The 55,577-nt window shown below is 63.3% G+C and carries 58 protein-coding genes and 1 tRNA gene (1 of these 59 running past the window's edge); 28 read left to right on the top strand and 31 right to left on the bottom strand.

The window, feature by feature from the left end; genetic code table 11:
* The 3 genes in view from VIM61_07465 to VIM61_07455 are tightly spaced (at most 12 nt apart) and all read right to left on the bottom strand, a layout consistent with a single transcriptional unit that may run on beyond the window.
* On the bottom strand, positions 1-959 hold the 5' portion of the coding sequence (locus VIM61_07465; GenBank protein HEY8900233.1) for a glycosyltransferase family 4 protein. Its footprint begins 172 nt before the window's first position; 959 of the gene's 1,131 nt are visible here — the first part of the coding sequence; its start codon is at positions 957-959; the stop codon falls past the left edge of the window.
* Complete coding sequence (gene asnB / locus VIM61_07460; GenBank protein HEY8900232.1) at positions 956-2,794, bottom strand: asparagine synthase (glutamine-hydrolyzing); 1,839 nt, start codon at positions 2,792-2,794, stop codon at positions 956-958. Before asnB ends, VIM61_07465 begins: the two co-directional genes overlap by 4 nt.
* Positions 2,795-2,806: 12 nt before the next feature.
* Complete coding sequence (locus VIM61_07455) at positions 2,807-3,754, bottom strand: glycosyltransferase family 2 protein (protein ID HEY8900231.1); 948 nt, start codon at positions 3,752-3,754, stop codon at positions 2,807-2,809.
* Between the two features lie 262 nt (positions 3,755-4,016).
* Between VIM61_07455 and atpB the strand changes: the two genes are divergently transcribed.
* The 10 genes from atpB (at position 4,017) to VIM61_07405 (ending at position 12,511) form a co-directional block, all read left to right on the top strand.
* The gene (atpB, locus tag VIM61_07450) at positions 4,017-4,862 is read left to right on the top strand and encodes a F0F1 ATP synthase subunit A (protein ID HEY8900230.1); all 846 of its coding nucleotides are present in this window, start codon (positions 4,017-4,019) and stop codon (positions 4,860-4,862) included.
* Between the two features lie 73 nt (positions 4,863-4,935).
* Entirely contained in the window at positions 4,936-5,196 is a 261-nt protein-coding gene (locus VIM61_07445) for an ATP synthase F0 subunit C (protein ID HEY8900229.1), read from the top strand.
* A gap of 70 nt (positions 5,197-5,266) precedes the next feature.
* Positions 5,267-5,779 (top strand): F0F1 ATP synthase subunit B, encoded by a 513-nt coding sequence (gene atpF, locus VIM61_07440; protein ID HEY8900228.1) that lies wholly within the window; start codon positions 5,267-5,269, stop codon positions 5,777-5,779.
* 21 nt (positions 5,780-5,800) lie between these two features.
* Positions 5,801-6,193 carry a F0F1 ATP synthase subunit delta gene (locus VIM61_07435; GenBank protein ID HEY8900227.1) on the top strand — a complete coding sequence of 131 codons (393 nt, stop codon included), beginning with the start codon at positions 5,801-5,803 and terminating at the stop codon, positions 6,191-6,193.
* 13 nt (positions 6,194-6,206) lie between these two features.
* A complete protein-coding gene (gene atpA, locus VIM61_07430) occupies positions 6,207-7,742 on the top strand; it encodes a F0F1 ATP synthase subunit alpha (GenBank protein HEY8900226.1) in 1,536 nt (511 codons plus the stop codon).
* 6 nt (positions 7,743-7,748) lie between these two features.
* On the top strand, positions 7,749-8,606 hold the full coding sequence (gene atpG / locus VIM61_07425; GenBank protein HEY8900225.1) for an ATP synthase F1 subunit gamma: 858 nt from the start codon (positions 7,749-7,751) through the stop codon (positions 8,604-8,606).
* A 109-nt stretch (positions 8,607-8,715) separates the two neighbouring features.
* Positions 8,716-10,128, top strand: a complete 1,413-nt coding sequence (atpD, locus tag VIM61_07420; protein HEY8900224.1) for a F0F1 ATP synthase subunit beta — start codon at positions 8,716-8,718, stop codon at positions 10,126-10,128.
* Positions 10,129-10,182: 54 nt separating this feature from the next.
* Positions 10,183-10,593 carry an ATP synthase F1 subunit epsilon gene (gene atpC / locus VIM61_07415; protein HEY8900223.1) on the top strand — a complete coding sequence of 137 codons (411 nt, stop codon included), beginning with the start codon at positions 10,183-10,185 and terminating at the stop codon, positions 10,591-10,593.
* A gap of 38 nt (positions 10,594-10,631) precedes the next feature.
* Positions 10,632-11,222: a DR2241 family protein gene (locus VIM61_07410; GenBank protein ID HEY8900222.1), complete on the top strand. Its 591-nt coding sequence runs from the start codon at positions 10,632-10,634 to the stop codon at positions 11,220-11,222.
* A gap of 68 nt (positions 11,223-11,290) precedes the next feature.
* Positions 11,291-12,511 carry an amidohydrolase family protein gene (locus VIM61_07405; protein ID HEY8900221.1) on the top strand — a complete coding sequence of 407 codons (1,221 nt, stop codon included), beginning with the start codon at positions 11,291-11,293 and terminating at the stop codon, positions 12,509-12,511.
* Here VIM61_07405 and VIM61_07400 read toward each other — a convergent pair.
* Entirely contained in the window at positions 12,499-14,739 is a 2,241-nt protein-coding gene (locus VIM61_07400) for an FUSC family protein (GenBank protein HEY8900220.1), read from the bottom strand. The two genes, VIM61_07405 and VIM61_07400, sit on opposite strands and share 13 nt — an antisense overlap.
* Before the next feature lie 59 nt (positions 14,740-14,798).
* On the opposite strand from VIM61_07400, the gene VIM61_07395 reads away from it, so the two are divergent.
* From VIM61_07395 to VIM61_07385, 3 genes are read left to right on the top strand one after another with little or no spacing between them, the layout of a single operon-like run.
* On the top strand, positions 14,799-15,011 hold the full coding sequence (locus VIM61_07395; protein HEY8900219.1) for a DUF1656 domain-containing protein: 213 nt from the start codon (positions 14,799-14,801) through the stop codon (positions 15,009-15,011).
* Positions 15,008-15,868, top strand: coding sequence for an HlyD family secretion protein (locus tag VIM61_07390; protein HEY8900218.1), 861 nt, complete (start codon positions 15,008-15,010; stop codon positions 15,866-15,868). The genes VIM61_07395 and VIM61_07390 overlap by 4 nt, the downstream gene beginning before the upstream one ends.
* Before the next feature lie 18 nt (positions 15,869-15,886).
* Positions 15,887-16,438, top strand: a complete 552-nt coding sequence (locus VIM61_07385) for a cob(I)yrinic acid a,c-diamide adenosyltransferase (protein ID HEY8900217.1) — start codon at positions 15,887-15,889, stop codon at positions 16,436-16,438.
* Positions 16,439-16,512: 74 nt separating this feature from the next.
* Here the strand turns inward: VIM61_07385 and VIM61_07380 are convergent, their stop codons facing one another.
* Entirely contained in the window at positions 16,513-16,854 is a 342-nt protein-coding gene (locus tag VIM61_07380; GenBank protein HEY8900216.1) for an RNA-binding protein, read from the bottom strand.
* A gap of 269 nt (positions 16,855-17,123) precedes the next feature.
* Here VIM61_07380 and VIM61_07375 point away from each other — a divergent pair, with 269 nt between their 5' ends.
* The 3 genes from VIM61_07375 to VIM61_07365 all read left to right on the top strand — a co-directional run bounded on the left by VIM61_07375 (position 17,124) and on the right by VIM61_07365 (position 19,693).
* On the top strand, positions 17,124-17,474 hold the full coding sequence (locus VIM61_07375; GenBank protein HEY8900215.1) for a DUF485 domain-containing protein: 351 nt from the start codon (positions 17,124-17,126) through the stop codon (positions 17,472-17,474).
* A complete protein-coding gene (locus tag VIM61_07370) occupies positions 17,471-19,102 on the top strand; it encodes a cation acetate symporter (protein ID HEY8900214.1) in 1,632 nt (543 codons plus the stop codon). The genes VIM61_07375 and VIM61_07370 overlap by 4 nt, the downstream gene beginning before the upstream one ends.
* Positions 19,103-19,297: 195 nt before the next feature.
* A complete protein-coding gene (locus VIM61_07365) occupies positions 19,298-19,693 on the top strand; it encodes an Ohr family peroxiredoxin (GenBank protein ID HEY8900213.1) in 396 nt (131 codons plus the stop codon).
* Positions 19,694-19,749: 56 nt separating this feature from the next.
* Here VIM61_07365 and VIM61_07360 read toward each other — a convergent pair whose 3' ends face one another.
* Both VIM61_07360 and VIM61_07355 read right to left on the bottom strand, forming a co-directional pair.
* Complete coding sequence (locus VIM61_07360; protein ID HEY8900212.1) at positions 19,750-21,396, bottom strand: putative manganese-dependent inorganic diphosphatase; 1,647 nt, start codon at positions 21,394-21,396, stop codon at positions 19,750-19,752.
* Positions 21,397-21,450: 54 nt separating this feature from the next.
* Entirely contained in the window at positions 21,451-22,434 is a 984-nt protein-coding gene (locus VIM61_07355; GenBank protein ID HEY8900211.1) for a 2-enoyl thioester reductase domain-containing protein, read from the bottom strand.
* A gap of 54 nt (positions 22,435-22,488) precedes the next feature.
* Here VIM61_07355 and VIM61_07350 point away from each other — a divergent pair, with 54 nt between their 5' ends.
* Positions 22,489-23,268, top strand: a complete 780-nt coding sequence (locus tag VIM61_07350; protein ID HEY8900210.1) for a TIGR01458 family HAD-type hydrolase — start codon at positions 22,489-22,491, stop codon at positions 23,266-23,268.
* A gap of 10 nt (positions 23,269-23,278) precedes the next feature.
* Here VIM61_07350 and leuD read toward each other — a convergent pair whose 3' ends face one another.
* The 3 genes from leuD to leuC are packed head-to-tail and all read right to left on the bottom strand — an operon-like array spanning position 23,279 to position 26,273.
* Positions 23,279-23,887 (bottom strand): 3-isopropylmalate dehydratase small subunit, encoded by a 609-nt coding sequence (leuD, locus tag VIM61_07345; GenBank protein HEY8900209.1) that lies wholly within the window; start codon positions 23,885-23,887, stop codon positions 23,279-23,281.
* Positions 23,888-23,925: 38 nt separating this feature from the next.
* The gene (locus tag VIM61_07340; protein HEY8900208.1) at positions 23,926-24,858 is read right to left on the bottom strand and encodes a TraB/GumN family protein; all 933 of its coding nucleotides are present in this window, start codon (positions 24,856-24,858) and stop codon (positions 23,926-23,928) included.
* A gap of 5 nt (positions 24,859-24,863) precedes the next feature.
* Positions 24,864-26,273, bottom strand: a complete 1,410-nt coding sequence (gene leuC, locus VIM61_07335; protein ID HEY8900207.1) for a 3-isopropylmalate dehydratase large subunit — start codon at positions 26,271-26,273, stop codon at positions 24,864-24,866.
* Positions 26,274-26,458: 185 nt separating this feature from the next.
* Between leuC and VIM61_07330 the strand changes: the two genes are divergently transcribed.
* Both VIM61_07330 and VIM61_07325 read left to right on the top strand, forming a co-directional pair.
* Positions 26,459-27,019: a hypothetical protein gene (locus VIM61_07330; protein ID HEY8900206.1), complete on the top strand. Its 561-nt coding sequence runs from the start codon at positions 26,459-26,461 to the stop codon at positions 27,017-27,019.
* A gap of 1 nt (position 27,020) precedes the next feature.
* Positions 27,021-27,419 (top strand): gamma-glutamylcyclotransferase family protein, encoded by a 399-nt coding sequence (locus VIM61_07325; GenBank protein HEY8900205.1) that lies wholly within the window; start codon positions 27,021-27,023, stop codon positions 27,417-27,419.
* Here the strand turns inward: VIM61_07325 and VIM61_07320 are convergent.
* Together VIM61_07320 and VIM61_07315 are read right to left on the bottom strand one after the other, a co-directional pair.
* Positions 27,396-28,022: a uracil-DNA glycosylase family protein gene (locus VIM61_07320; GenBank protein HEY8900204.1), complete on the bottom strand. Its 627-nt coding sequence runs from the start codon at positions 28,020-28,022 to the stop codon at positions 27,396-27,398. The genes VIM61_07325 and VIM61_07320 overlap by 24 nt on opposite strands.
* Positions 28,023-28,054: 32 nt before the next feature.
* Positions 28,055-28,624 (bottom strand): GNAT family N-acetyltransferase, encoded by a 570-nt coding sequence (locus tag VIM61_07315; GenBank protein ID HEY8900203.1) that lies wholly within the window; start codon positions 28,622-28,624, stop codon positions 28,055-28,057.
* 90 nt (positions 28,625-28,714) lie between these two features.
* Between VIM61_07315 and VIM61_07310 the strand changes: the two genes are divergently transcribed.
* The 4 genes from VIM61_07310 (at position 28,715) to VIM61_07295 (ending at position 34,023) form a co-directional block, all read left to right on the top strand.
* Positions 28,715-29,644 carry an alkaline phosphatase family protein gene (locus VIM61_07310; GenBank protein ID HEY8900202.1) on the top strand — a complete coding sequence of 310 codons (930 nt, stop codon included), beginning with the start codon at positions 28,715-28,717 and terminating at the stop codon, positions 29,642-29,644.
* A gap of 89 nt (positions 29,645-29,733) precedes the next feature.
* Entirely contained in the window at positions 29,734-29,991 is a 258-nt protein-coding gene (gene rpsO, locus VIM61_07305; GenBank protein ID HEY8900201.1) for a 30S ribosomal protein S15, read from the top strand.
* 134 nt (positions 29,992-30,125) lie between these two features.
* Complete coding sequence (locus VIM61_07300) at positions 30,126-32,270, top strand: polyribonucleotide nucleotidyltransferase (protein ID HEY8900200.1); 2,145 nt, start codon at positions 30,126-30,128, stop codon at positions 32,268-32,270.
* A 307-nt stretch (positions 32,271-32,577) separates the two neighbouring features.
* Positions 32,578-34,023 carry a carbohydrate porin gene (locus tag VIM61_07295; GenBank protein ID HEY8900199.1) on the top strand — a complete coding sequence of 482 codons (1,446 nt, stop codon included), beginning with the start codon at positions 32,578-32,580 and terminating at the stop codon, positions 34,021-34,023.
* A gap of 76 nt (positions 34,024-34,099) precedes the next feature.
* Here VIM61_07295 and VIM61_07290 read toward each other — a convergent pair whose 3' ends face one another.
* The 16 genes from VIM61_07290 to VIM61_07215 form a co-directional block, all read right to left on the bottom strand.
* Entirely contained in the window at positions 34,100-35,875 is a 1,776-nt protein-coding gene (locus VIM61_07290; protein ID HEY8900198.1) for an SLC13 family permease, read from the bottom strand.
* Between the two features lie 93 nt (positions 35,876-35,968).
* A complete protein-coding gene (gene cysA / locus VIM61_07285) occupies positions 35,969-36,736 on the bottom strand; it encodes a sulfate ABC transporter ATP-binding protein (GenBank protein ID HEY8900197.1) in 768 nt (255 codons plus the stop codon).
* A complete protein-coding gene (gene cysW, locus VIM61_07280) occupies positions 36,733-37,641 on the bottom strand; it encodes a sulfate ABC transporter permease subunit CysW (protein HEY8900196.1) in 909 nt (302 codons plus the stop codon). The genes cysA and cysW overlap by 4 nt, the downstream gene beginning before the upstream one ends.
* Before the next feature lie 9 nt (positions 37,642-37,650).
* Positions 37,651-38,619, bottom strand: a complete 969-nt coding sequence (locus tag VIM61_07275) for a sulfate ABC transporter permease subunit CysT (GenBank protein HEY8900195.1) — start codon at positions 38,617-38,619, stop codon at positions 37,651-37,653.
* A gap of 7 nt (positions 38,620-38,626) precedes the next feature.
* Positions 38,627-39,427, bottom strand: a complete 801-nt coding sequence (locus tag VIM61_07270) for a M14 family zinc carboxypeptidase (GenBank protein ID HEY8900194.1) — start codon at positions 39,425-39,427, stop codon at positions 38,627-38,629.
* A gap of 16 nt (positions 39,428-39,443) precedes the next feature.
* Positions 39,444-40,418 carry a sulfate ABC transporter substrate-binding protein gene (locus VIM61_07265; protein ID HEY8900193.1) on the bottom strand — a complete coding sequence of 325 codons (975 nt, stop codon included), beginning with the start codon at positions 40,416-40,418 and terminating at the stop codon, positions 39,444-39,446.
* Between the two features lie 70 nt (positions 40,419-40,488).
* Entirely contained in the window at positions 40,489-41,463 is a 975-nt protein-coding gene (gene cysK / locus VIM61_07260; protein ID HEY8900192.1) for a cysteine synthase A, read from the bottom strand.
* 4 nt (positions 41,464-41,467) lie between these two features.
* Positions 41,468-42,469 carry a sulfate ABC transporter substrate-binding protein gene (locus VIM61_07255; protein ID HEY8900191.1) on the bottom strand — a complete coding sequence of 334 codons (1,002 nt, stop codon included), beginning with the start codon at positions 42,467-42,469 and terminating at the stop codon, positions 41,468-41,470.
* Between the two features lie 117 nt (positions 42,470-42,586).
* A complete protein-coding gene (locus VIM61_07250) occupies positions 42,587-43,039 on the bottom strand; it encodes an Rrf2 family transcriptional regulator (protein HEY8900190.1) in 453 nt (150 codons plus the stop codon).
* A gap of 68 nt (positions 43,040-43,107) precedes the next feature.
* Positions 43,108-43,527, bottom strand: a complete 420-nt coding sequence (locus VIM61_07245; GenBank protein HEY8900189.1) for a YraN family protein — start codon at positions 43,525-43,527, stop codon at positions 43,108-43,110.
* Positions 43,490-44,110: a ribonuclease HII gene (locus VIM61_07240; GenBank protein HEY8900188.1), complete on the bottom strand. Its 621-nt coding sequence runs from the start codon at positions 44,108-44,110 to the stop codon at positions 43,490-43,492. Before VIM61_07240 ends, VIM61_07245 begins: the two co-directional genes overlap by 38 nt.
* Positions 44,111-44,135: 25 nt before the next feature.
* Entirely contained in the window at positions 44,136-44,492 is a 357-nt protein-coding gene (gene rplS / locus VIM61_07235) for a 50S ribosomal protein L19 (GenBank protein HEY8900187.1), read from the bottom strand.
* Positions 44,493-44,562: 70 nt separating this feature from the next.
* Positions 44,563-45,459: an ornithine carbamoyltransferase gene (argF, locus tag VIM61_07230; protein HEY8900186.1), complete on the bottom strand. Its 897-nt coding sequence runs from the start codon at positions 45,457-45,459 to the stop codon at positions 44,563-44,565.
* 9 nt (positions 45,460-45,468) lie between these two features.
* Positions 45,469-46,728, bottom strand: coding sequence for an aspartate aminotransferase family protein (locus tag VIM61_07225; GenBank protein HEY8900185.1), 1,260 nt, complete (start codon positions 46,726-46,728; stop codon positions 45,469-45,471).
* A 25-nt stretch (positions 46,729-46,753) separates the two neighbouring features.
* Positions 46,754-48,970 carry an NAD-dependent DNA ligase LigA gene (gene ligA / locus VIM61_07220; GenBank protein HEY8900184.1) on the bottom strand — a complete coding sequence of 739 codons (2,217 nt, stop codon included), beginning with the start codon at positions 48,968-48,970 and terminating at the stop codon, positions 46,754-46,756.
* Positions 48,912-49,358 (bottom strand): VanZ family protein, encoded by a 447-nt coding sequence (locus VIM61_07215; protein ID HEY8900183.1) that lies wholly within the window; start codon positions 49,356-49,358, stop codon positions 48,912-48,914. The genes ligA and VIM61_07215 overlap by 59 nt, the downstream gene beginning before the upstream one ends.
* A 431-nt stretch (positions 49,359-49,789) precedes the next feature.
* On the opposite strand from VIM61_07215, the gene VIM61_07210 reads away from it, so the two are divergent.
* Positions 49,790-51,217 (top strand): hypothetical protein, encoded by a 1,428-nt coding sequence (locus VIM61_07210; protein HEY8900182.1) that lies wholly within the window; start codon positions 49,790-49,792, stop codon positions 51,215-51,217.
* Positions 51,218-51,255: 38 nt separating this feature from the next.
* Here the strand turns inward: VIM61_07210 and VIM61_07205 are convergent, their stop codons facing one another.
* The gene (locus tag VIM61_07205; GenBank protein ID HEY8900181.1) at positions 51,256-51,630 is read right to left on the bottom strand and encodes a VOC family protein; all 375 of its coding nucleotides are present in this window, start codon (positions 51,628-51,630) and stop codon (positions 51,256-51,258) included.
* A gap of 103 nt (positions 51,631-51,733) precedes the next feature.
* Here VIM61_07205 and VIM61_07200 point away from each other — a divergent pair, with 103 nt between their 5' ends.
* From VIM61_07200 to VIM61_07185, 4 genes are all read left to right on the top strand, one after another.
* Positions 51,734-52,408 (top strand): ElyC/SanA/YdcF family protein, encoded by a 675-nt coding sequence (locus VIM61_07200; GenBank protein ID HEY8900180.1) that lies wholly within the window; start codon positions 51,734-51,736, stop codon positions 52,406-52,408.
* A 10-nt stretch (positions 52,409-52,418) separates the two neighbouring features.
* Positions 52,419-53,090, top strand: coding sequence for an ABC transporter ATP-binding protein (locus VIM61_07195; protein ID HEY8900179.1), 672 nt, complete (start codon positions 52,419-52,421; stop codon positions 53,088-53,090).
* 7 nt (positions 53,091-53,097) lie between these two features.
* Positions 53,098-53,907 carry an oxygenase MpaB family protein gene (locus VIM61_07190; protein HEY8900178.1) on the top strand — a complete coding sequence of 270 codons (810 nt, stop codon included), beginning with the start codon at positions 53,098-53,100 and terminating at the stop codon, positions 53,905-53,907.
* A 50-nt stretch (positions 53,908-53,957) separates the two neighbouring features.
* Positions 53,958-54,033, top strand: a tRNA-Glu gene (locus tag VIM61_07185).
* Between the two features lie 96 nt (positions 54,034-54,129).
* On the opposite strand, the gene VIM61_07180 is transcribed toward VIM61_07185, so the two are convergent.
* Entirely contained in the window at positions 54,130-54,564 is a 435-nt protein-coding gene (locus VIM61_07180; protein HEY8900177.1) for a hypothetical protein, read from the bottom strand.
* 134 nt (positions 54,565-54,698) lie between these two features.
* Positions 54,699-55,172, bottom strand: a complete 474-nt coding sequence (locus VIM61_07175; protein ID HEY8900176.1) for a DNA starvation/stationary phase protection protein — start codon at positions 55,170-55,172, stop codon at positions 54,699-54,701.
* Positions 55,173-55,577 lie beyond the last annotated feature (405 nt).

Genomic DNA, 55,577 nt, shown 5'->3' with positions numbered 1-55,577 from the left:
CCGTTGACGCCGTCCTCGACGACATCGGTGACGCCGCCGATGCGGCTGGAAATGATCGCGAGGCCCTGGTCGAGCGCCTCGATGGCCGCCATGGGCAGGCCTTCGCTCAGCGAAGTGATGAGCAGGGTGTCCGCCTGGGACATTTCCGCGGCGACGATGGTCGAGTCGAGCCATCCGAGGTAACGCACCTGCGATTCGAGGCCCCGGGCCCGGGTTTCGATTTCCATCTCAGATCGAAGAGGTCCATCGCCGATGACGTGGAGTTCCCAAGGCAGGTCTGCCACGAGGGCGAGGGCCTGGATCGTGAGGCGAGGATTCTTCTGCACGCTCAGACGGCCAACGAAGAGTAGACGCGGGGGCGAGTGGGCGACGATTTTCGGCCGCGGCCCGAGGGTGATGCCGTTGAGCACGACAATCGGCCGGCGACCGTAGGCGCGCTCGGCGAGGTCCGCGACGAAGGTGCTCACGGCGGTGATTTCGGCGGCGCGTTTCCAGATCGGCCGGGTGAACGGCTGCACGAGGCGGAAAAGTCCCGCGGTCTGCTCCGGCACGCCGCCGGGCACGTCGCCGAGATGCGCGGTGAGCACGTAGGGCGTCCCCGTGAAAAGCGAGAGGGCCCAGGCGAGTGCACCGGTCGGGACGGCGAAATGCGCGTGGATGACGTGCGGCCGCCATTCGCGAATGTGCCGCAGCGCCGGGAGGAAGCTCGTCGCGAGATACAGGGCCATCTCGGGCACGGTGCAGGTGTCCTCGCGTTTGCGGAACGACTGCGCGCGAAAAATCTCAACGCCGTCGACGGTTTCGTGCTCCGGGAGATGGCGCAGGCCGGCTGTCTGCACGCGCACGGCGTGTCCGCGCTGAACGAGGCTGGCATTGATGCGGTGCGCGATGCGGCCGCCGCCGCCTCCGACGGGCGGGTATTCGTAATTCAGGCAGAGAATGCGCAGGGGCTCGCTCATGGCAGCCGGCGCGATTTCCATTCCTCGAAGACATGCTCGCACCACAAGAAGAGGCGGTCGTCGACTTTGCCGGCGAGGTGGGCGGCGGAGCGCTTGCGCACGAAGGGGGACGCGTCCCTCACGGCCAGCCGGCCGGTGCGGAACCACGGCCCGATGGGCGAACCGAAGCCCTTTTTCTTGCGATGAATGATCTCCGGCGGCAGCACGCGGGCGGCGGCGCGCTTGAGCAGAAACTTCGTGGTGTTGCCGCGGAGCTTGTAGCTGGACGGAAGTCGGCGCGCGAAGTCGGCGACTTCGATGTCGAGGAGGGGGGCGCGGGCCTCGAGGCTGTTCATCATGGTGGCGCGATCGACCTTCGGGAGAATGCCGTCCTGCAGATAAATCTTCGTGTAGAACTGGAGGGTGCGGGCGACAACATCCGTTTGCGGACAGGCGTCCCAGGCCTCGATGGCTTCGCTGTAGAGTTCCTCGGGATCGATCGGGCCGCCGAGGAACTCGCGGATCTCGCCGGGCTCGAGCGCGCCGAGCCAGACGGGATTCCATTGCGAGGGAGGATGACTGAGTCCGCGGAGGGTGCGCTTGATCTTGAAATCGAGGCTGATGTTCGCGTGCGAGACGGGAAGCTGCGCGGCGAGCAGGCGGATGGCGAGATGGACCGGCCGGGGCACGTGTTTCGCGTAGCTTTCGGCCTTGCGAAGCGCGAGGAAGGGATCGTAGCCGGCGAAAAGCTCGTCGCCGCCGTCGCCGCCGAGCGCGACCGTGACGTGGCGCCGGGTGAAGCGGCTGAGCAGCCACGTCGGGAGCAGGGAGCCGTCGCCCTGGGGCTCGTCGAGTTTCGCAAAAATCTCGGGGAGCACCTCGAGGGCGCGGTCGAGGTCGAGGACCTCGGTCTGGTGATTCGTGCCGAGCAGCCCGGCGACCTTGTTGGCCCACGAGAGCTCGTCGAACGACGCCTCGGTGAAACCGATGCTGAACGTGCGGAGCGAGCCGGCGGGCACGTGGCGCGTGGCCAGCGCGGCGACCAGCGAGGAGTCGATGCCGCCGCTGAGGAAGATGCCGAGCGGCACGTCGGCCATGAGGCGGCGCTGCACGGCGCGGTCCACGAGTTCGAGAAGTTCGTCGGCGAGCGCGTCGTCGGATTTTCCGGGATCGGCAGGCTCGAGGACGAGGTCCCAGTATTTCGTGACGCGCGGCGCGGCCTCACGGAGATCGAACGTGAGATTGTGGCCGGCGGGGAGTTTCCAGACTCGCTCCAGGATCGAATGCGGCGCGGGAATCAGCGCGTAGGCGAAGAATTTTCGCCGCGCGATTGCGGAGAGCGAACGCGGGCAGGCGGGGTGGGCCTGGAGGGCCGTGAGTTCCGAGGCGAAGGCAAACGTGCCGCCTTCCTGGAACCAATACAGCGGCTTCTTGCCGAAGCGGTCGCGACTGAGCAGTAGCCGGCCGGCGGCGCGATCGTAGAGCGCGAAGGCCCACATGCCATTGAGGCGCGTGACGAAGTCGTCGCCCCATTCGCGGTAGCCGTGGAGCAGGACTTCGGTGTCGGAGTGGTCCGTCTCGAAGACACAGCCGCGAGCCTTGAGCTGCTCGCGGAGCTCGACGTGGTTGTAGATCTCGCCGTTGAAGATGATCTGGAGCGCGCCGTCGGCGGTCGCCATGGGCTGCCCGCCTCCCGAGAGATCGACGATGGCGAGGCGGCGATGGCCGAGGTGCACGGCGGTGGCTTCCTCGATCCAGTGCCCATCGGCGTCCGGCCCGCGGTGGGCGATGGCGCGCGTCATGCGCTCGAGATCGCGACGATCCCCGCGTCCGACGAATCCGGCTAGGCCGCACATGAGGCAGGGCGCTTATTCCGCGTCCAGATTCCGGCTGGCGCGGACGAGGTAGATGCGCTTGCCTTGCGACTCGTAGAAAGTGCGGGTGATCATTTCCGCGAGCAGGCCCATGAGGACGCAGAGCACGCCGGTCATGAACGTGAACGTCGTCATGAGCGGGAGCGGCGTGGTGATGAAGGGCTTGCCGTCGAAGATGTTCAACACAAGGGCCCACAGGGCGAATGCCGCGGAGATCGCGATCATGATGAACCCGATCATGCCGAAGACATACATCGGCTTCTGCGCGTGGCGGTCGAGAAACTTCACGACCATGAGGTCGAGCAGCACCTTGAGAATGCGCTCGAGGCCGTATTTCGATTTGCCGGCGCGGCGGGCGAAATGGCCGACCACCACCTCGGTGATCTTCGCGCCATGCCACATCGTGTAAACGGGCAGGAAGCGGTGCATCTCGCCGTAGAGGCGCACGCCCTCGATGACTTCGCGGCGGTAGGCCTTCAGCGAGCAGCCGAAGTCCTGCAGCTTCACGCCGGAGACGAAGGCGATGAGCTTGTTGGCCATGATGCTCGGCAGGTTGCGCTTGATGGCATTGTCCTGCCGATCGCGCCGCCAGCCAGAGACGACGTCGTAACCTTCGTCGAGCTTGGCGAGCATCTTCGGAATATCCTCCGGATCGTTCTGATAATCGCCGTCCATCGGAATGATCACGTCGCCGCGGGCGTAGTCGAAGCCGGCCATCATCGCTGCAGTCTGGCCGAAATTGCGGCGGAAATGGAGCACGCGCACGTGAGGATCACCGGCCGCGACGGCGTCGAGTTCCTCCTCGCTGCCATCCTTGCTGCCGTCGTTGATGAAAAGAATTTCCCAGGGCCGGCCAACCTTCTTCAGGACTTCCGCCGTCTTCTCGTAAAGCAGGCGGATCGTCTCGCGTTCGTTGTAAATCGGGATAATGACAGACAGCATTCCCTTGCACGGATAATGGCTCGGCGCAGGCGAGACAATGGTTTAGTGCGAAGGCGGACCGCCCCACGCGAGGCGGAGGGGTGAGCTTGTGAAATATTTCACAAAAGGGCTTGTCACCGCGGCGCGTGGCATTCAGTTTTCCGGCTCGGCGCGCCTTCCCCGTCCGGCGTCGCCCGTGCCGCTGTCGATGATTGCTTTCGCTGGCCGGTAATCGGGCTTTGCGACTTCGGGAGGCGGCTAATTTCACCCATTGACTTTCTGTATGCTTCTCGCCTCCGTCGTTCCGCTCAATGCCGAGCCGATCCTGCATGGATCGACGGTTCCCTTTGCGCAGTGGTTGACGAATTCCATTCTCGTCACGGCCATCGTGATCGTGGCGATCGTGGCCTTTGCCCGTAAGGCCACGAAACAGATGACGATCGTCCCAACCGGGCGGCAGAATTTCTTCGAGGCCCTCATCGAGGGACTCTACACGATGCTCGAGAGCATCGTGGGCCGCCACATGATCGCGAAAACCTTCAGTTTCCTCGCGTCGCTCTTTATTTTCATCCTCGTCTCGAATTGGTTCAGCCTCCTGCCGGGAGTCGGTTCCATCGGCTGGGGCGAGGGGAAACACTGGTGGGCGCTGGACGTTCACGAACCCATCCTGCGCCCCGCTACGGCGGATCTGAACATGACGCTCGGCCTTGCCGCGCTGGCGATGATTCTCTGGCTCGTCTGGAGCATTCAGGAAGTGGGCATTGGAGGATTGCTGCACCACATTTTCGGTCCCAAGGGCGGAATGACCGGCCTGATGGGCAAGGTGCTCGTGCCTGTATTTTTCCTCATCGGCATTCTCGAAGTGGTCTCCATCGCCACACGTCCAATCTCTCTCTCTCTGCGACTTTTTGGAAACATTTACGCGGGCGAAAACATCCTCGGAATGATGATGAGCATCGGCAAGGAGTTCCATTTGCCGGATTTTGGCGTGTATCTGCTGAGCGTGATCGTTCCGATCCCTTTTTACGGCCTCGAGCTCATGGTCGGTCTCCTGCAGGCCTTCGTTTTCATGCTCCTCTGCGCGGTTTACCTCCAGCTCTCCACCAGTCACGAGGACGAGGCGCATTGATCCAATTTTCCCGCCGGGACCGTGCTGGTATGCGGGCGGCGGGATCAACCAAACCCAAAACAAGACACATCACATGACCACACCACTTTTCGCTCAAGCCGCCGCGGTCGCCGCTGACCAGGTTGCCAACCTCGGCGTGACCGGCAGTCTCACCTTCGGCCTTTCCGCCGCCGGTGCCGCCATCGGCATCGGCCTCATCGGCGGTCGCGCCGCGGAAGCTGTCGGCCGCAATCCCGGTGCCTTCGGGCGCGTGCTCACCATGGCCATCATCTGCATGGCGCTGGCTGAAGCGATGGGTATTTTCGGTCTCGTCTTCCTCCTCATCGGCAAGTAGTCCGCTGAAATTCGAGGGGGCCTGTCGTTCATGACAAGGCCCCTTCTCCCTCACTCCACCTTCCGCGCCCATGCACGACCCACTCACGGATTTGATGATTCAATTCGGCGTCAATTTGCCGAAGCTGCTCGCCCAGATCATCCTCTTTCTCATCCTTTATTTCGCGCTGGCCAAGTTCGCCTTCGGTCCGATCATCAAGATCCTCGAGGAGCGCCGTCGCCTGATCGAGGAAGGCCAGGTCAACGCCGAGAAGATCAAGCAGCAGCTCGCCGATGCCCAGAAGCATTACGAGGAAGTTCTGCACAAGGCGAACCTCGAGGCGCAGCATCTCATCGAGGAGGCCCGCAAGAGTGGCGATGCCCTCACCGAAAAGAAAACCCAGGAAGCCATCCGCGAGGCGGAGGCGATCCTTGTTCGCGCCCGCCAGAGTATCGAGGTCGAGCGCAATCAAATGACCAGCGAGGTGAAGGCCCAGCTCGTCGATCTTGTGGTCAATACGACGACAAAAGTTACTGGCAAGGTTCTCACGCCCGAGGATCAGAAACGCCTCAACGCCGAAACCACCGCCCAGCTCGCGGCCTAGCATTTCTCAGATTCGGCCCGCATGAAGATCAGCAAGGAAGCTCGCCGCCACGCCCGGGAACTCTTCAAGGGGAGTTTCACCGATGGCCGGCTCGACGCGCGTAAGATTTCCGAGTATTCCGACCGGCTCGTGGCCGAGAAGCCCCGCAGCTACGTCGGAATCCTGAAGGAATTCACCCGGCTCGTCCGCCTCGAACTTCAGCGGCGCCACGCCGTGATCGAGAGCGCTGTGCCGCTCGAGGCGACCGAGGTTGCGAGCCTCGATGCGGATCTCCGCCAGCGCTTCGGCGCCGATCTCACCATCGAGCATCTCACGAATCCCGCCCTCCTCGGCGGCCTCCGCATCAAGATCGGCAGCGACGTCTGGGACGGCTCCGTCTCCAACCGACTCCAAATTTTCAAACAGCAACTGTAACGACCCACCGGCAATGAGCAGCATTCTTCAAGAACTCGAATCCAAAATCGCGGGCATCCAAAGTGCCTCCGCCGCGAAAACCAATGTCGGCATCGTTCGTGAAATCGGCGACGGTGTCGCCCGTATCGAAGGCCTCAGCGGCGCGATGCTCAACGAGCTCCTCGAATTCCCGAACGGGATCTTCGGCATTGCGCTGAATCTCGAGGAAACCGAAGTCGGTTCGATCGTTTTCGGTGATTACACCAAGATCAGCGAAGGCGACGAAGTCAAGACGACCGGAAAGCTTCTCTCCACTCCTGTGGGCAAGAGCCTTCTCGGGCGCGTGGTTGACTCCCTCGGCCAGCCGATCGACGGCAAGGGCCCGATCGACGCCACGGAATTCCGTCCGGTCGAGAAGATCGCGCCCGGCATCATCAAGCGCAAATCCGTCAGCCAGCCGGTGCAGACTGGCATCATGGCCGTTGACGCGATGATCCCGATTGGTCGCGGCCAGCGTGAACTCATCATCGGCGACCGCGCCACCGGCAAGACGACGATCGCGATCGACACGATCATCAACCAGTCGAATGCGAACAAGGCCGCCGAGGCCGCGGGCGAAAAGGATTTCCGCCCGATGTATTCGATCTACGTCGCGGTCGGCCAGAAGAACGCGAACATCGCCCGCGTCGTGAAGACGCTCGAAGAGAACGATGCGCTCAAATACACCGTCATCGTCTCGGCTTCCGCCTCTGATTCCGCCACGAACCAATACATCGCCCCCTTCACCGGTGCGACGATCGGCGAGTGGTTCATGGATAATGGCATGGATGCGCTCATCGTGTTCGACGACCTTTCGAAGCACGCGGTCGCCTACCGCCAGGTTTCGCTCCTCCTCAAGCGTCCGTCCGGTCGTGAAGCCTATCCCGGCGACGTGTTCTATCTCCACAGCCGCCTGCTCGAGCGCTCCGCCCGGGTTGGTGAAAATTACGGCAACGGATCGCTGACGGCGCTCCCGATCATCGAAACGCAGGCCGGCGACGTGTCTGCCTACATTCCGACGAACGTCATTTCGATCACCGACGGCCAGATCTATCTCGAAACCGACCTGTTCTATCAGGGCATTCGCCCGGCGATCTCGGTCGGTCTGTCGGTGTCCCGCGTCGGCTCCGCCGCGCAGATCAAGGCGATGAAGCAGGTCGCCGGCAAGATCAAGGGCGACCTCGCCCAGTTCCGCGAGCTCGCGGCCTTCGCGCAGTTCGGCAGCGATCTCGACGCCAAGACGAAAGCCACGCTCGAGCGCGGTCAGCGCATCGTCGAGCTCTTCAAGCAGCCGCAGTATCACCCGCTTCCCGTCGAGCTGCAGGCCGCGATTCTCTTCGCCATGCAGCGCGGCTACGTGGACAGCATCCCGGTCGAGCGCGTGAAGGAATTCCAGACGAAGCTTCAGGAATTCTTCACCACCCGCAAGGCTGCCCTGCTCGCCAGGATTCTCGAGAAGAAGGCCTTCGACAAGGACCTCGAAGCCGAGACCATCGCGGCTCTCGACGAATTCAAGACCATCTTCAAATAACCTCCCGTGCCCAGCACTCGCGACATCCGGCGGCGCATCAAGTCCGTCAAGAATACGGCGCAGATCACGAAGGCCATGCAGATGGTCGCCGCGTCGAAGATGCGCCGGGCGCAGTCGACCGCGCTCGCCGGCCATCCCTACGCGCAGCTGCTCAACCGCGTGCTCGTTTCGCTGAACGGCCGTGTGAATCACTCGTCGCACGCGCTTCTCGAGGATCGTGTCGTCAGGAAGGAGCTCGTCGTGCTCATCAGCACGGACAAGGGCCTTTGCGGCGGTCTCAATACGAACCTGTTCCGTGAGGCTCTTCAGTTCGACGCGGCGAAGACCGATTTCGTGACCATCGGCCGCAAGGGCAAGCAGTTCCTCGCCCGCACGAAGCGCAACATCGTGGCGGACTTCGAGCTGGGCGACAAGCCGAGCTTCCTCGAGATCAAGCAGATCTCGAAGTTCTGCATCGAGCGCTTCCTCACGAAGGACGTCGACAAGGTCACCGTGCTGTTTCCGCTCTTCGTGAACACCCTTACGCAGACGCCGCGTGCGTTCACGCTACTGCCGATCACCCCGACGATCCTCAACAAGGATTTGGTGGACGAGAAGGGCGATGGCTCCGTCTTCGTGTTCGAGCCGGACGAGGAAACCATCCTCGATGCGATCCTTCCCTACTCGCTGCACTACGGCATTTATCAAACCGTGCTCGACGCCCGTGCCTCGGAACACAGCGCCCGCATGGTCGCGATGAAGAACGCGACCGACAACGCCAAGACATTGGTGAAAGACCTTACCCTCGAATACAACAAGGTCCGCCAGGCCGCGATCACGAGCGAACTGCTCGAAATCACCACCGCCCAGATGGCGTTGGCATAACCAGATTTTAGACAGAATTTACGGAATTTTTGGAATTTAGGAGAAAACCAAGGCTGCCGTATTCAATTCCCTCAATTCGGTTAATTCCGCCAGAAAACCCGCATCAAACATGAGTCACAAAGGTAAAATCGTTCAGGTCATCGGCCCCGTCGTGGACGTTGAATTCAACCCGGCCGACGGCAAGATTCCCGCGATCTACGACGCGCTGGAGATCGACCACGTCGTCGACGGCGTTTCCGTCAATCTCGTCCTCGAGGTCCAGCAGCACCTCGGCGAAAACTGGGTGCGCGCCATCGCGATGTCCTCGACCGAAGGTCTCGTCCGCGGCAAGGAAGTCATCGCCACCGGCGCTCCGATCTCCGTTCCCGTCGGCGACGCCGTGCTCGGCCGGATCTTCAACGTCATCGGTGAACCCACCGACGAGCGTGGCCCGGTGAACGCGATCAAGAAGTATCCGATTCACCGCCCGGCCCCTCCGCTCGTCGAGCAGGACACCCAGGCCACCATTCTCGAGACCGGCATCAAGGTCATCGACCTCATCTGCCCGTTCGTGAAGGGCGGCAAGGCCGGTGCGTTCGGTGGTGCGGGCGTCGGCAAGACGGTCGTTATTCTCGAACTCATCAACAACATCGCCAAGGCCCACGGTGGTTTTTCGGTGTTTGCCGGCGTCGGCGAGCGCACCCGTGAAGGGAACGATCTCTATCATGAGATGAGCGATGCGGGCGTCATCAAGCAGGACAACCTCGCCGAGTCGAAGGTTGCGCTCGTTTACGGCCAGATGAACGAGCCCCCCGGCGCCCGTCTCCGCGTCGCACTCACCGCGCTCGCGATGGCGGAATACTTCCGCGACGAGAAGAATCAGGACGTGCTCCTCTTCATCGATAACGTCTTCCGTTTCTCGCAGGCCGGTTCCGAAGTGTCCGCGCTCCTCGGCCGCACCCCGTCCGCGGTGGGTTACCAGCCCACGCTCGCGGCGGAAATGGGCGGTCTCCAGGAACGCATCACCTCGACCACCAAGGGCTCGATCACGTCCGTGCAGGCCGTTTACGTGCCCGCGGACGACTTGACCGACCCCGCGCCGGCGAACACGTTCGCGCACCTCGACTCGACCCTCGTGCTCGAGCGCTCCATCGCGGAACTCGGCATCTATCCGGCCGTCGATCCGCTCGCTTCGACCTCGAAAGCGCTTGCGCCCGATGTCGTCGGCGAAGAGCACTACAAGGTCGCCCGTGGCGTGCAGGTCGTGCTCCAGCGCTACAAGGACCTGCAGGACATCATCGCGATTCTCGGCATGGACGAGCTTTCGCCGGAGGACAAGCTTACGGTCTATCGGGCTCGTAAGATCCAGCGTTTCCTCTCGCAGCCGTTCCACGTTGCCGAAGTCTTCACCGGCACGCCCGGCCAGTATGTCTCGATTCAGGAAACGATCCGCGGCTTCAAGGAAATTCTCGAGGGCAAGCACGACGATGTGCCCGAGAGCAATTTCTACATGAAGGGCGGCATCGACCAGATCAAGGAATAAGGATTGATCGCGGGTGCCGGCGAGAGCTGGCGCGCCCGCGACGGAAGGAATCTCATGCCGACTCTCAAACTCGAAATCGTTACTCCCGAGGCCAAGACCTACTCGGAAGACGTGGAATTCGTGCAGATCCCGGGCTCCGAGGGTGACCTCGGTGTCTTCCCCGGGCACGTTCCGCTGCTCACCCAGCTTGCTCCCGGCGAGCTGCGCGCGGTGCGCGGTGGCAAGGAGGAATTCCTCGCCGTCGGTTCGGGCTTCGTCGAGATCACGCAGACCTCGGTTTCCGTGCTCACCGACATGGCCGTCATGGAGAACGATATCGACGAAGCCGCCGCCCAGGCCGCGATCGAGCGCGCCCAGGCTGCGATGAAGGACGAACGTCTCCACGGGGAAGAGCATGCCGCCACGGCTGCCGCCTTGCAGAAATCGCTCGCCCAGCTGAGGGTCAAGCGTCGCCGCCACAGCTGATCGGACGTAACCGGATAACGGAAGCTCCGTTGTTCACCATGTCCGCCATCCGCACTTTTCTCGAACGCCGTCTTCGTGACGGCGTTTTCTTTCTCGGGCAGATTCGCATCGCCGATGGAATCGTCGTGCGCCATCGGGACGATGCCGACTCGCCAGTTGTCGATGTCTTCTCCCGGCCTGAAGACGCCCGCGAGATCGCCAGATACGACGACGCCGGCAAGTATCGCCCGCTGAAAACCGCACCGAACCTGCGCCGCGGGTGGGAGCTGCGTCTTCGGACCGTCGAGGAGCTGCACCTCGCGCTCGACTATTTCTACCCGGCCGCGCTGGGGACATGGCTGGCGGCCGAGCGCCGGGAACTGGCCCCGGTCAGTCTCCGGGAAACGCTTGGACGCCAGACCGGCATGTATCGCGTGACGCAACTCATCCGCGACGATCAGGCCGATGCACTCGTCGAGAAAATCTGTGTCGAAGGATGCCTGCGGCAACGACTCTGGCGCGTTGATGGCACGACACCCTTCTCGGGGCAGATGACCGAGTCGCTGCCGATTCTCTGCGCGGAGGCCTGTAACCTTTTCGTTGCCGCCTGTCGCCCCGTGGCGAAGGAAAATCTGCCATCCGCCGGATGAGAAAGCGGGCGGATCGGGCGCTTTTTCGTCGCCCGATCTCGTCCGCCAAATAGTATCCACGGCGGCCCATGCTCCTCCATCGCGCCCGTCTCATTCTGCCGCTTTCCGCCCCTCCCATCGAGGATGGCGCGATCGCCGTGGAGGGGATGGGCCTCGTCGCCATCGGACGCTTTCCTGAGATTCGCGCCCGGTTTCCGGCCGCGGAGATCGTCGATCACGGCGAGGTGATCCTTCTCCCCGGACTGATCAACGGGCATTGCCATCTTGATTTCACGGTGATGCGCGGGGCGATCCTCCCCAGCACGAGTTTTTCGGCGTGGGTTCGCCGCATCAACGATCTCAAGCGCGTTCTCAGCGACGCGGATTATCTCAAGTCGATCGCCGACGGTCTCGAGGAGCTGCGTTCGTGGGGAACGACGACCGTGTTGAATATCGAGTCGCTGCCCGAGCTGATGGTGAATCTCCGGCCGCCGGCGATCCGCACCTGGTGGTTTTACGAGCTACTCGACATCCGCACGCGCATTCACACCGAGGACGTCGTGGCCGGCGCCCTCTCGTTTTTCGAGCAGCGGCCGGCGTGGCACGGCGGATTCGGGCTTTCCCCGCACGCGCCCTACACGACTTCAACGGAGCTTTACCGGCTCGCGCGCTTCTGCTCGGAGAAATACGGGATGCCCTTCACGACGCATCTTGCCGAGTCCGATGAGGAAATGCAGATGTTCGCGGAAGGGGAGGGGCCGCTCTTCGAATTTCTGAACGGCCTGGGCCGGGACATGAGTGACTGTGGCCGGAAGACGCCCATTCGGCATCTGCTCGAGGCCGAGGCGCTCCCGGCGGGAGCGATTCTCGCGCACATGAATCAACTCGGCCCCGGGGACGAAGCGTTGCTCGCGCCGCATGCGAAGTCGTTCGCGATCGTGCATTGCCCGAACTGCCACGGGTATTTCGGTCGGCCGCCGTTCCCCTACGAGACGCTGCGCGGGCTCGGATTCCGCATCAGCCTTGGCACCGACAGCTGCGCGAGCAATCGAGGGCTGAATCTCTTCGAGGAAATGCAAGCCTTCCGGCGCAGTTTTCCGAATGTCGCGCCGGCGGAGCTGCTGGACATGGTCACGCGAAATCCGGCGGCCGCGCTGGGGATGGCTGGCCGGCTTGGCGAGCTGACCGTGGGGGCTCGCGCGGATTTCATCACGCTTCCCTTTTCGGGGGCGACGGAAGATGCCTTCGAGGTGATCGTCGAAAATTGCACGCCGCCGCGGGGCGTGTTTCTCAACGGTCACAGCGCGTAGTCGCCGCGATATTTCTCGAGCGCGAGGCCGCGAATCTGCTCGGCGCAACGGTCCATGGTGCGGGCCGCTTCCTCGACGAAATTCATTGCGCCGAGATAGGGAATCGCCGCGGGAAACGAAATTTCGCCCGAAAGATAGCGCTGGCGAATGTCGCCGAGCTCGGCTTCGAGGGGCTGAAACGAGGCGAGCAGGGAGGGCGCGGACAACGGTCTCGGGCCGCGTTCGAAGGTGCTCTCGAAGCCGGCGAGCGTTTCGCGGTAGCTGGTCTCGAGGGCCGTGAGATGGTCGCGGAGGCGATCCTTGATTTCGGAAGGCGTGTCGATCTCGTCCAGCTTGCGGGTCGAGAGAATGCAGTAGCTGAGACGTTCGGCGGTCTGCAGGAGTTCGAGCAGCCTGCGGCTCTCGCCGGCCGGATACTCGGGCGTGGTCGTGACATTGATCCACGCCGCGGCCTCGGAGGGAATGAGCGCCAGGCGTTCCTCGACATTGGAGCGTTCCTCGGGAGTGAGCGTTCCGAGGAGCTGGCGGCAGCACGCGAAGAATTCCCGGAAGAGGCCGAAAATCTCCCGCTGCGGAAGGAGCGGCCAGAGCATGCGCTGGATGACGGCGGAGAACAGCAGCGAGAGGACGACGCCAAAATAGACGTTCACGACCTGCGGAAACGTAACGGGCTCCTGGGCGTTCAGGCCGATGGCGCCGATGAAGAAAAGCATGCCGCACTGGCCGTAGAGCGAGATGCCGCCCTGGCGCGCGAACGTCAGCCCGAGCACGAAGAGGCCCGTCGCGAGAAAAATGTTCATCCAGAAGTAGTGGGCGAGGAACGGCCAGATCACGAAGAGCAGCATCGAATAGGGAATGCCGACGAGGGCGATGACGAGGGCGTAGCTGAAAGCCCGGCGATCGCCCTCGCCGCCGGGATAGAGCCGGGAGGTCGCGGTGAGGAGCCACGCGGCAAAGGGCACCGTGAGGCCGCCGGGGGGATTGATCCAGTTGACGTAGATGAGGGCCAGCACGGCGGTGAGGCCGCCCTTGATGCCAGTGCGGACCCAGAAGTTCGTGATCTTGAGCCGCGCCCATCGCTTGCGACCGGCGGGGGCAATCGACTCCGTCGTGGCGTAGATTTGATGTGCGCATTCCCGGATCACGCGGAGCCGCGCGGAGATGTCCACGAGAGCCGTGTAGTGCGAGGAAAAATCCATCGCCTCCTGCACCGGGATCGTTTTCGTGAGGCCGCGGTCGCGAAGGTCGATCAAATGGGCGTCGCAACGCCGGATCGCCTCGGCCAGCGCCGCATTTTCGGGCTCGAGAGGGATTTTGACATCGAAGTTGGTGAGAGCCGCGAACTCGCGCTCGAGGAGTGTCTGAATTTCCCGGAGTTCGTCGCTGATGAGGTCGCGGTAGCGCGATTGCTCGGGCAGGCGTTGGCCGAGGCTTTCGGCCGCTTCGAAGAGGGCGCCGAGCGCGGCAATCATGCGACTGCGCAGGGGCAGCTTCGCTCGGAAATATTCGCTTTCCCGCTGCCCGTAACGCAGCAGCAGGCGGAGCGTGTTCATCCGCGTGACGAAGCGCAGTTCGGTCCCGGCAATCGACGGGGGAACTTCGGTGTTGTCGAGCAGGCGCCGGCTGCGGGCGGTGGTGATCTCGCCCGCTTCCCGCAGGGTCGCGCGGAAGCACTTGTGGAATTCGTCCCGGGCGTAGCGAGGCCAGATCACGCCGGTGACCGCGGTGGAAACCACGATGCCCAGCAAAATCTCCAGGCAGCGGCTGATGCCGATGTGCCACGTATTGGCGGGATCTTCCATCGTGGTGCCGACGACGACGAGTGTCGTGAGCGCGCCAAGGAAGAACGCGTAGGGATACCAGTTGCCGCCGAACATCATCGTGCCGAACGCCGAAACAATGAAGGCGCCCGCGATGATCACGGGAGGATCGTTTGCAAAATTGCCGACGAGAAGAATGCCGATGGCGGCGCCCGCCATCGTGCCGATCGCGCGGAGCACGGCTTTTTCGGCGATCGCGCCCACGTATTGGGCCAGCATGAGGACGATGACCGTGAAGATGCACCACGTGGGGTTTGGCAGGCGCAGCCAGAGGGCGATCGCGAAGCCAAGCACGCCGGCGATCGCCATTTTCAAGCCCTGCCGCACGCCGACATCCTCGAAAAATTCCGCCAGGCGCGAACCGGCATCTGCGGGGCGGGCGGGAGCAGTCTCGGGCACGGCGCTCATCCAAGGTCGCGCCCGCGCTTGCGCCAACCAAAAAATGCGGCCAATGATCGGGGCTTCGCATGCCTGCCCTCACGAACGCTGATATCGAGTTCTTCGGCACCTTTGTGCCGTGGTGGATGATGATCGGCGTGTTTGCGTATCTTCTGGCGTGGCTGGTGGTGCGCGTGCTCGAGCATGCGCAGCTCACGCGATACATCTGGCACCTGCCGCTGTTTTTTCTGGCCCTCGTCGTGCTCTTCTACTCCGCTATCGGCCTCGTCCTCGCTCCATGATCAAGCCCGGCCTCCGTTTCGTCATCACCTTCGCCGTCGTGGCGCTCGCGCTTCTCGGAGCGACGCTGCTTTACCAGCGCTACGATCACCAGCCGTGGACGCGCGATGGGCAGGTGCGGGCAAACATCGTGGGGATTGCGCCCCGCGTGGCCGGACCGATCATCGAAATCCCGATCAGGGACAACCAGCCGGTGAAAAAGGGCGATCTGCTTTTCGCGATCGATCCCTCGACCTTCCAGGCCGCGGCCGATCTTGCCGCGGCGAAGGTCAAGCAGGCCGAGGCCACGGCTCTCCAGATGCAGCAGAATCTCGAGCGGCAGACGACGCTTTACAAAAACAACGTCGTCGGCGAGCAGGCCTATCAGGACGCGCAGGATCAGTATGACTCGGCCGCCGCCAATGTCGCCGCCGCGAAGGCGCAGCTCGAGGGCGCGCAGCTCAATCTCAACTACACCCGGGTCTATGCCCCGGTGGACGGCTACCTCACGAATGTGAATACCAGCCCGGGGACCTATGTGAACGCGGGGCAGCAGCTTCTTGCGCTGGTCGACTCCAGTTCGTTCTGGGTCGCCGGCTATTTCAAGGAGACGCAGATTTCCTCCATTCGGCCGGGCGATCAGGCCCGCATCACGCTCATGGGACACGTTGGCCAGCCCTTTTCCGGCGTGGTCGAGAGCACCGGGTGGGCGATTTTTCTGGATGACGGATCGAGCGTCGAACTGATCCCGCAGGTCAGCCAGACGATCGACTGGGTGCGGTTGCCGCAGCGGTTTCCCGTGCGAATCCAGATCACCGGCAAGCCGCCGATTCCTCTGCGCATCGGGCAGACGGTTTCTGTTTCGATCAGCGAGAAATAACGGACGGAAGGCGCGGGCATGAAGATTTACACGCGCACGGGAGACGATGGCACGACGGGACTTTTTTCCGGGGATCGCGTCGCGAAGACCTCCTTGCGCATCGAAGCGCATGGCTCGGTCGATGAGCTGAATTCCGTGCTCGGGGTGGCGCGAGCGGCGACGCCGCAGCCTCGTGTCGGGGAGATGCTGCGGGTTGTCCAAAGCCAGCTTTTTGCCGCCGGCGCCGATCTCGCCACGCCCCATACGGCGAAGCCCGCGATTCCGCGAGTGGGGGCCGCCGAAACCACATGGCTGGAATCGGAAATCGATGAAATGACGGCCATGCTGCCGCCGCTGCGCACCTTCATCCTGCCGGGAGGCACTGCCGCGGCCGCGCAGTTGCAGCTTGGCCGAGCCATCGCCCGACGGGCCGAGCGCGACGTGCTGCGACTCGCCGCCGCGGAACCGATCAATCCCGAGCTGCCCGTCTACCTGAACCGGCTGTCCGACTTTCTCTTCACGCTGGCCCGCTTCGAGAACTTTCTCGCGGGGCGTGAGGAGGAGCCCTGGGTGCCCGGCGGTGACGCGTGACCGGGAAAAAGGAAACGCCCCGCGGTGAGGCGGGGCGTTTCGAAGGTTCTTAAATCGAGGCCGGAGCCGCGAGATTAGTAACGACGGGCCGGACGGCGATCGCGGTCGCCACCGTTGCGGTTGTTACCGCCGCCGAAGGACTTGCGGGGCGCATTCGGGCCGAAGTCTTCGCGAGGACGGGCCTCGTTGACGGTGAGGTTGCGGCCGTCGAAATCCTTGCCGTGGAACTGCGCGATGGCGGCCTGGGCCTCCTCGGCAGTGGACATGGTGACGAAGCCGAAACCGCGGGAGCGGCCGGTCATTTTATCCTGCACGACGGCGACGTCAGTGACGTTACCGCAGGCGGCGAAAGCCGAGCGAAGGTCGGCGTCGTTGGTGTCGAAGGAAAGATTTCCGACGTAGAGTTTGGTGGACATGGTGTTGTGTTTGGTTGGCCCATAGCGGGAACCCATTAGTCGTGGCATTCGATTACCGAATCTCGAATCGCCACAGGAAGCTCGCGCTCTCGCGCGCCACAAACACCAACTAGCAAATCTACCTACGCCCAAAGGGGCTCTGTATGAACGAAGGCAAGTAGAGCAGGGTTCGACGCGAAGGCAAGGGGGAACATTTTTCTGCGCCACGAGAGCGGCCGACTGGCTTTCGGCCTTTTGCCAGCCGGCCGTGCTTGTTAGCATCCCCTGCAATGTCCCTCCCGGATTCCTCCGATTCCGTGGCGACGCGCCGTTCTCACGATGATCCTCCCTGGGAGGACATTGCGAAGGACGCCGATTTCCGCCACCTGCTCGCCGCCAAGATCAAATTCATCGCCCCCGCGACGGTGTTCTTCCTCGGCTACTACTTTGCCCTGCCAGTGCTTGTCGGCTACGCGCCGAAGCTGATGGCGACGCCGATCTGGGGCGACCTGAACGCCGCCTACCTCTTTGCGCTCTCGCAGTTCTTCATGGCGTGGATTCTCGCCGCCTTCTACGTGCGCGCGGCTGTCGGCTGGGATCGCGCGGCGGTGGCGGTGCTGCGGAAATTCGGGCGAAAATGAGCCCGCTTCCGCTGTTTGCCCAGGCCGCATCGGAGAGCCACGTGGCGCTCTCCATGTTCCTCGCGTTCGTCGCCGCCACGCTCGCCGTCACGTGGTGGAGCGCCCGGCGATCCTCCGGCGCGAGCGCGTATTTCGCTGCCGGCCGACGCATCACCGGCTGGCAGAATGGCCTCGCCATTGGCGGCGATTACATGAGCGCGGCCAGCTTCCTCGGCATCGCGGGCATGATCGCCTTCAACGGCTACGACGGTTTCCTCTACTCCGTCGGTTTCCTCGTCGCCTACCTCACCGTGCTGCTCCTCGTCGCCGAGCCGCTGCGGAACACCGGCAAATACACGATGGCCGACGTGCTCGCCTTCCGCATGAGCCCGCGGCCCGTGCGCGCCATGGCCTCGCTCAGCACGCTCACCGTCTCCACGTTCTACATGATCGCCCAGATGGTCGGCGCCGGCGCGCTCGTGAAGCTCCTGCTCCCCGGCGTGAGCTACGAGATGGCCGTCGTCGCCGTCGGCGCGCTCATGATCATCTACGTCGTCTTCGGCGGCATGCTCGCGACCACCTGGGTGCAGATCATCAAGGCTGTGCTCCTCATGTCCGGCTCGCTGCTGCTCAGCGTGCTCGTGATGCGGCACTTCGACTACAGCTTCGCGAAATTCCTCGACGCCATCACCCACGTCTCGTTCCACCAGAATGGCGAGCTCGTCACGCGGAATTTCCTCGAGCCCGGCTTGAAATTCGGCGCCGCCGTCACCCATGGCTGGGGCCCGCTCGACATGATCTCGCTCGGCCTCGCCCTCGTGCTCGGCACCGCCGGCCTGCCCCACGTCCTCGTGCGCTTCTACACCGTGCCCGACGCGCCCACCGCCCGCGCCTCCGTCGTCTGGGCCATGGTCATCATCGGCTCGTTCTACTTGATGACGACCTTCCTCGGCTTTGGCGCGGCCACCATCCTTACGCCGGATCGCATCGTCGTGGGCGGCAAGCCAAACGACAACATGAGCGCACCCCTGCTCGCGCAGGCGCTCGGCGGCGAGGTGCTCTTCGCCTTCATCAGCGCCGTCGCCTTCGCCACCATCCTCGCCGTCGTCGCCGGCCTCACCATCAGCGCCAGCACGAGCCTCGCCCACGACTTCTGGACGAACGTCATCCACCACCGGCGCGAGCACCGGCCCGGCGAAGAAGTCTTCGTCGCCCGCGTCACCGCCTTCGTCGTCGGCGCAATCTCCATCGTGCTCGCCATCAAACTGCAGACGATCAACGTCGCCTTCCTCGTCGGCCTCGCCTTTGCCGTCGCCGCCAGCGCGAACCTCCCCGCGCTCGTCTTCTCCCTTTTCTGGCGCCGCTTCAACACCGCCGGCGCCGTCACCGGCATGGCCGTGGGGCTCGTGAGCTCCATCGCGCTCATCCTCGTGAGCCCGAGCGTGATGGGCACGGATGCGAAGGCGCTCATCGCCGGCACGCCGCTCTTCCCGCTCAAGAATCCCGGCCTCGTGAGCATCCCGCTCGGCTTCCTTGGCGCGATCCTCGGCACGCTGCTCTCCCGCGCCCCCGCCCGCGCCGAAAAATTCACCGAGCTGACCGTGCGGGCCAGCACCGGCCTCGGTGCCGAAAAGGCGACCGAGCACTGAGGGGATTGCCAGGTTCTTTACTCGTCCAAACGGCAGCGCGCTCCACCGGCGGTTCGATAGACGCTCCGATCAGACGGGCAGGGTCAGAAGCTGGTGTCGACCGGAACTCGATTTTTCGCCAATGCGGGGTAGGGTTCGTGGCAAGGGCCTGCCGGTCGGCAGGCGAATCACCCTAACCAACGAAAGGACATCTCCATGAGCGCGAAGGTTCTCTTTACTGGCAAGACTCACACGACCGCTGGCCCCGAGGGGGCTGGGCGGAGTGCCGACGGTTTCGTCGACGTCAAACTTCCCGAGCCGCACCCGGCGGCCGAAAATCTCTTCGGCGTGGCATGGTCGGCCTGCTACCTCGGGGCGCTGGGGCTGGCGGCCTCGCGAAGGAAGGTCGCCCTGCCGCCGGATGCCGCGGTGGACGCGGAGATCCACCTGAACCTGGCGGACGGGGCGTTTTTCCTCTCGGCGCGGCTGGATGTGAGCTTGCCGGGGCTGGACCGCGAGGTGGCGGAGGAGCTGGTGGCGGCGGCGCATGACATCTGCCCTTACTCGAAGGCCACGCATGGCAACATCGAGGTCGAGACGAATGTGGTGTGAGGGGGCGGCGTCACGGGGACTTGGAGGACTTATGAGATCTCCAAGTCCTTTCCTGCTTACACGGCGCGCGAGAGCAGGCTGGTGAGATAGGGCAGGAGCTGTTTCTTGCGGGAGACGACGCCGTCGAGCTGCCAGAGATGGGGCTCGATGGAGGGGTAATCGATGTGCCGGGTGAAGCTCTCGTCACCGCGCACGATCAGCACGGAGTTCTGGGTGTTGATGTCCGTGATGAGCAGGGCGGAAAACAGCAGACTGCGCGAGGCGCGAAAGCGTTCGACAGCCTCCATGAGTTCGTCCTTTTTCTCGGGGAAGTGCGAGAAGGAGAGTTCCTCGATCTGCGCGGCGCTGAAGCGGGTGGCGCCTTCCTCGTATTCCTTGCAGTCCGCGGTGACGGCCTGGTCCGGGCTCATGGTGAGAAGCGGGGAACCGACGGAGAAAATTTCCGCGGCGAGCTTGGCGGGCTCGATCCCGACGATGGCGGACAGGCGGGCCATGATGCTACGGTCGACGTCGGTGGTCGTGGGAGAGGTGAGGTTGAGCGTATCCGAAATGACGCCCGCCATGAGGATGCCGGCGATCGGCCTGGGAATGGGCACGCCGGCCTGTTCCCAGCAGGTGGCCACGATCGTGCTGGTCGAACCGACGGGACGGTTCAGGAACAGGATGGGCGTCTCCGTGCTGACGGCGCCGAGGCGATGGTGGTCGATAATCTCGAGGACGGGAAGCGTCTCGGCGCCTTTGACGGCCTGGGAAAGCTCGTTGTGATCGACGAGGATGAGCTGTCGCGGGATCGGCTTGAGAAAATCGCTCTTGGAAAGGACGCCCTCGAGGCGGCCGGTCTCGTCGATGACCGGGAAGGCAAATTGCGAGGAGAGAACGATTTCGCGCCGGGCTTCCTCGAGGGGAAGGTCCGGCTGGAGGGACTGAAAGTCGGCGTAAAGCATTCGCTCGGCACTCACGGAGCTGCGGGCGAGAAGGACGGTGGTCGCGGTGTCGTAGGGCGAGCTGACGACGACGGTGCCCTTCGCGCGGGCGGCGGCAAGGACGTCTTCTTCGACCTCGAGGCCGCCGGTGACGACGAGCGCCTTCACGCCGGCTTCGATTGCGAGGTGCTGGACGTTGGAGCGATCGCCGACGATGAGAACGATGCGCTCGACGTCGAGTTTCTCGATGCGCTTACGGAGCGAGCCGGTGCGCGTCGCCGCCACCACCAGAAGGTAGCGAGCGCTTTCGGTGCAGGGGGAGCCGACGAGCACCGTGCCGTGAATGGTGGTGCAGAGATTGGCGAGGGACGAGTCGACTTCGCGGGCGCTGCGGATTTCCTCCGGCTGCGGGAAGAGGTGACGGCTGATCTTGAAACTCGAGATGAGGCCGAGGCAGCGGTTTTCGTCATCGACGACGGGCACGCCGCGAAAGCGGTTCTCGCCGATCTGGAGCATCGCGTTATAGACGGGCTCGTGGACGTGGACAGAGAGGACGTCGCGTTCCATGACGTCGCCCACGCGGGGCCGGACGTCGCTGTAAAAGACGGGAGCGGGCACGCCGAATTTCTCGAGCACGAAGTCGATGCGTTCGTTCGTATTGCCGCAGCGGCCGGCGATGGCGGTGGCGTCTCCAGTCTGGCGCTTGAGTTCGGCGTAGGCGATGGCCGACACAATGGCATCCATGTCGGGATTCCGGTGGCCGATGACGATCGTTTCCATGAGCCGGGAAGTTCTAGCAGATTTTCCGGCCGCGCAAAGCGCTCGCGCACGGAATTAATCGGCCCGCAAATCGAGCAGAACTTTCCCGGAGCGGCGTTCTCCCTCGGCTTCCTGAATGGCGGCGTGGATCTCGCGCAGGGGAAACGTGCGATGGATGGGAACGTAAAGGGCGCCCTCACGGATCATTTCCGCCAGCAGGGCGAAGACCCGGTGCTGCTCGGCGGCTGGCTTCTCGAGAAACCACCGTCGCAGCCAGAAGCCGTGGAAGCTGAGTCCGCCGAAAATCACGAGGCCGTTGGGGATTTTGAGCGGCTGGCGGCTCATGGCTCCGTAGGTGACGAGCGGGCTGCCGGGCGCGAGGGCGTTCGCGAGATTCAGGGCGCTGGCGCCGCCGACAGCGTTGAGGGCGAGCCGGGCCTGTGCGCCGTCCATGAGGTTGCGCCCCTCCGCGCGAAGATCGGTTTCCTCGGTGACGACACGGTCCGCGCCGAGGGCGAGCAGTTCGTCGACGAGTTCGGGCCGGCGGACAACGTTCAGCGTGCGGAGGCCGAGACGACGGGCGATCGGAATCACGCAGCGTCCGACGCCGGAATTCGCGGCGTTTTGAACGATCCAGTCGCCGGGCGAGAGCGTCTGGAAGTCATGCAGCATGGCGTAGGCGGACGGGGGATTGATGCTGAGCATGGCGGCCTGAGCGGGATCGATGCCGACGGGAAGCGGGATGACTTCATCCGCCGGAACATTGCGGGCGCCGCACCACGAGCCCAGCGGGAGAGGCACGACGAGATCGCCGGGATGAAGCGTGGTGACTTCCGCGCCGACGGCGACGATGCGACCGGCGCCCTCGTTGCCAATGATGGCCGGAGGCTCGGGGAGCTGGCCATAGGTGCCGGCGATGACGTTGAGGTCGGCCGGGTTGATCGGCGCGGCGAGCATCTCGAGCTGGACTTCGTTCGTTGCCGGGGCGGCGAGGGAGAGTTCTTCGAGAGAGAGAACATCGGCGGGTTTTCCGAATCCGTGAAGGCGCGCAGCGAGCATGACTCTTCAATAATCCACCTGCGTCGGGGCCCGGCAAATGCTAATCTTCGAGCCATGGAGGCGCTGCGGGGAGTGCGGGGGCTGGTGATCGATCTCGACGGCACGCTGTATGTCGGCGACGAGATCTTGCCCGGGGTGCGTGAAGCGTTGAAGCGGTTGCGCGAGGCGGGGCTGCCCCTGCGATTTCTCACGAATACGACCAGCAAGCCACTCGCGATGATCGTGGCCCATCTCGAGGAATTGGGACTCGCGATTGATGCGGACGATATCTTCACGGCGCCACGGGTCGCGGCTGCGGTGCTGCGTGAGCACAGGGTGAAGCGGGCGCATTTCCTGCTGAAGGCGCCCGTGCTGGCGGACATGGAGGGGATCGACGCCGTGGATGATGGCGCGGCGGCGGTTGTGGTGGGGGATCTCGGCGCGGATTTTACGGCGGAGAGATTGAATCGCGCCTTCCAGCTGCTCCTCGCGGGAGCGGATTTTTACGCGCTGGCGGAGAATCGAATGTATCGCGCGGCCGAGGGAATGCGTCTCGACGTCGGGGCGTTTGTGCGGGCGCTGGAATACGGGAGCCGTCGCGAGGCGACGTTGCTCGGCAAGCCGGCGCGCGCGTTTTTCGAGACGGCGGTGGCGGCCCTGGGAGTGCCTCTGGACGCCGTGGCTTCGGTCGGGGATGACCTCGAGGGCGATGTGGGAGGCGGGCAGGGCGCGGGTCTGCGTGGCGTGCTCGTGCGCACGGGAAAATTTCGCGAGGAAGACCTGCGCTCGGCGAAGGTCTCCCCGGATGTCATGATCGACTCGTTTGCCGATCTGCCGGCGGCGCTGGGATTGTGAGCGCGGGGGCTTACGCCGTCTGCATGTAAGGCAGCTTCGCGGCGGTGTCCTTCACCGCGGGCACGGCCTCGAGCAAATCGGCGATGGCGTCCCATTTGCCGGCGATCAGGACTTCGCGAGCCTGCGGCGGGACGGCGGCCTTGAAGTCCATGTCGGCGATCGAGACCTTGCCCTCGGTGACGTCGACGGTGACCTCGGCGGCAGGGTCGGCCTCGACGAGCGCGGCAACGGCGGCGATGTCGGCCTGGCTCATGACCATGCAGGGAATGCCGAGCGTGGTGGAGTTGCCGAAGAAGATTTCCGCAAAGCTCTCGGCGATGATGGCGCGGAAGCCGTAGCGGTAGAGGGCCTGCGGGGCGTGCTCACGCGAGCTGCCGCAGCCGAAGTTCGAGCCGGAGAGCAGGATGCTGGCGCCGGCGAAGCGGGGATCGTTGAGCGGGTGGTCGGTCTTTTCGCCGGTGGTGGGATCGACGCGGACGTCGATGAATGCGAATTCGCCGAGACCGTCGAACGTGACGCATTTCATGAAACGCGCGGGGATGATGCGGTCGGTGTCGATGTCGTCGCCGGGAACGTAGATTGCCGTGCCGGCGACCTGGGTGATCTTTTCGAGGGCCATAAGGAATTCGCTAAGCGGAGTTTTGAGTGTGGAAGAGTTTACCGGGTTCGCGTCAGTTTGAAACCGGCTTTTTCAAAGGCGGCGAGGAGACCGCTGTCGCCTTCGAGGTGCGCGGCGCCCACGGCGAAGAACCAGGATTTCTCCGGCTGGTCGCGGAGCTTTCGGATGATCCGCTCGGCCATGCGGGCATTTCGCTGGTCGAGCAGGCGGTCCATGAGTTTCGCGCTGAGCGCGGGATCATCGGAGATGGCGTCAAGCTTGTTGAGTTCCGTGACGAGTGCGGTGAGGTCGCCGGCGAGATAGAGCGCGGCGAGGGTGTCGGAAAGGCTCCTGCCCTTCGCGCGGAAGTCTCGGAGCTGAGCGAGGGTTTCTCGCAGAATGGTGATCTGCTCGGCCTCGGCGAGATCGTCGAAAATGGCGAGCTGCTCGGCGGGTGTTTCGAGGCCTCCGGTTTCCTTGCCGGCAGCGGCGGCGTGGCGGAAGAGGGTCGTATCCAGCGCGAGAAGGCCCGGGTATTTCGACTGATCATCGAGTTCCAGCAACGAAACGGCGGCGGCCCAGGGCTTGAGGCGATCGAAGGAGGCGGGTATCGCGGCGAGCCCGCCCTCGGAATGACGAAGCTCAGCTTTCAGGGATGCGACGATCTCGGGGCCGGCGATCGCGGAGAGTGACTTGTCGGGAGGGAGCAGGAGCCGTGGGGCGAGCGCCAGGAGGGTTTCGCGGTCCATTGGGATCTCCGTGAATACGGCATCGGCGCTTTCGGCGGCGGCGCGCACCACGGCGGGAGGCGTGGCGACATCCGGGCGGGCGAGGTGAATCGTGCCGAAGATCCACGACGGCACCCTGGCTCCCTCGATCTTCCAAAGGTAGGGCGCGCCGGCGGCGGATGCCGACGAATGCGCGAGCGAGAGTGCGAGAAGGAAGACGGCGCTCGCGCGCCGCCAATCCGAGAGCCGAAACCGAAAGTTCAAGATCGCTAGACGAGATCGAACACCTCGCGGGCGTCGGCGATCTCACCCGTGACCGCCGCGGCGGCGACCATGAGCGGGCTCATGAGCACGGTGCGGCCGGTCGGCGAGCCCTGGCGGCCCTTGAAGTTGCGATTGCTCGAGCTGGCGCAGAGCTGTTCGCCGACGAGTTTGTCGGGATTCATGCCGAGGCACATCGAGCAACCGGCGCCACGCCATTCGAAGCCGGCGTCGCGGAAGATTTCCGCCAGGCCGAGCGACTCGGCGATGGACGAGACGCCCTGCGAGCCGGGGACGACGATGGCCTTCACGTTCGGGCTGACCTTGCGACCCTTGAGGTAGGTGGCGACTTCCTGGAGATCACTCAGGCGGCCGTTCGTGCAGCTGCCGAGGAAGGCGACATCGACCTTGGTGCCCTTGATCGGCGCGCCGCCGGTGAGGTGCATGTGGGCGAGGGCCTCGATGCCGGTGGCGCGGTCCTTCTCGGGCAGCTCCTCGGGCGTGGGCACGGTCTCGTCGATGAACACAGCCTGGCCGGGGTTGATGCCCCAGGTGACGGTCGGCGCGATGTCCTCGGCGTTGTAAACGACGATGTCGTCATAGACGGCGTCCGCGTCACTCGCGAAGCTCTTCCAGCGCTCGACGGCGGCATCCCACTCTGCGCCCTTGGGCGAATATGGGCGGCCCTCGAGGTAATCGAAGGTCGTCTGGTCGGGATTGACGTAGCCGACGCGCGCGCCGCCTTCGATCGACATGTTGCAGACGGTCATGCGCTCTTCCTGCGTGAAATTGTCGAACGTCGTGCCGGCGAATTCGTAGGCATAGCCGAGGCCGCCGTTCACGCCGAGCTTGCGGATGATGTGCAGGATGACGTCCTTCGCGTAGACGCCGGGCTTGAGTTTGCCGTTGACCTCGACGCGGCGAACCTTTGGCTTGCCGATGGCCATCGTCTGCGTGGCGAGCACGTCGCGCACCTGACTGGTGCCGATGCCGAAGGCGATTGCGCCGAAGGCGCCGTGCGTGCTCGTGTGCGAGTCGCCGCAGGCGATGGTCGTGCCGGGCTGCGTGATGCCCTGCTCGGGACCGACAATGTGAACGATGCCCTGCTTGCCGGTGGGCAGGTCGAAAAAGGTGACGCCGCTCTCGGCGCAATTCTTGCGCAGCGCCTGGATCATTTCCTCGGCGAGCGGATCGGAAAATGGCTCTTCGCGTTCGTCGGTGGGCACGATGTGGTCGACGGTTGCAAACGTGCGGTGCGGCATGAGGACCTTCAGCCCGAGATCGCGCAGCATGCCGAAGGCCTGCGGGCTGGTGACTTCGTGAATCAAGTGCGTGCCGATCAGGAGCTGGGTCTGGCCGTTTGCCAGTTCCCGCACCGAATGAGCCTGCCACACTTTGTCCAACAACGTCTGTTTCATAGAGCCGGCCAGCATAGAATCACTCGGGGCGCTCTGCAAGTCGCGGCGTGCGGGGAAACGGAGCGCCGGGGCGGGGGGTTACGGAGTTCGCCGGGAAAGCCGAAACTTGCTGATTTTCCGGAGGCGCGCAGACACTTGTTTTTTTGGTTCCGGGCGGCGAAGGTAGTCGAAAGCTTCCTCCCCAAATGCCCACCGACCCATCCGAGCACTGGCATCTTAAGAAACACGATAACGGCGAGATTTTCGGCCCCGTCACATTTGCGCGCATTCTCGAATGGGCGGGCACGGCTCAGATCGCGCCGCAGGATACCCTGTCGAACGATTTGCTCGTGTGGACGAAGGCGCCGATGATTCCGGAGCTCGGGATGGACTGGATTGTGAAGCTCGAGGACGATCATTACTACGGACCGACCACGGTTGGCTCGCTGCTCGAGTTTCTGGAAAACGGCGAAATCAAGGGCGACACGGTCATTCTCGATTGCTGCACGGGCACGGAGTTGCCCTTCCGCGAGGCGAAGTTTTTCCCGGCCCCGGATTTGCAGGTGGACGATGATTTGAGCCGGTCGCCGTCGCGCGGGGTCATTCGCCTCGGCCTGCAAAAGCGGATTCGTGAACTGGAAGTCGGCCTGCTCGAAAAGCGCCGGCAGCTCGACATGGCGGCGGACACGATTCACCGGCTCGAGAATCGGGTGCGGGAGCTCGAGGCGCGCGTGCGAGAGATTAGTGGATTTTCCGCGCGGAGCTGAGGTGGCAGCGGACGACCGCGCTCGCATTTTTCTTTACGGCACGCTCCGGCGTGGAGGTTCGCGGGATGTGCAGGTCTTCTACCCCGGGGCGGACTTTGTGGCGCCGGCAAGGGTCCGGGGGAGGCTATTCGATCTCGAGGCCTATCCAGGGTTGCGGCTCGATTCCTCGGGCGAGTGGGTGCAGGGAGAGCTTTTCGATGTGACGGCCGCTGCGCTGGCCGGGTTGGATGAATGGGAGGGAATCGACCTCGCGGATCCGGAGGCCGGCGAATATCGCCGCGTGAGAGTCGATGCGATGCGGGAGGACGGCACCATCGAGAGATGCTGGGTGTATGAGGTGCGCGTCGAAATCTGCGTCGGCCGGCCGGTGATCGCGTCAGGCGATTGGCTGCGGCGCTGAGGCGTCCATTTCGGCCACGTGGGTGGCGAGGTGTGCAAGGGCGAGGCCCAGCAGGCTTTTTCCCGGCTCCATGCGATGCCAGGTGGATGCGCCGGACGGATGCGGGAGCGGCAGCAATTCGCAGGAGTGTCCGCCATAGGTGATCGGCAAGGTGCGACCGACGACCTCCGAAAGCAGCGCGAAGGGATGGAATTGCGAGATCGCGAGCTTGCCGACCGCCAGCACGAGCGTGGGCCGGAGGATTTCAAATTCCCGGTGCATCCATGGCGCGCAGTTGGCGATCTCGGTGGAGTCGGGCACACGGTCGCCGCCGCCCCGCGTGGCCTTGCCGGGGAAGCAGCGGCAGACGGCCGCGAAGTAAATCCGGTCGCGGGCGGTTTCCTCGTTCCAGCCGGTGGCGGACTCGATCCATTTGAAAAGCGTTTTCCCGGCGGTCCACGCGAACGGCCGGCCGAGGATCGGCTCCTTCACGCCGGGCGCCTGACCGACGAGAAGAATGCGGCTGTTGGCCGGACGGCCGACGACGGCCGGCCGGTGCATGGCCGGGCAACGCGTGCAGGCGCGGAGCTCGGTGAGGTGGGTGGACAGAGGATCGGACGACACCGCCCCAGCAATTTCATTCGTGGGCGGTTCCGTCAATCCGCGGTTCCGTCGGCCTCGGGCGGCAGCAATTCGTAGATCGACTCGGTGGTGCCGTAACCGGCGTCCCGTTGGGAGATTTCCAGGCCGAAGCGGCGCAGGAGTTGCGACGCGGCGACATTTTCCGCGAATGAGAAAGCCTGCCAGCGCCGGATTCCGCTGGCCCAGGCGAGACGGACGAGGTGCCGGAGGAGCGCCGTGCCGCCGCCCAGATTCTGGCAGTCGTCTACGAGCACGATCCCGACTTCGGCGAGTTCGGGATCTTCCGGCGTGCGGATGCAGCGCGCGACGCCGACCTGATCCGTTTCGTGGCCTTGCGCGTCGAGCAGCGCGAGCACGACGGCGATGTGGTCGTGGAAATCGCAATGCGTGAGGTAGTGCAGTTCGGCTTCGGTGAAGCGCTTTCGATGGTGCAGGAAGCGGTAGGCGTTGCCCGTGGGAGAAAGTCGCTCGAGGCCGCGGGTAAGCGCCCCGGCGTCGCCAGGTTGGATCGGGCGAGTCCGGGCGCGACGGCCGTCGCGGAGCTGGATGGGGCCCCGCGGAGCCGGTGAATCGTCGAAAGGCACCGTCGACAGTTCTCCATATTCCCCGGGGAAGCAACTGTGTGACGCGATCGTCGCGTTGCTCGGGCCGCGATTTGTGGCATCCTTCGCGCCGTGACATTCCTGCGTCGTTCTCTTTTCGTCCTTTTCACGATTCTCCTCGCTGTGTCGGTGGCTCGCGCCGCCTCCGCGCCGCTCGCGAAACATGTCTTCATCATCAGTATCGACCAAGGGGCGCCGGCCAGCATCGAAAAGGCGGAGATGCCCGTGCTGAAGAAAATGGCAGCCGAGGGGGCCCACACATGGGAGGCCTACACGATCGTCCCGAGTCTCACGCTCCCATCGCACACCTCGATGCTGACTGGCGTCGGCATCCAAAAGCATCAGGTCGATTGGAACGAACTCATGCCGGAGAAGGGGCTGGTGAAGGTGCCCACGATTTTCAGTTTTGCGAAGAAGGCCGGCCTGACGACCGCGATGATCGTCGGGAAAGTCAAATTCAAGACTCTGGAGCTTCCTGGCACCGTGGACCGATTCCTTCGGCCCGAATCTCCGCGCGGAGCGAGTATCGCCACCGCTTTTGGCGACATGCTCCGGAAATTTCAGCCGAACCTCTGTTTCATCCATTTCGCCGATCCCGACACCGAGGGGCACAACCATGGCGTGAACTCCCCGGAAAAACTGAAGGCGCTCGCGGAGACGGATGCGGCGATCGCGGTGATCCGGGAGGCCATCCGCACGGCCGGGATCCAGGATTCGAGCGTCCTGATCATTACGGCGGATCACGGCGGCCACGACCGGACGCCCGAGGAAAATGCCGCCCGCGCCAGGGCCGGCGGCAACTACCAGCCCGGCACGCACGGCAGCTCATCGCCGGATGACGTGATCATCCCGTGGATCGCCTTCGGTGCGCACGTGAAGCCCGGGTTCACGATCACCGCGCCGGTCGTGCAATACGATACCGCGGCGACGGCCTTGTGGCTGCTCGGTCTGCCCGTGCCGGAGAGCTTCTGGGGCCGACCGGTGACGAGTGCGTTCGAGTGAACCAATGCGCCGCAAAACGAGGGGCCTGTAAATCCCGCTTGCCTCCTGCAGGCAACCATGCCATTCTCCCCGACTACCAATTTTAAGAAATGGCAACGATCGAATCCGCCGCAGCGACACTGCGCCTCCATGAAAAAGACACCGGCAGCGCCGATGTCCAGATTGCGCTGCTCACGAAGCGCATCACCGAACTCACCGAGCACCTCAAGACCCACGCCAAGGATCATTCCTCGCGCCGCGGTCTGCTCAAGCTGGTCGCCCAGCGCCGCAGCCTTCTCGACTACCTGAAGCGCACCGCTTCGGATCGTTATCAGACGATTCTCGAGAAGCTGGAACTCCGCAAGTAACGCGGAAAACCACCCCAATGCCAGTTTTTGAAAGCCCCGGCCATTCCGCTGGGGCTTTCTGGCATTAATCAAACCACCCCGCGCGGCGCCACCCCCGGAACCATTCCCGGCGCTGCCAACCTGAATACCATAAAATGCCTCATTCCGTTACAGCCCACGTGGGCTCAGCGCCAATCACCATCGAAACCGGCAAGCTCGCCCGCCTCGCGGACGGCGCCGTGACCGTTCGCTCCGGCGACACGATCATTCTCGTTTCCGCCGTCTCCGCGACCACGATCAAGGACGGTCAGGACTTCTTCCCGCTCACCGTCGACTACCGCGAAAAGGCGGCTGCCGTCGGCAAGTTCCCCGGTGGTTACTTCAAGCGCGAAGGTCGTCCTTCCGAGAAGGAAATCCTCACCTGCCGTCTCACTGACCGCCCGCTGCGCCCGCTCTTTCCGAAGGGCTATCTCTACGACACGCAGATCATCGGCGTCCTCCTCAGCGCGGACGGGGAAGTCGATCCCGACATCCTTTTCCTCAATGGCGCCAGCGCCGCTCTCGCCGTCTCCGACATCCCGTTCGCGGGTCCCGTCGGTGCCGTGCGTGTCGCCCGCGTGAACGGCCAGTTCATTGCGAACCCGACCCATAGCGAGCGTGAAGGCAGCGACCTGAATCTCATCTACGTCGGCAACGAAACCGATGTCATCATGATCGAAGGCGAAGCCCTCGAGCTTCCCGAGGACGACTTCGTCGCCGCGCTGCACTTCGCCCAGGCTGAAGTGACCAAGCTCGTCGCTGCGCAGAAGGAGCTCGCCGCCATCGCCGGCAAGCCGAAGCGCACGCCCCAGCTCTTCACCGTCGCCGACGAACTCATGGAAATCGCCTACTCCGTCGCGGGTGACCGCATCGAGAGCGCGATCTATACGCCGAGCAAGGTGGCCCGCCAGAAGGCGGTCGGCGCGCTCAAGGACGAAGTCTCCGCCGCGATCCTCGAGAAATTCCCGGCCGCGACGAAGTTCGAGATCAGCCAGGCGTTCGACTACCTGCAGAAGAAGGCCTTCCGCATCAGCATCCTTGACAAGGGCGTGCGTTGCGACGGCCGCGATACGAAAACGATCCGCCCGCTCAGCGGCGAGACCGGCTTCCTGCCTCGCAGCCACGGCTCGGCGCTCTTCCAGCGCGGCGAAACGCAGGCGGTCTGCCTCGCGACGCTCGCTCCCGCGGACGAAGCCCAGGACCTCGACGGCTACACCGGTGGCGAGACCAGCAAGCGCTTCATCCTGCACTACAACTTCCCGCCCTTCTCGGTCGGCGAAACCGGCCGCACCGGCAGCCCGGGCCGCCGCGAAATCGGCCACGGCGCGCTCGCCGAGCGTTCCATCCTCGCGGTCGTTCCGCCCGTGAACGAATTCCCTTACGCGATGCGCGTGAGCAGCGAAGTCATGGAATCCAACGGCTCCACCTCGATGGCCAGCGTTTGCGGCGGCATCCTCGCTCTCATGGACGCGGGTGTCCCGATCAAGACGCCCGTTGCCGGCATCAGCTGCGGTCTCGTCACGGAATTCAGCGGCGATCAGATGACCCGTTACACGCTCCTCACCGACATCATCGGCAGCGAGGACCACTTCGGCGACATGGACTGGAAGCTCTGCGGCACCCGCACGGGCGTCACCGGCTTCCAGCTCGACCTGAAGCTGCCCGGCATCCCGCTCTCGCTCATGGCCGAGGCGATCTATCGCACCCGCGACGACCGCCAGAAGGTTCTCGACGTGATGGAATCCGTTCTCGCCGCTCCGCGCACCGAGATGAGCCAATACGCTCCGCGCATCGAGACGATCAAGATCAACCCCGACAAGATCGGTCTCCTCATCGGGCCTGGTGGCAAGACCATCAAGGGCATCGTGGCCGAGACCGGCGCCGAGATTAACATCGAGGACGACGGCAGCGTGCACATCTACTCGAACAACGGCGACAGCCTCGCCCGCGCCAAGCAGATCATCAACGGCATGACCAAGGAGATCACCCCGGGTGAGCTCTTCCAGGGCACGGTCGTTTCGATCAAGGAATTCGGCTGCTTCGTCGAAGTCCTGCCCGGAAAGGACGGCCTCGTCCACATCTCCGAACTCGCCGACTTCCGCGTGAACAAGGTCGAGGACGTCGTGAAGATGGGCGACTCCGTCTGGGTGAAGTGCATCGGCATCGACGACAAGGGTCGCGTGAAGCTCAGCCGCAAGGCCGCGATGAAAGATCGCGATGCCGCCGAGAAGGGTGAGCCCGTCGCCGCCGGCGTCGCTTAATCACAACTTCATAGATCGACTTACAAAAGGCTCCCGGTCGAAAGGCCGGGAGCTTTTTTCGTGTCTGGATCACAAAACGCTTGCTCGATTTTTAAAAACGACTAAACGAGTCGTTAATCGGTGAGCGACTCGATATCTTCAAAGGAAGCCTGAAAGGAGCGGAGGGAAAATCTTCCGCGATGAGAGGACGAATTCGAAAGGTTCGAGGGGGAATTTGCATTCCCTGTGCTTCGCCGGTGCAAGGAGCGCAGCGCTGCTCCCCGGAGCGGGGGCGGCCAGAGCAATCCAGCCTAACCAACACACAAAAATGAAAAAGAAGCAGATACTCAGGGATTTCTCGTGGAAGCGCGGGCTGACTGCGGGGTCGCTCGCGGTGGCCGCTGTCGTTTCCCTCCAAGCCGGAACCCCAACCGCGGAACCTCCCGTCGAAACGAAGACGTCCTCCGCGTTTGGCGACTGGCTGAATGGCAAATACGCCACCGGCAATTGGTTCGGCGTGCGCGACGTTCTCGAAGATCACGGGGTCACCCCCTACGGCAACTGGAAGGGCACCTTCTACGGTTTGACCGGTGGTGGCCTTGATGCCCCGCGTGGCGCGTTCGACGAGGAAATCGTGCTCGGGCTCAAGCTCGACTTCGGCAAACTCGCCGGCATCGATGGTCTGACGGCGCAGGGCTCCGTGCGCTGGCGCGACGGCCGCAGCCCGAATACCTACGTGGGCGCAGGCAGTCTGTTCAACCCCTCGCGTTACCAGAGCGGGCAGCAATGGCGCCTGATGCCGTTCTTCTTGTCCTACACGACGCCGGAACTCTTCGGGGTGAAGGACTTCCTGACGATTTCGGGTGGGTGGCAGAATCCCTACGATTTCTTTGCCGATCAGCCGGACTCGAAGCTCTTCACGAACAACGCCATCGGCACGCAGAAAGGCATCGGCTCTGCTGGCGTGGGCTGGGGAAGCAGTTACGCCGCATGGGGGGGCTACCTCAAGGTGAAGCCCGTGGACTGGTATTACATCCAGGGCGGCCTCTATATGGCCATCCCGAACGCGACCTCGATGTCGAACCATGGCCTCGATCTCGAAGGCTATGCACCGGATCCCAATGCCAATGGCATCTATGCCCTGGGTGAAACCGGCGTGACCCCGAAGATCGGTCCCGACCAGCTGCCGGGTAAATATGCCTTCGGCGGAATGTATTGGGGCGTCGAGAACACCTCATATTTCAATGCGAAATACGATGGCAAATACGACCTCTACTGGCAGGCCGACCAGATGGTGTTCCGCGAGCCTTCCAAGGCCGCCGAAGAGCCTCTCGCAAAAGGCCCTTCCGACGGAAAGGAAGTCGCTGGTGGCAAGAGCTTCAAGGAGCCCGTTTCGACCGAGAAGCCGAAGCTGAGCGACCAGGGCCTCTACATCATCAACTTCGTGAACTTCGCACCGAAGTATAACTGCCCGGTGCCGTTCTACTTCCACACGGGCCTCATCTACAAGGGTCTGATCCCGACCCGCGACAAGGACCAGCTCGGGGTGGCGTTTGCCTACGGCAACTACAGCTATTACAAGATCCTCGACGACTACAACGACGGGCGCACGGTGCACCAGACCTACGAGGCGGTGATCGAAGCCGACTACCGCGTGCAGCTCACGAAGTTCACTTACGTGCAGCCGTTCTGGCAATACATCATCCGGCCGAACGGCACGGGCCTCGTGCAGAATGCGAATATCTTCGGCCTGCACATGGGGGTGACATTCTAGGGTTTCCGCTGACCAGTAGCCAGGTCTCGATAGGAGCGAAATCGGCGTCGACCCGGGTGGGCGGGCGCCGATTTTGTCATTTCAGCGGCCAGAAGATCGGGATGAGCAGCGTGACGATGACGAGGAAGAACAGGTTGAGCGGCGCGCCGACGCGGAGGAAGTCGCGGAATTTGTAGCCGCCGGCGCCGTAGACGAAAGTGTTCGTCTGATAGCCGATCGGCGTGGCGAAGCTCGCAGAGGCCGCGAACATGATCGCGATGAGGAACGGCACCGGATCGTAGTGGAGTTTCACGGCCGTCTGGTAGGCGATGGGCGTGAGCAGGATGGCGACGGCGTTGTTCGAGATCATCTCGGTGAGCAGCGTGCCGATGAGGTAGAACGCGCCGAGGACGAGAATGGGATTCGCAGTGCCGACGATCGAAATGACTTCGTCGACGAGCCATTTGTCCGCGCCGACGTTCGTCATCGCGGTGCCGAGAGAGATCATGCCGACGATCATGGCGACGATGCGCCAGTCGATCGCGTCGTAGACCTCACTCATGCGCAGGCAGCGGGTGGCGACGAGAACAACGACGCCGGCGAGCGCGAGGATCGAGATCGGGTAGACGTTGAACGAGGCGAGGGTGACAACGGTGAGGAGAACCGCGAGGACGATGGGGCGCTTGTCGCGGCGGAGCGAGGCGACGGCGGTATCGCTGAGCAGCAGGATGTCGGGATTGCCGCCGAGGCGGGCGAGGCCTTCCTGCGAGATGCGCAGGAGCAGGGTGTCGCCGAATTTGAGCGGCACCTGGCCGACATTCTGGGTGATGTTCTCGCCGTGGCGGTGGATGGCGAGCACCTGCGCGCTAAAGTTCTCGCGGAGACGGGATTCGCCGAGGGTGCGGCTGGCGAAGTGGGAGTTGTTCGTGATGACCGCCTCGACGATGACGGTGTGTTCGGCGCGCACGCGCTCGAGGCCGAATTCCTTCTCGTCGATGAGGGAGACGCCGGCGAGGGACTGGACCTCCTCCATCGCGGTGCGCGGTGCGCCGAGGACGAGACGGTCGCCGGCCTCGAGGACGGCGGAATGAAACGGGGGCGGGAGGAATTCGCCTCCGCGGACGATGCCCTGCACGCGCACGTTGGCGATCTTGTGCAGCTCGGTCTGGTCCAGCGGCTTGCCGCGCAACGGCGACGTCTCGCCGACGAGCATCTCGGTGACGTATTCGCGGGTGGAAATGGAGCCGACGAGGCTCGCGAGGGATTCGCGATCGGGGAGGAGGTGGCGGCCGATGAGCGCCATGTAGGCGACGCCGGCAAGGGCGACGATGACGCCGAGCTTCGTGATGTCGAAGATGCCGAAGTGGATGCCGTATTGGGTCTCGGCGAGCGAGGTGACGACGATGTTTGTCGACGTGCCGATTACGGTGCAGGTGCCGCCGAGGATCGCCGCGAAGGAGAGCGGGATGAGGAGCTTGCTCGCGCTGACCTTGTAGTGGCGGGCCACGCCGAGCACGAGCGGCAACAGCGCGACGACGACGGGCGTGTTGTTCACGAAGGCCGAGCACGCGATCACGCTGAGCATGAGGATGATCAGCAGCTTGAGCTCGGACATGTTCGGCACGCGGCGGAAAAGGCGGCCGACATCCTCGATGGCCCCGCAGCGTTGCAGGCCGGAGCTGAGGATGAACATCGCGGCGACGGTGATTGGCGCCTCGTTCGAGAAGGAGGCGAAGGCTTCCTTCGGAGAGATCCAGCCGACGAGCGTAACCAGCACGAGCGTGCCCATGGCGACGAGATCCGGCGGCACGATCTCCTTCACGAAGAGGAAGAGGACCACCAGGATCAGCAGGAAAAACAGGACGATGGTCATGGCACGAGCGTCGTGGAAGGGTGGCGAGGTAACCACCTTTCCCAGCGCCCGGCCAGCGCGACTTTTTTCCGGCGGCGGGAGGGATTTCCGATGTCAGGCCGGAACGGCGGCGTCGGTCGCCGGCGCCGGCTCCCACGGGAGGTCGAGGAACTCGGCGACGAAACGATTTGCCGGGGCTTGGCGGACTTCCTGCGGCGTGCCGACCTGCTGGATGCGGCCTTTTTCGATGAGGACGACGCGGTCGGCGACTTCGAAGGCTTCGTCCTGGTCGTGGGTGACGAAGAGGGTCGTGAGCTTGATGCGGTCCTGAAATTCGCGAAGCCAGCGGCGGAGTTCCTTGCGGACCTTCGTGTCGAGAGCGCCGAAGGGTTCATCGAGCAGGAGGACCTGCGGCTCGATGGCGAGGGCGCGGGCGAAGGCGACGCGCTGGCGCTGGCCGCCGGAAAGCTGGCTGGGCAGGCGTTTTTCGAAGCCGGAGAGCTGGACGGCGTCGAGGAGCTCCATCACGCGGGTGCGGATGGCCTCCTTCGATGGACGGACGCGGCTTTTCTGGACGCGCAGGCCGAAGGCGACATTCTCGAAGACGCTCATGTGGCTGAAGAGCGCGTAGTGCTGGAAGACAAAGCCGGCGTGGCGCTTGTAGGCGGTGAGCTGGGTGACGTCGGCGCCGTCGAAGAGGACGCGACTGCGGTTGTCGTCGGGAAATTCGAGGCCGGCGATGATGCGCAGGAGCGTGGTCTTGCCGGAGCCACTGGGGCCGAGCAGAGCGATGAGTTCACCCGTCTCGATCTTGAGGCTGACGTCGTCGAGAGCCGGATACTTCGAGAATTTCTTGCTGATCTCGCGGACTTCGATGCTCATGGCTTCTTCGGAAAATCGGTGGTTTGCGCGGCTTCGGCAAGTTGCCTTTCCGCCTGCCACTCGGCGTAGGTTTTGATGACCAGGGTGAGGAGCGCAAGGATGCAGAGCACGGAGGCGACGGCAAACGCGGCGGCGAACTGGTATTCCTGGTAGAGGATTTCGATGTGGAGCGGGATGGTGTTCGTCTTGCCGCGAATGTGGCCGGAAACGACGGAGACAGCGCCGAATTCGCCCATGGCGCGGGCGTTGCAGAGGATGATGCCGTAGAGCAGGCCCCATTTGATCTTCGGGAGGGTGACGCGCCAGAAGATCTGCCAGCCGTTCGCGCCGAGACTGAGGGCGGCTTCCTCTTCCTTGGTGCCCTGGGCCTGCATGAGGGGAATGAGGCCGCGGGCGACGAAGGGAAATGTCACGAAAATCGTGGCGAGGGCGATGCCGGGCACGGCGAAGATGATGCGGATGTCGTGGTCGATGAACCACGGGCCGAACCAGCCCTGTCCGCCAAAGACGAGCACGTAGATGAGGCCGCCGACCACCGGGGAAATCCAGAGCGGCAGGTCGATGAGCGTGATGATGAGCGAGCGGCCGCGGAAGTCGAAGCGGGTGAGGGCCCACGCGGCGGTGATGCCGAAAATGGTATTGAGCGGCACGGCGATGCTCGCGGCGAGCAGCGTGAGTTTCACCGCGCTGGCGGTGGCGCTGTCCTGGAAGACGGAGAGGAACACGGGCAGGCCTTTCGCGAAGGCTTCCTTGAACACGACGACGAGCGGGAGGAACAGGAAGAGCGCGAAGAAGACAAAGACGATGCCGATGAGAACGGTGCGCAGCAGGAAGGGCTCGGCGGTCGCGCGGGCGGGCTGCTCGACGCGGGCGGTGGTGGGGAATGTGGACGCGGCTCCGGCCATGTTCGTGGATCAGGCGACGCCTTTGCGGCGGTTGTCCCAGGCCTGGAAGCCGTTGCAGAGGAGAAGAATCGCAAAGGAGGCGACAAGCATGACGAAGCCGATGCCGGCGGCGCCACTGTAGTCGTAGTCCTCGAGCTTCGAGATGATCAGCATGGGCGTGATCTGCGTTTGGAAGGGGATGTTCCCCGAAATGAAGACGACGGAGCCGTATTCTCCGACGGCGCGGCCGTAGGCAAGCGTGACGCCGGTAAGGATGGACGGCAGCAGGCCTGGCAGCACGACGCGGGTGAATGTCTGGAAACGCGTGGCGCCGAGACAGGCGGCGGCTTCCTCGACATCGAGCGAGAGGTCCTGAATCACGGGCTGGACGGTGCGGACGACGAACGGCAGGCCGATGAAGGTGAGGGCGATGAGGATGCCGATCTGGCTGTAGGCGATCTTGAGACCGGTGCGGCCGAGGAATGGTTTTGCCCAGCTCTGGCTGGCGAGCCAGTCGCCGAGAGCCGTGCCGGGAGCGATCCAGGCGCCCGGCGGAGGCGGCAGCGCGGTATTGATCCAGGCGCCGAGGGTCGTATTTCCGGAGGTCCAGTGGGCGTTGAATGCAAAGAACTGGCCGATCCATTCGTTCGGCGCGTAGAGCGTGGTGAGCGCGATGCCGGCGACAGCGGTGGGCAGCGCAAAAGGCAGGTCGACGATGGCGTCGAGGAAACGACGACCGGGGAAGCGGTAGCGGACGAGCACCCAGGCGGCAAGCACGCCGAAGACTCCGTTGATGAGCGCGGCGATGAGCGAAAGGCCAAAGCTGACCTTGTAGGAGGCGACAACCTGCGGAGACGAGATCGATTGCCAGAAATGCGCCCAGCCGCCGGATTGTGTCTTCACAAACAGCGCGCTCAGCGGAATGAGAACGATAAGCGTGAGATACACCAGGGTGTATCCGAGCGTGGGGCCAAATCCGGGAAGGGTGAATCGTTTCAAATGACGACTAGATCGATTGACCTTCTGAAATTACCGCGCGAAAGCGAAGCAAAATTTCCTCCAAGGCGAGGAGGTGAGCTTCGATCTGTTCGGGCAACGGAGAGAGTTGCGGGGTTTCGAAGACGATCTCGAGCGGGCGGGGATGCTGCGCGGGCGGCGCGCTGAGAACGCCGGGGTAACCGGTCTCGATGATGCCTTCGTTGGCCTGAAAGTTGTCGATGCTCTTGTCGAAGTTGCGCGGCAGAATGGCGGAGGCGCGGGCGAGGGCCGGCTCGAGCACGTGACGGGTGAGGGCGTGGCCTTTGACGAAGCCGTAGAGGCCGTTGCTGGTGTCGTCGGAATGCAGCGAGATAATGCCGTCGAAGGCGAGATTCACGAGCTGGCGCTCGAGCAGCACGATCTCGGGCTCGCCGGAGTCACGCCAGAACTGGCGGTTGAGGTCGACGCCGTTGCGTGACCAGCGGGTGTCGTCGGCATAGCCGGTGGGATTGCAGACCGGGTAGACGAAGAGCTCGTAGCCGCGGGCGAGCTCGGGATCGCGATGCAGCTTTTCGAGGAACGCGACGGCGCCGACGGCACTGGATTCCTCGTCGCCGTGGAGACCTCCGAAGATGCCGAGCCGCAGAAAACTGGCCCCGCCGGAGCCGGGGCCGGCGAAGAGAAAGCGGGGCACGATGACGCGTTCCCCCGCACTCCCGGTGAGCTCGAGAGGAGCGGTGAAGAGATGCTGTGAACCGTGCGCCAGCTCCTCGAGCGGGCGGATGAGTTCGCGCACGCTGCGGCGCTCGCGGAGGCGATGGGTTGTCACGACGCGAGACATGGCGTTAGCGGGGTTGATAGATGGCGTCGAAGGTGCCGCCGTCCTTGAAGTGCTTTTGCGCCTCGCTCCAGCCGCCGAAGACTTCGTCGATGGTGTAAAGTTTCAACGCGGGGAAGAGTTTCGCGTTTGCCGTGAGCAGCGATTCCTCGCGTGGCCGGAAGAAATATTTTACGGCAAGTTGCTGGCCTTCGTGAGACCAGAGGTATTTGAGATACTCGGTTGCGACTTCGCGAGTGCCGCGTTTGTCGACGACTTTGTCGACCACGCTCACGGGCGATTCGGCGAGGATGCTGGAAGACGGGGTGACGATGTCATAGTCGTTCGGGCTGAAGACGCGGGCGATCTGGAGCGTCTCGCTTTCGAAAGTGAGCAGCACGTCGCCGACGCCGCGCTGGACAAAGGTGCTGGTGGCGTCGCGACCGCCGGCGGGCAGCACGGGCACATTCTTGAAAAGCGCGGCGACGAACTCCTGCGGATCCTTGCCGGCCGCCTTCGCGTAGGCCCAGGCGGCGAGGTAGCTGTAGCGGCCGTTGCCGGAGGTCTTGGGATTCGGGATGATGATCTCGACGCCGGGCTCGACGAGGTCGGACCAGTCCTCGATGCCTTTGGGATTCCCCTTGCGGACGAGAAAAACGATCGTCGAGGTGTAGGGTGCGGCGTGGTCGGGCAGGCGCGTGCGCCAGTCGGGGGCGATGAGGCCGGCCTTCGCGATGAGGTCGATGTCGGTGTCCTGATTCATCGTCACGACATCGGCCTGGAGGCCGTCGACGACGGCGCGGGCCTGTTTGCTGGAGCCGGCGTGGGATTGTTCGATGGTGATGTCGGTGTTTTTGTCGGCCTTCCAGTGCTTCGTGAAGGCGTCGTCGTAATCTTTGTAGAATTCGCGGGTGACGTCGTAAGAGACGTTCAGGAGCGTAGTCGGCGCAGCGTGCAGGGCGGTCGCGGCGGCGAGGGCGAGAGTGGCAAAAAGAATCTTCATTGGTGGAAGGAGGCCCGGACCTTGCGGCCCGGGCCCCCGGCTGATTTCGAATGGAGTTCGAGTGTGGGTGTCAGTCAGGTTGGACGGCGAGAAGGTCGTTCCTGGCCTTCTCGGCGAGGGCGGTGCTGAGATAGCGCTCGCCGGTGCTACAGCCGATCGTGACGATCAATTTCCCCGCGAACTCTGGCCGCTGCGCGAGTTGGAGGGCCGCCCAGACATTGGCACCGGTCGAGATGCCGGCGAGGATGCCTTCCTCGATGGCGAGACGGCGCGCGGTGTCGATGGCGTCCTCGTTGCTGACGGTGATGACGTCATCGAGAATGGCGACGTTCAGGTTTTTCGGCACGAACCCGGCGCCGGTGCCCTGGATCTTGTGCGGCCCGGGCTTCACGGGCTGGCCGGCACGCGTCTGGGAAATCACGGGCGAATCCTTCGGCTCGACCGCGACGGCGACAAAGCCTGGCTTGCGAGCCTTGATGACTTCGCTGACGCCGGTGATGGTGCCGCCGGTGCCGACCGCGGAAACGATGGCATCCACCTGGCCTTCGGTGTCGGCCCAGATTTCCTCGGCTGTCGTGCGGCGGTGCGCCTCGGGGTTCGCGGGATTGTTGAATTGCTGGGGAATCCAGGAGTTCGGCGTCTCGGCATGGAGTTGCTCCGCGCGGGCGATGGCGCCTTTCATACCTTCCGCGGCGGGTGTGAGCACGAGTTTTGCCCCGAGCATCGCGAGAAGCGTGCGGCGCTCGAGGCTCATGCTCTCGGGCATGGTGAGGATGAGATCGTAGCCTTTCGCTGCGGCCACAAAGGCAAGGGCGATGCCGGTGTTTCCCGAGGTGGGCTCGATGATCGTGGTGCCGGGCTTCAGGAGGCCGTCCTTCTCGGCCGCCTCGATCATCGCGGCGCCGATGCGATCCTTCACGCTGCCGAGCGGATTCGAGAACTCGCCCTTGATCGCGATCGTCGCTGGCGAGCCGGCGGCGATGCGATTGAGGCGGATGAGAGGCGTCTTCCCGACGCTCGTGACGACATTGTCGAAGTAGGCCATGGGATCAGCGGGTGGGCTGGTAGATCTGATCAAAGACACCGCCGTCGGCGAAATGCGTGGCCTGGGCCTTGGTCCAGCCGCCGAACGCACCGTCGATCGTCACAAGTTTCGTGTCGGCAAACTGGCTCGCGTATTTTTTCTTCGCGGCCTCGCCCGTCGGGCGGTAGAAGTGCTTGCCGGCGATGTCCTGGCCTTCGTCGCTGTAGAGATAATTCAAATATTCCGTGGCAACCTCGCGGGTGCCGCGCTTGTCGACGATCTTGTCGACGATGGCGACAGGTGGCTCGGCGAGGATGCTGAGCGGAGGGGTGACGATCTCGAACTGATCCGGCTTTTCCTTGAGGGCGAGGTAGGCTTCGTTCTCCCACGCGAGGAGGACATCGCCGATGCCACGCTCGGTGAAGGTTACCGTGGAGCCGCGCGCACCGGAGTCGAGAACCGGGACGTGCTTGAAGAGATCGGCGACGAAGGCCTTCGCCTTCGCCTCATCACCGCCGTTTTTCTGAAGCGCATCGGCCCAGGCGGCGAGGTAGTTCCAGCGGGCGCCGCCGGAAGTCTTCGGATTCGGCGTGATCACTTCGACGCCTTCCTTCACGAGATCGGGCCAGTCCTTGATGCCCTTCGGATTCCCCTTTCGAACGAGGAAGACGATCGTCGAGGTGTAGGGGGAGCTATTGTGCGGGAGGCGCTTCTGCCAATCGCCGGGGAGAAGTTTCCCCTTCGTGGCGATGGCGTCGATGTCGTAGGCGAGGGCGAGGGTGACGACGTCGGCCTCCAGGCCGTCGATCACGGCTCGGGCCTGTTTTCCAGAACCTCCATGGGATTGATCGATTTTCACGTCGCCGCCGGACTTCTCCTTCCAATGCTTTGCGAAGGCCGCATCGTAATCGGCGTAGAGCTCGCGGGTGGGATCATACGAGACATTGAGAATGGTGGTCTCGGCGGCGGTAGCGGTGGTCAGAAGGGCCAACACTCCGGCTACTGCGGATGGAAGAAAACTTTTCATATCGGATTTGAAGCGAGTTGGGTCAACGTCGCGAAAATAATACGACTAAAAAGATCGTCAAATAAAAACGACTGAAAGAATCGTTATTCCAAAGAGCCGAGTGAAAAGGTTTGTGGATCAGATGCCGTCGCCGTCGATTCCCTGGGTGAAAGAGACTTCTCGATCTGTAACGGGAAGGCCGCGCATGACGTCGGCGAGGGTGGTGTCGTCCATCAGCCGGGCGACAAGATTTCGCGCCTGGAGCATGACGCGACGGAAGCGGCAGACAGGCTCCTGGCTGCAGCGTTTGTAGTCGGTGACGGAGACGCAGGCGATCGGTGCAAGGTAGCCGTCGAAATGGCGGACAACTTCCCCCATGGTGATGCGCTCGGGACTTTTCGCGAGCAGGTAGCCGCCCCGCTTTCCGGGGAGGCTGGAGACCCAGCCGCGCTCCTTCAGGTCGAGCATGATGTGCTCGAGGAAGCGCTTGGGCACATCATTGCGGCGGGCGAGCTCGGCGATCGGGATCGGCTGGTGGCCATGGTGTTCGACGAGCGAAAAGAGGGCGCGTAGCGCATAATCGGTGCGCATGGAGAGCTGCATTCATTAGCGATACGGCAACTCGTGGTTGAGGTCAAAGCTCGTCGATCCGATGATTCTCAGTAATAGTAGTTCGTCGGAAGGGTGAAGGCGTTTTCGATGACGCGAATCTTGGGTGGCTCCGCGATGAGCACCTCGACGATGTCGAAGCGAAAAGTGATGTCGGGCATATCGAGCATGCGCAGCCAGATCATGGCGCCACGGGCGATTCGACGGCGTTTGTTGCGATCCACGGCATCGGACGGGCGGCCAAAAATTTCCGCGCTGCGCGTTTTCACTTCGATGAAGACAAGCACCTCGCCATGGCGGCAAACGAGATCGATCTCGCCGCCCTTGCCGGGCTGAAAATTTCGGTAGAGCGACTTGTAACCCAGGCTTTTGAGATGCCTGGCGGCGAGATGTTCACCGCGTCGTCCGAGGGCGAGGTGGGGAGCGTCGGGCTTAATCCAGCGCGAGCGAAAGCTGCGCCACGGGCGCAAAACTGCGGCGATGAATCGGGCAGGGCCCATGCTGCCGGAGGCTAGCGAGGTGCTCGGGCGTTGCATAGCCTTTGTGGCGCTCGAAGCCGTATTCCGGCCAGGCCGCAGCGTGAGAATCCATCAGGCGGTCACGGGTGACCTTCGCGACGACGCTCGCGGCGGCTACGCTAAGACTGATCCCGTCGCCGCCGACGAGGGCGGTGTGGTTGACCGGAAAAGGGCGAACGGGCAGGCCATCGATCAGTGCATGGGCGGCGAGGCTCGAAAGAGATTCCACGGCTTCGCGCATGGCCTGGTGCGTGGCGCGAAGGATGTTCAGTCGGTCGATGACCTCCGGTTCGATAATCGCGACCGCCCAGATGACGCCGGGAGTGTCGATCAGGCGTGCGTAGTGCTCGTCGCGGGACTTCGTCGGGAGCTTCTTCGAGTCGTTGAGGCCGTCGCCCTTGAAGTTGGGCGGAAGAATGACTGCGGCGGCGACAACCGGCCCGGCCAAGGGGCCCCGGCCGGCTTCATCGATTCCGGCGACGGGGAAAATTCCCTCCGCATGCAGTCTGAGCTCGTGCTCGAGCGTGCACGGCATCGCGGAGGGGCAGGAAGACGGGCGCCTAGGCCCGGACGTTCTTTTCCTTAACCGTCATGGCAGATTTGCCCTTCCGGTCGCGGAGGTAGTTCAGCTTCGCGCGACGGACGCTGCCCTTGCGCTCGACTTCGAGCTTTGCGATGCGGGGCGAGTGCAGCGGGAAAACGCGCTCGACGCCCACGCCCGAACTCATGCGGCGGACGGTGAAGTTGGCATTGATGCCGACACCCTTGCGGGCGATGACGATGCCGCTGTAAATCTGGATGCGCTCCTTGTCGCCTTCGACGACGCGGGTGTGAACCTTGACGGTGTCGCCGACGGCGAAGTCGACGACTTCATTCTTCAATTGCTCTTTTTCGATGTTGGCGATCACGCTGCTCATGGCCGGAAATTTGGTGGATTGGAGATAATGCCGGGAATTGTCTGCGACGCAAGGAAGTTTTGCGGATCCATTACCGTTCGAGAAGCGACAGCACCGTTTTCTGAACGTGCAGCCGATTTTCGGCCTGTTGGAAAATGGTATCCGCGTGTGCTTCGAGCGTCTCGTCGGTGATTTCCTTGCCGCGGTAGGCGGGCAGGCAATGCATCACGAGGGCGCCGGGTTTGGCGCTCGTCAGGAGGGCATTGTTGATCTGGTAGCCGCCGAGTTGGGCGATGCGATAGGCGGCTTCGTCCTCCTTGCCCATGCTCACCCAGACGTCGGTGTAGAGCACGTCGGCGCCGGCAGCTGCGTCGTGGACGCCGGTGGTGACGGCGATGTTTCCTCCAGCGCGAGCGAGCAGGTCGGCGGGCGGCTGGTAATGCGTGGGCGCGGCGATGCGGAGCTCGAAACCGAGTCTGGCTGCGGCCCAGATCCACGAGCGGGGCACATTGCAATCGCCGTCGCCGATGAAGCAGACCTTCAGGTCGTCGAGGCTGCCGCGCTTTTCCCGGATCGTGAACAGGTCGGCAAGAATCTGGCACGGGTGCTCCTCGTCGGTGAGGGCGTTGACCGTGGGAATGCCGCTGTAGTGCGCGAAATCCTCGACGTCCTTCTGCGCGAACGTGCGGATGACGGCGCCATGAATCATGCGGCCCATCACGCGGGCGGTGTCCTTGATCGGTTCGCCGCGGCCGAGCTGAATGTCATTCGCGGAAAGGAACATGGCGTCGCCGCCGAGTTCGCGGATGCCGACCTCGAAGCTCACGCGCGTGCGGGTCGAGCTCTTTGCGAAAATGATTGCCCAGCATTGGTGGCGGAGCGGATGCGCGGCGTGGCGGCCGCGGGTGGCCTTCATTTCGGCGGTCGCGTCGAGAATGCCGAGGATTTCCTCGCGCGACAGCGACTCGATGGAGAGCAGGTGTTTCACTCGGTGTTTCTAGTTTGCCGTCGCCGCTGGTGCAAGCACGCTGCGGAGAATCGCCAGCGCGGCGTCGATTTCCCCGCGGGTGACGTTGAGCGGCGGAAGGAAGCGGATGGTGCGTTCACCGGCCGGAATGACGAGAAGGCCGGCGTTCATGAGAAGGACCGTGAGCGCCAGCGCGGGTGGGCGGGCATCGTCGAGGCCGAGGCGTTCCTTGAAGTCGGCGACGAGTTCGAGGCCGATCATGAGGCCGAGGGCGCGCACTTCGGCGACGAGCGGCGACCCGAGGCCGCGAAGCTGCTCGGCAAAGTAGGCGCCGGTCTCCGTCGCGTGCGTGAGCAGATCGTTTTCCTGAATCTCGTCGAGCACCGCGAGGCCGGCGGCACAGGTGACGGGGTTGCCGCCGTAGGTCGTGCCGTGCGTGCCGGGGCCGAGCAGGTCGCAGAGCGGGCCGCGATCGTCGAGCGCGTGATTCCGCACCCAGAACGCGCCTAGCGGGAAGCCATTCGCGATGCCTTTCGCCCAGCTGATGCCATCCGGCTCCACGCCTTCGGGGGTGATGCTTTTCCAGCCGCGCCAGTCTCCGGTGCGGCCGAGACCGCATTGCACTTCGTCGAAAAGCAGCAGCAGGTTGTGCGCGTCGCAGAGTTCGCGCAGGCCGCGGAGAAACTCCGCCGTGGCGAGATGGATGCCGCCTTCGCCTTGGATGGGCTCGACGAGGATCGCCACGGTCTTTGCGCCGATGGCGGCGCGGACGGCGGCAAGATCGTTGGTCGGCACGTGTGTGAAGCCCTCGAGCAACGGCGCAAAGCCGATCTTCACCTTGTCCTGCCCGGTTGCGGAGATGCCGGCCATCGTGCGGCCGTGAAAGGAGTTCGTGAAGGTGATGATCTCGTAGCGGCCGGTCGCGCTGCCGAACTTGCGGGCGAGCTTGATGAGACCTTCGTTGGCCTCGGCGCCGCTGTTGCAGAAGAACGTCTTGCCGGGCAGTGCGACGAGCTGCGTGAGGCGCTCGGCGAGGAGGGCCTGCGGCTGCGTGCGATAGAGATTCGAGGTGTGGACGAGCTTCGCGGCCTGCGCGGTGACGGCGGCGGTGACTCGCGGATGGGCATGACCGAGCGAGCACACGGCGATGCCGGCGCCGAAGTCGACGAGCTCGCGGCCTTCATCCGTCCACACGCGGCAGCCCGCGCCGCGCTCGATCGTGAGATCGAAGCGCCCGTAGGTGGGCATGACGTATTGGTCGTAGAGTCGGCGGAGGTCGGCGGGTTTCATTGGCGGGCGTTCACCATTTGGCGAGTCAGGCGAAGAAATCGAGATTTTCCTGCACGGGCTTTGGGGCGGGGGCGATGAGCTTTTCAAAAGCCGCCTCGTCGAGGACCGCGACGCCGAGCTCGTGAGCGCGGTCGAGTTTCGAGCCTGCTTCGTCGCCGGCGAGCACGTAGTCGGTGGATTTGCTGACGGAGCCGGTGACCTTGCCGCCGAGGTGCTGGATGCGCTCAGCAAAAACCGGACGCGGCGCGCTGAGCGTGCCGGTGATGACGAAAGTCTTTCCCGCGATCGGGCTATCGGGGGGGGCGACGGCAGCGGATTTCTCGGAGGCCGGGGTGATGGCGTGCTTTTCGAGGCGATGGAGCGTTTCACGACCTTCGGCGCTCGCAAACCACGCGAGCGTGCCGCGGGCCGCGACGGGGCCGATGGCGACGTTGACGTCGCGAGCATGTCTGGCGCCTTTGGATTTTTTGGCGGCGTTTGCGGCGAGGAGTTTCTCGCCCAAGGCGTCGGCCTCCTGCCTGCGGGCTTCGCGGTCTTCTTTCGAGAGGGTCTTGTCGGCTGCGGTGAGCTCGTCGAGGCGGCTGATGTCGTGAAGAATTTCCGAGTTTGCGACGGACCGGATGTCGGCGTGCCGCGCGGCAATGTCGCGTGCGGTGACGGCGCCGACGTCGGGAATGGCAAGCGCGTGAAGCCAGCGGCCGAGGGGTAGCGTCTTTGCGCGCTCGAGCGCGTCGAGCAGCTTGCGGGCATTCTTTTCGCCGAATGTGCGCGGTTCCTCGTCCGTGCCGAGATTGAGCGGGCCGAGGTCGGTGAGCGTGAGGTCGAAAAGATCGAGCGGCGAGCGCACGAGGCCGCGTTCGACGAGCGTGGTCGCGACCTTGTCGCCGAGGCCTTCGATGTCCAGGGCGCTTCGCATCGCGAAATGTTCGAGCAGGCGGGTGAGCTGCGCGGGGCAATGGAGATTCACACAGCGCACGGCGACGAAGCCCTCCTCGCGGACGACGGGTTCGCCGCAGGCCGGGCACGTGGCGGGCATTTGGAAGACGGTTTCGCTGCCGGTGCGAAGATCCGTGCGCACGCGGACGACGGCGGGAATCACTTCGCCGGCTTTTTCGATGACGACGGTGTCGCCGATGCGGATGTCCTTTCGCGCGATTTCCTCCTCGTTGTGAAGCGTGGCGCGGGCGACCGTGCTGCCACTCACGAAGACGGGCTCGAGCTCGGCGACAGGAGTGAGCACGCCCGTGCGGCCGACCTGGATGGTGATGTCGCGGAGCTTCGTTTCGGCCTGCTCGGCTTGGTATTTGTAGGCCATCGCCCAGCGTGGCGCCTTGCTCGTCGAGCCAAGGGCGCGCTGCTGCGCGAGGATGTCGGCCTTAAGGACGGCGCCATCGGTCTCGAAAGCGAAGTCGTGACGCACGGCGCCAAGCTCCTGGATGGCGCCCAGCGCCTCCTCGACCGTCGTGGCGAGGCGTTGCCAGCCGGTGACCGGCATTTTCCAAGCCTCCAACCACCGCATGAACTCGCTCTGCGTGGTGGGATTTTGGCCCTCGAGCAGGCCGAAGCCGTAGAAGACGGCGCCGAGGCCGCGCGTGGCAACGATGCGAGAGTCGAGCTGCTTGAGCGTGCCGGCGGCGGTGTTGCGGGGATTTGCGAAGGCGGGCAGCCCGGCCGCGTCGCGCTCGGCATTCACTCGCGCAAACTCCTTCTTCGGCAGGTAAATTTCGCCGCGGATCTCGATTCGATCCGGGGCGGTGCCAGCGAGCTCGTTCGGAATGGAGCGGATCGTGCGGACATTTTCCGTGACGTCATCGCCCGTCGTGCCATCGCCGCGCGTCACGGCTCGCGCGAACCGCCCCTTTTCGTAGAGCAACGAGATGGCGACGCCATCGACCTTGGGCTCGACGGTGAGGGGAATCTCGGCGTCGGGCAGCAGACGCTGCATGCGGCGAACGAATTCCGCGACCTCGGCCTCGGAATACGTATTGTCCAGACTCTGCATGCGCACGAGGTGCTGCGCCTGCTGGAAGGCGGCGAGCACGCTGGAGCTGCCAACCGTTTGCGTGGGAGAGTCCGCCGTGGCGAGATCGGGATGCGCCGTCTCGAGGTCCGTGAGTTCGCGGTAAAGCGCGTCGTATTCCCGATCGGAAATCTCGGGCGTGGCCTGCTCGTAGTAGAGCTGGTTATGTCGCGCGATCTCGGTGCGAAGCTGGGAGATGCGTTTTGAAGGGTCGCCATCCATAAATCGTGAGAGTTAAAGCGACGCCAAAGGCTGCTCCCAATGCATCCGCCGTCATGTCACCCAGGTCCATCCCGCTGCGGCCCGGCGTGAAGCGCTGGTGGAACTCGTCCCCCACGGCGACCAAGATAGTGATCAGCCACCCCAGGATCGCGATGACAAGAATGGGGCGGCGGCGTGCCTGCAAAAGGGCAAAAGTCAGTGGCGCGGCTCCCGCCGCAAAAAGCGCGAAATGAACGACCTTGTCCGCTCCGAAGAACGGCATGGGGCCAAAATCAGATCCCGGCAGTGAGGAAAGGGTGCAAAGAACGACAAGCCAGATTCCGAAGAGAATCCAAGGCAGAACGAAAATGAGGCCCGGAAGTTTCCTGAAATGTGAACTGGCAGACATGCGAGTTCCTTGAAATGCCCCGTCTGCCGGTGCGAGTCAACCCGCCCGTCGCGGGAGCTTTGTCTTCGCTGGCACGACGGCTGCTATTTCGGTGAGCTGTATTCAGGAAGTGGTCCGACTGGACAGGGTGATTGCAAAGGTCTTTGGGGGGAGCTTTTGCCGGGAGAGCCAGTCGGACCACAATTTTCCAGGAGGCCCTCTCTCCTTGGACATTCAACTTTTGCAGAAGAATGGTGCGCTCTCGAATTTTTCTAACCCTAAAAAAGTTGCAACCAAGAACGGGAAATTGTGTTCGAGGCTATGATGAGTATTGACTCTTCCGTCGTTCCCAGTCACCACCATAACAGCCGTTCCCCCGATGCCCCGAACCGCCGCCCCCTCCAGTTTCGAGCCGTGACTTCCCCAAACCTACTTTGCGAGCTATGTTTTCAATGACTTCTCCCCTTGTTCCTTCGTTTCGCGTGACTGCCGCGGCAGCCTTGTTGGGGGCCTGTTTCAGTTCGACGGGGATCGCTGGGGTTACCTATGATGTGCGGGCCAAGACCGGCGACAAAGTCAAGGCGTGGATTCTCCAGGCGAATGTCGGCTACGTCCAGTCGAAGGTGCGTCAGGGGTCGTTCGGAGCCCCCTCGATCAATGATAAAGGATCGGTGGGTTACGCGTGTATTCTCGCCGGCACGGGCCTTTCTTCGTTTCGCAACAACTCGGTTCTGGTGAGGAAATCGGGCAAAAAGAGTGCCAAGCTCGCGATTCAGGCCGGATACCCGAACGTCGTCAGCGATACGTTCTTACCGCCGGTCGGTGACGGCGCAACCCATCCCTATCCAGGTTCAGGGACGTTGTATCGGATCAGTGAAAATGTTGCCATCAACAACAAGGACCGGGTGGGATTTGCGGGCCAGCTTCTTTACATTCTAGAGACGGTCACCAAGGATAAAACGACTTATAAGGATACCGATACGGCGGTTTACGGCACCACCATTCCGAAAGGTTCCGGATTCCGAAATGTGGGTTTATCCGGATTCATAAGCTATTTCGACGGAATCAAGGATGTCATAATGAGCATCAACAAAGAGGGATCGGTGACTTACGGAGCTGATTTCCTGATTACGGCTGACAAATCCGTTCCTGGATTTGCCTTCAGCTCCCCCAATGATTACGGGGTGATTGCCACCACAGACGCCAATGTAATTGGGCTGCCCTACCCCACGACGTTCCAGTCGTTCTCCAATCCCGTGATCGCAGATAACAATGTCGCTTATGTAGTCGCCGATATTTCGGATACGGGGGACAGTTTCGATGGAATCTGGCAGGGAAATAATCCAGACCTTCAGCCTGTCGTTGTGAAAAACTCGGCAGCGCCGGGAGGGGGCTCTTTCACGGATTTTGATGGCACAGTTGGCCCAAGCCGAAATGGAAAACTCTGCGCCTTTATTGCGAATGTCTCGGGGGGATCCGTTTCACGGGCGGTCTATCGGGCGAACTCCGATGGGAGCGGGTTGAAGCAGATCGCCGCCGTAGGCTCCTCCGTGACGGCGAATGACGGCGTAAAAGGAGCTTTTAGTTCGCTGCAATTGGCCGCTGCCAACAATCTCGGACGCGTGGTAATCCTGGGGAGCGTGTCCATCTCCTCGGGCGGTAATTCCTACAATCCCAAGGGAGTCTGGGTTTCCGATAACTCGGGAGATAACCTGACTCCCATTGCCGTGGTCGGCCAGTCCATCAAGATCGGCACGAAGTCAAAGCAAATTGAGGCCCTCAGCTTCAACCCGATGGCGGGAATCAACTCGAAAGGGCAGGTTTCTTTCACGGCCTCATTCAAAGATCGCACGTCCGCGGTGATCGTCGCGACCCCCTGAGGATCTTTTGCTCGGCGGTGAAGCGGCCTTGGCTGTCTTCACCGCTGAATCAGCTCCACTTCGTAGCCCTCCGGGGCGTCGATGAAGGCGATCACGGAGCCACTCGACGTCCTGGTGGGGCCGTCGCTGAGGGGATAACCAAGGGCGGCGGAGTGCTTTGCGAATGCCTCGATGTCATCCACCTGAAATGCGAGATGGGTGAGGTCGGGGCCGACCTGCACCGGACCGCTTTCGTCGAACTTGCAGATCTCGATCTCGACGTCGCTTCCGGGGGTCTTGAAGAAGACGAGTTCCGAGCCGCGGGGACTCTTGCTCCGACGGGTCATTTCCAGGCCGAGAACGTCGCGGTAAAAGCTGATGGTTTTCTCGAGATCGGTGACGCGGTAGCGCGTGTGGAGAAGCTTTTTGACCATTCCGACTGGTAACACAGACCGGTCGGTTCGTCCACGGGACGGGGAGGAATCCGAAGTCGCCGCTTGTCTCTTTTTCCCGGAACCCCGACCTTATCGCGTCGCCATGAAACGCTGGATCGCCCGCCTCCTTCGCCTCGCCGCTCTGGCGGTGGGCGCCGTCGTGCTCGGGTGGCTCCTCTGTGAACTGGCGGTGGAGATTGCGGCCTGGGGGCGGTGCTATGATCGGCTGGAACTCGTGCCAGCGCGCAAGGTGGGCCTCGTGCTGGGCACCTCGAAATATCTCACTTCCGGCGGCCCGAACCTGCATTATCAATACCGGATCGATGCCGCCGCCGAACTGTTCAAGGCTGGCAAGGTCGAGAAGCTGATCGTGAGTGGAAACGGGACGGATGCCTATTACAATGAGCCGCGGATGATGCGCGAGGACCTCGTCGCGCGCGGCGTGCCGGCGGATCGTATCCTTTCCGACGAGGCCGGGTTGCGCACCTTCGATTCCGTCGTGCGCGCAGCGGAGGTGTTCGGAGCGCCCGATTGCATCGTGGTGTCCCAGCCTTCGCACAACGAACGCGCGATCTTCATTGGCCGGACACGCGGCCAGGACATGATCGGATGGAATGCCCGCATCGTGGATGCGCGGACCGATCCCCGCACCGCGATCCGGGAGCGATTGGCTCGCGTGCTGGCGGTGATCGACGTTCTGGATGTGGCTTTGTTCAACGAAAAACCGACGCTGACTCCGAGTGGAAAGGCACTATCGCGGGGCGCGTCTGCACGCTAGATTCCGCGGCATGTCCCACGCTCCGCTGCTTCGCGCCACCGGTCTCCGGCGCTCCTTCAAAATCGGTCGCCGCGCCATCGACGTCCTGCGGGGAATCGATCTCGAGGTGGCCGCCGGGGAGACCGTTTTTCTCTGCGGAGCGTCGGGCGCCGGCAAGACGACCCTGCTCTACACGTTGGCTGGCCTGGAGCGCCCCGAGGCCGGGGAAGTCCTTTTCGAAGACACGAGCGTATATGGAATCGGTGCCGCGCGATTGTCGCAGCTCCGCAATTCGCGGATGGGGTTCGTTTTTCAATCCTACTTTCTTCTGCCGGAACTGACCGCCCTCGAGAACGTGCTCGTGCCCGCCATGATCGGACGGTGCGAGGCCGCGGAGCGCGCGCAGGCGTTGCTCGAGCGCGTGGGGCTGGCCGATCGCATGCATCACCTGCCGGCGGAGTTGAGTGGCGGAGAGCAGCAGCGCGTGGCCATCGCTCGCGCTCTGATGAACGATCCCAGCGTGCTTTTCGCGGATGAGCCCACGGGCAACCTCGATTCGCAGACCGGCGAATCGATCATCGAATTGCTGCTCGGCCTGGGACGCACGGACCGCCGCACAATTCTTGTCGTCACGCACGATGCGAACCTCGCCCGCCGCGGGGATCGCATTCTTCGCATCGAAGACGGCGTGATCGCCGCCTGAGCGGGCCATGAAGGATCCCGGCGACGAAGCGGACGAGTTTCTGTTTCGACCGGATTCGCAAATCTGGCGCCTCAGCCGGGAACATGCGCTTTTGCTTGGCGGCCCGGCGGCGGCAATCCTGCAAGTCGCTCATCCCGAGGTGGCCGCCGGAGTCGCCGCCCACAGCGAGTTTCGGTCCGATGCAATGGGCCGGCTGCGACGCACGCTCGACGCGGTTTACACGATCACGTTTGCGACCCGCGCCGAGGCGGACGCGACGAGCCGGCGCGTTGCGGCCATTCACGCTCGCGTGCAGGGAAATCACCCGGTGGCCTACAATGCCTTCTCGCCTGCCGCGCAGATGTGGGTGCTCGCCACCCTGATCAGCGTCGGCACCGGGATCTTCGAACAAGTGATTTCGCCACTATCGGACGGAGAACGGGAGGAGCACTATCGGGACATGCGGATCTTCGGCCGCTGTTTTGGGCTCGATCCGGCTTATGGGCCCCAGACGGAACGGGAATTCCGTGCGTATTATGCGGCGATGCTGAATGGTCCGGAGCTGGCGTCCATCCCGCTTTGCCGCGAGGTCGCATGGGCCGTGGCCCGACCGGCGGCGCCGGGCTGGATGGGGGCGCTGGCGGTCCCTTTCGGCGGTCTCATTGCGGAGACGCTGCCATCGCCGGTGCGCGAGCGACTGGGTTTTCACAGCACTGCGGTGTCCCGGATCATGCTGACCGCGACCATGGCCAGCTTGCGGACGATCCTGCCGGTGCTCCCCGATCGAATCCGCTTCACCTCCCATTTCCTGAAGGCGCAAAAACGAATCGGAAGATAAATTCTGGCTTGCCACACAGCAGGTGACACCGCATATTTTGCGGCTCGTTTGACTCTATCGTCCAGTGGCCTAGGACACCGCCCTTTCACGGCGGATACACGGGTTCGAATCCCGTTAGAGTCGCCACTTCGCAATCTGCGAAGTGACCCCAGGCTCTCGGTTGAGCTTTCCCTGTCGCGCGAATGATCCCCACCGTTTGAGTGTCGGGAAAATGGAAATGTCCTAGACGCGCTCGACGAGGCGCAGGGGGAGAACCTCTGCGGTCGGGAGGTCGAGCTGATGCTCGAAAATTTCGCGACGCACGGCGCGGGTCATGTCCGCAAGCGATCGATGGCCGCGACGAAGAAGGTCTGCCAGGGAATCCACGGCGATCGAGCGGGAGGCGTCGCCAACGTCGAAACGTAAACTGGCCGTGAGCAGACGACGCAGTCGGTAAAAGGGCAGGTAATGATCCGTTTCAAGTGCCTTTCGACACTCGAGGAAAGTGTTCAACGTGGACGCCCAGTCGTTTCCTGCCAGAAGCTGGCGGCGGAGATCGATCAGAAGGTTCCAGGTTTCCGGAGGTGTGACCGGAAAGAGTTGCTCCACAATGCGCGCAGCGTCGCTTCGCCAGCCGGCGATGGACGAGAGCGAAATCGAGGAAGTCGAACCCAACATGCACCCAAAATATGCGAATGAGATTCATTCGCAACTTCGAATTCCAGTCTTTGCGGTGATAGAGGCTGTTTTCTCGAAGAAAACAGGGGAGGGGCGGAGTTCCTGGAGCTCCGTCCCTCCCTTGGAAAAATGCGTTAGAGGTTCTTCAGGAAGCTCTTGAGCATCCAAAGAGTTTTCTCGTGGGTCTGGATGCGCTTGATGGCGAGGTCCTGGGTCTCCAGATCCGCGGCGGCCTCTGCGGCCTTACGGAGTTCGAGGGCACCGGCGACGAGAATCTCGTGGGATTCTGCGAGGTGAGCGACGAAGTCCTTTGCGGGAGCGGCGCCGACGGAAAATTCCTGAATGGTGGAACTTTTGGCGAGGGTGACGAGGCCGCCGGGGGCGTAAACGTCGAGGGCGCGCAGGCGCTCGGCGATTTCGTCGATGGCTTCGAAAAGCTCTTCGTATTGGCCCTGAAAGGCGACGTGAAGCTGGAAGAAGTTCGGGCCTTCGACGTTCCAGTGAGCGAGATGAGTCTGGCCCATCAGTGCGTAGGAATCGGCGAGAAGAGTTTGGAGAGCGGCGGAGACGGCGGACGAGGTGGGCTTGGAGACGGTTTGAGTGCTCATGATGTCTGGAATTGGAATCATTCTAAATGCGAGGCAGAACTTCTGCAACTCTCCGCCCCGAATTTCGTGTAGATTTTTCTCATGGGAAAGACTCTTTGCGACTGGTCCAGGAAGGACCTCGAGAAGCATGCCGATCAGTTAATGGCGATCGTGAAAGAGCCACGGTGGTATTGTCGAAAGTGTGCCCGGGTGGCGAACACCTCGAAGGTGCTGTGCAAGCCGCGCAAGCTGCCGGGGCTGGATCCTGTGCTGGATGACGTGACGGATTAGATCTCGCGCGTGCCTGGGGGAGGCGGCTGCGGGGTCGGGAGGGGAAGCTTGGCGGGGACCGGCAGGTTGAAGGGGCCAGTGAGCACGGTGCGCAATTCCTCGGCCGAGGCAAGCAGGCGGGAGGTCGGCGGGCCG

The sequence above is a fragment of the Chthoniobacterales bacterium genome, assembly GCA_036569045.1.
Classification (GTDB): Bacteria; Verrucomicrobiota; Verrucomicrobiia; order Chthoniobacterales; family JAATET01; genus JAATET01.
The sequence above is the reverse complement of the archived record's forward strand: the minus strand, read 5'-3'. Positions and strand labels throughout refer to the sequence as shown.

Excerpts from the sequence above, each read along its gene's own strand:
- asnB (HEY8900232.1), bottom strand. The coding sequence starts at position 2,794 with ATGTGCGGCCTAGCCGGATTCGTCGGACGCGGGGATCGTCGCGATCTC.
- VIM61_07455 (HEY8900231.1), bottom strand. The coding sequence starts at position 3,754 with ATGCTGTCTGTCATTATCCCGATTTACAACGAACGCGAGACGATCCGC.
- atpB (HEY8900230.1), top strand. The coding sequence starts at position 4,017 with ATGCTTCTCGCCTCCGTCGTTCCGCTCAATGCCGAGCCGATCCTGCAT.
- VIM61_07445 (HEY8900229.1), top strand. The coding sequence starts at position 4,936 with ATGACCACACCACTTTTCGCTCAAGCCGCCGCGGTCGCCGCTGACCAG.
- atpF (HEY8900228.1), top strand. The coding sequence starts at position 5,267 with ATGCACGACCCACTCACGGATTTGATGATTCAATTCGGCGTCAATTTG.
- VIM61_07435 (HEY8900227.1), top strand. The coding sequence starts at position 5,801 with ATGAAGATCAGCAAGGAAGCTCGCCGCCACGCCCGGGAACTCTTCAAG.
- atpA (HEY8900226.1), top strand. The coding sequence starts at position 6,207 with ATGAGCAGCATTCTTCAAGAACTCGAATCCAAAATCGCGGGCATCCAA.
- atpD (HEY8900224.1), top strand. The coding sequence starts at position 8,716 with ATGAGTCACAAAGGTAAAATCGTTCAGGTCATCGGCCCCGTCGTGGAC.
- atpC (HEY8900223.1), top strand. The coding sequence starts at position 10,183 with ATGCCGACTCTCAAACTCGAAATCGTTACTCCCGAGGCCAAGACCTAC.
- VIM61_07410 (HEY8900222.1), top strand. The coding sequence starts at position 10,632 with ATGTCCGCCATCCGCACTTTTCTCGAACGCCGTCTTCGTGACGGCGTT.
- VIM61_07405 (HEY8900221.1), top strand. The coding sequence starts at position 11,291 with ATGCTCCTCCATCGCGCCCGTCTCATTCTGCCGCTTTCCGCCCCTCCC.
- VIM61_07400 (HEY8900220.1), bottom strand. The coding sequence starts at position 14,739 with ATGAGCGCCGTGCCCGAGACTGCTCCCGCCCGCCCCGCAGATGCCGGT.
- VIM61_07395 (HEY8900219.1), top strand. The coding sequence starts at position 14,799 with ATGCCTGCCCTCACGAACGCTGATATCGAGTTCTTCGGCACCTTTGTG.
- VIM61_07390 (HEY8900218.1), top strand. The coding sequence starts at position 15,008 with ATGATCAAGCCCGGCCTCCGTTTCGTCATCACCTTCGCCGTCGTGGCG.
- VIM61_07385 (HEY8900217.1), top strand. The coding sequence starts at position 15,887 with ATGAAGATTTACACGCGCACGGGAGACGATGGCACGACGGGACTTTTT.
- VIM61_07380 (HEY8900216.1), bottom strand. The coding sequence starts at position 16,854 with ATGTCCACCAAACTCTACGTCGGAAATCTTTCCTTCGACACCAACGAC.
- VIM61_07375 (HEY8900215.1), top strand. The coding sequence starts at position 17,124 with ATGTCCCTCCCGGATTCCTCCGATTCCGTGGCGACGCGCCGTTCTCAC.
- VIM61_07370 (HEY8900214.1), top strand. The coding sequence starts at position 17,471 with ATGAGCCCGCTTCCGCTGTTTGCCCAGGCCGCATCGGAGAGCCACGTG.
- VIM61_07365 (HEY8900213.1), top strand. The coding sequence starts at position 19,298 with ATGAGCGCGAAGGTTCTCTTTACTGGCAAGACTCACACGACCGCTGGC.
- VIM61_07360 (HEY8900212.1), bottom strand. The coding sequence starts at position 21,396 with ATGGAAACGATCGTCATCGGCCACCGGAATCCCGACATGGATGCCATT.
- VIM61_07355 (HEY8900211.1), bottom strand. The coding sequence starts at position 22,434 with ATGCTCGCTGCGCGCCTTCACGGATTCGGAAAACCCGCCGATGTTCTC.
- VIM61_07350 (HEY8900210.1), top strand. The coding sequence starts at position 22,489 with ATGGAGGCGCTGCGGGGAGTGCGGGGGCTGGTGATCGATCTCGACGGC.
- leuD (HEY8900209.1), bottom strand. The coding sequence starts at position 23,887 with ATGGCCCTCGAAAAGATCACCCAGGTCGCCGGCACGGCAATCTACGTT.
- leuC (HEY8900207.1), bottom strand. The coding sequence starts at position 26,273 with ATGAAACAGACGTTGTTGGACAAAGTGTGGCAGGCTCATTCGGTGCGG.
- VIM61_07330 (HEY8900206.1), top strand. The coding sequence starts at position 26,459 with ATGCCCACCGACCCATCCGAGCACTGGCATCTTAAGAAACACGATAAC.
- rpsO (HEY8900201.1), top strand. The coding sequence starts at position 29,734 with ATGGCAACGATCGAATCCGCCGCAGCGACACTGCGCCTCCATGAAAAA.
- VIM61_07300 (HEY8900200.1), top strand. The coding sequence starts at position 30,126 with ATGCCTCATTCCGTTACAGCCCACGTGGGCTCAGCGCCAATCACCATC.
- VIM61_07295 (HEY8900199.1), top strand. The coding sequence starts at position 32,578 with ATGAAAAAGAAGCAGATACTCAGGGATTTCTCGTGGAAGCGCGGGCTG.
- VIM61_07290 (HEY8900198.1), bottom strand. The coding sequence starts at position 35,875 with ATGACCATCGTCCTGTTTTTCCTGCTGATCCTGGTGGTCCTCTTCCTC.
- cysA (HEY8900197.1), bottom strand. The coding sequence starts at position 36,736 with ATGAGCATCGAAGTCCGCGAGATCAGCAAGAAATTCTCGAAGTATCCG.
- cysW (HEY8900196.1), bottom strand. The coding sequence starts at position 37,641 with ATGGCCGGAGCCGCGTCCACATTCCCCACCACCGCCCGCGTCGAGCAG.
- VIM61_07265 (HEY8900193.1), bottom strand. The coding sequence starts at position 40,418 with ATGAAGATTCTTTTTGCCACTCTCGCCCTCGCCGCCGCGACCGCCCTG.
- cysK (HEY8900192.1), bottom strand. The coding sequence starts at position 41,463 with ATGGCCTACTTCGACAATGTCGTCACGAGCGTCGGGAAGACGCCTCTC.
- VIM61_07255 (HEY8900191.1), bottom strand. The coding sequence starts at position 42,469 with ATGAAAAGTTTTCTTCCATCCGCAGTAGCCGGAGTGTTGGCCCTTCTG.
- VIM61_07250 (HEY8900190.1), bottom strand. The coding sequence starts at position 43,039 with ATGCGCACCGATTATGCGCTACGCGCCCTCTTTTCGCTCGTCGAACAC.
- VIM61_07240 (HEY8900188.1), bottom strand. The coding sequence starts at position 44,110 with ATGCCGTGCACGCTCGAGCACGAGCTCAGACTGCATGCGGAGGGAATT.
- rplS (HEY8900187.1), bottom strand. The coding sequence starts at position 44,492 with ATGAGCAGCGTGATCGCCAACATCGAAAAAGAGCAATTGAAGAATGAA.
- VIM61_07225 (HEY8900185.1), bottom strand. The coding sequence starts at position 46,728 with ATGAAACCCGCCGACCTCCGCCGACTCTACGACCAATACGTCATGCCC.
- ligA (HEY8900184.1), bottom strand. The coding sequence starts at position 48,970 with ATGGATGGCGACCCTTCAAAACGCATCTCCCAGCTTCGCACCGAGATC.
- VIM61_07215 (HEY8900183.1), bottom strand. The coding sequence starts at position 49,358 with ATGTCTGCCAGTTCACATTTCAGGAAACTTCCGGGCCTCATTTTCGTT.
- VIM61_07210 (HEY8900182.1), top strand. The coding sequence starts at position 49,790 with ATGACTTCTCCCCTTGTTCCTTCGTTTCGCGTGACTGCCGCGGCAGCC.
- VIM61_07205 (HEY8900181.1), bottom strand. The coding sequence starts at position 51,630 with ATGGTCAAAAAGCTTCTCCACACGCGCTACCGCGTCACCGATCTCGAG.
- VIM61_07200 (HEY8900180.1), top strand. The coding sequence starts at position 51,734 with ATGAAACGCTGGATCGCCCGCCTCCTTCGCCTCGCCGCTCTGGCGGTG.
- VIM61_07195 (HEY8900179.1), top strand. The coding sequence starts at position 52,419 with ATGTCCCACGCTCCGCTGCTTCGCGCCACCGGTCTCCGGCGCTCCTTC.
- VIM61_07190 (HEY8900178.1), top strand. The coding sequence starts at position 53,098 with ATGAAGGATCCCGGCGACGAAGCGGACGAGTTTCTGTTTCGACCGGAT.
- VIM61_07180 (HEY8900177.1), bottom strand. The coding sequence starts at position 54,564 with ATGTTGGGTTCGACTTCCTCGATTTCGCTCTCGTCCATCGCCGGCTGG.
- VIM61_07175 (HEY8900176.1), bottom strand. The coding sequence starts at position 55,172 with ATGAGCACTCAAACCGTCTCCAAGCCCACCTCGTCCGCCGTCTCCGCC.